The 56975-nt window shown below is 72.3% G+C and carries 48 protein-coding genes (2 of these 48 cut by a window edge); 25 read left to right on the top strand and 23 right to left on the bottom strand.

Annotated elements, in window-relative coordinates; all coding sequences use genetic code 11:
- Together ACGFRG_RS04340 and ACGFRG_RS04335 are read left to right on the top strand one after the other, a co-directional pair.
- Positions 1-39: the final stretch of a glycoside hydrolase family 64 protein gene (locus ACGFRG_RS04340; RefSeq protein WP_393261196.1), read on the top strand. It extends 1158 nt beyond the left edge of the window; the window shows 39 of its 1197 coding nt (coding positions 1159-1197); the start codon falls outside the window, past its left edge; its stop codon occupies positions 37-39.
- 172 nt (positions 40-211) lie between these two features.
- Positions 212-1261 (top strand): glutathione S-transferase family protein, encoded by a 1050-nt coding sequence (locus tag ACGFRG_RS04335; protein WP_393261194.1) that lies wholly within the window; start codon positions 212-214, stop codon positions 1259-1261.
- 21 nt (positions 1262-1282) lie between these two features.
- Here the strand turns inward: ACGFRG_RS04335 and ACGFRG_RS04330 are convergent, their stop codons facing one another.
- Positions 1283-2458 carry a serine hydrolase domain-containing protein gene (locus tag ACGFRG_RS04330; protein WP_361423766.1) on the bottom strand — a complete coding sequence of 392 codons (1176 nt, stop codon included), beginning with the start codon at positions 2456-2458 and terminating at the stop codon, positions 1283-1285.
- 182 nt (positions 2459-2640) lie between these two features.
- On the opposite strand from ACGFRG_RS04330, the gene ACGFRG_RS04325 reads away from it, so the two are divergent.
- Positions 2641-4164, top strand: a complete 1524-nt coding sequence (locus ACGFRG_RS04325; RefSeq protein WP_361423769.1) for a beta-ketoacyl-[acyl-carrier-protein] synthase family protein — start codon at positions 2641-2643, stop codon at positions 4162-4164.
- Here the strand turns inward: ACGFRG_RS04325 and ACGFRG_RS04320 are convergent.
- Complete coding sequence (locus ACGFRG_RS04320) at positions 4154-4999, bottom strand: alpha/beta fold hydrolase (protein WP_393261190.1); 846 nt, start codon at positions 4997-4999, stop codon at positions 4154-4156. The two genes, ACGFRG_RS04325 and ACGFRG_RS04320, sit on opposite strands and share 11 nt — an antisense overlap.
- Positions 5000-5009: 10 nt before the next feature.
- Positions 5010-5588: a WHG domain-containing protein gene (locus ACGFRG_RS04315; RefSeq protein WP_361423775.1), complete on the bottom strand. Its 579-nt coding sequence runs from the start codon at positions 5586-5588 to the stop codon at positions 5010-5012.
- A gap of 174 nt (positions 5589-5762) precedes the next feature.
- Between ACGFRG_RS04315 and ACGFRG_RS04310 the strand changes: the two genes are divergently transcribed.
- The 4 genes from ACGFRG_RS04310 to ACGFRG_RS04295 all read left to right on the top strand — a co-directional run bounded on the left by ACGFRG_RS04310 (position 5763) and on the right by ACGFRG_RS04295 (position 10207).
- Entirely contained in the window at positions 5763-6812 is a 1050-nt protein-coding gene (locus ACGFRG_RS04310; protein ID WP_393261188.1) for a PP2C family protein-serine/threonine phosphatase, read from the top strand.
- A gap of 76 nt (positions 6813-6888) precedes the next feature.
- Positions 6889-7245 (top strand): hypothetical protein, encoded by a 357-nt coding sequence (locus tag ACGFRG_RS04305; RefSeq protein ID WP_361423781.1) that lies wholly within the window; start codon positions 6889-6891, stop codon positions 7243-7245.
- A gap of 29 nt (positions 7246-7274) precedes the next feature.
- Positions 7275-8990, top strand: a complete 1716-nt coding sequence (locus ACGFRG_RS04300; RefSeq protein ID WP_393261185.1) for a cation acetate symporter — start codon at positions 7275-7277, stop codon at positions 8988-8990.
- Positions 8987-10207 carry a sensor histidine kinase gene (locus ACGFRG_RS04295; protein ID WP_393261183.1) on the top strand — a complete coding sequence of 407 codons (1221 nt, stop codon included), beginning with the start codon at positions 8987-8989 and terminating at the stop codon, positions 10205-10207. Before ACGFRG_RS04300 ends, ACGFRG_RS04295 begins: the two co-directional genes overlap by 4 nt.
- On the opposite strand, the gene ACGFRG_RS04290 is transcribed toward ACGFRG_RS04295, so the two are convergent.
- On the bottom strand, positions 10204-10737 hold the full coding sequence (locus ACGFRG_RS04290; RefSeq protein WP_361423790.1) for a GNAT family N-acetyltransferase: 534 nt from the start codon (positions 10735-10737) through the stop codon (positions 10204-10206). The genes ACGFRG_RS04295 and ACGFRG_RS04290 overlap by 4 nt on opposite strands.
- 101 nt (positions 10738-10838) lie before the next feature.
- A complete protein-coding gene (gene mgtA / locus ACGFRG_RS04285) occupies positions 10839-13577 on the bottom strand; it encodes a magnesium-translocating P-type ATPase (protein ID WP_393261179.1) in 2739 nt (912 codons plus the stop codon).
- A 469-nt stretch (positions 13578-14046) separates the two neighbouring features.
- Between mgtA and ACGFRG_RS04280 the strand changes: the two genes are divergently transcribed.
- Positions 14047-14952: a phosphatidylinositol-specific phospholipase C domain-containing protein gene (locus ACGFRG_RS04280; protein ID WP_393261176.1), complete on the top strand. Its 906-nt coding sequence runs from the start codon at positions 14047-14049 to the stop codon at positions 14950-14952.
- 140 nt (positions 14953-15092) lie between these two features.
- Complete coding sequence (locus ACGFRG_RS04275; protein WP_393261823.1) at positions 15093-17156, top strand: SpoIIE family protein phosphatase; 2064 nt, start codon at positions 15093-15095, stop codon at positions 17154-17156.
- Positions 17157-17198: 42 nt separating this feature from the next.
- On the opposite strand, the gene ACGFRG_RS04270 is transcribed toward ACGFRG_RS04275, so the two are convergent.
- Positions 17199-18806 carry a phosphodiester glycosidase family protein gene (locus ACGFRG_RS04270; RefSeq protein WP_393261173.1) on the bottom strand — a complete coding sequence of 536 codons (1608 nt, stop codon included), beginning with the start codon at positions 18804-18806 and terminating at the stop codon, positions 17199-17201.
- Between the two features lie 435 nt (positions 18807-19241).
- Here ACGFRG_RS04270 and ACGFRG_RS04265 point away from each other — a divergent pair, with 435 nt between their 5' ends.
- Positions 19242-21362, top strand: a complete 2121-nt coding sequence (locus tag ACGFRG_RS04265) for a SpoIIE family protein phosphatase (protein ID WP_393261170.1) — start codon at positions 19242-19244, stop codon at positions 21360-21362.
- Here the strand turns inward: ACGFRG_RS04265 and ACGFRG_RS04260 are convergent.
- Complete coding sequence (locus tag ACGFRG_RS04260; RefSeq protein ID WP_361423964.1) at positions 21349-22362, bottom strand: LacI family DNA-binding transcriptional regulator; 1014 nt, start codon at positions 22360-22362, stop codon at positions 21349-21351. The genes ACGFRG_RS04265 and ACGFRG_RS04260 overlap by 14 nt on opposite strands.
- A gap of 393 nt (positions 22363-22755) precedes the next feature.
- On the opposite strand from ACGFRG_RS04260, the gene ACGFRG_RS04255 reads away from it, so the two are divergent.
- From ACGFRG_RS04255 to ACGFRG_RS04230, 6 genes are all read left to right on the top strand, one after another.
- Positions 22756-24042, top strand: coding sequence for an extracellular solute-binding protein (locus ACGFRG_RS04255; RefSeq protein WP_393261167.1), 1287 nt, complete (start codon positions 22756-22758; stop codon positions 24040-24042).
- Positions 24043-24049: 7 nt separating this feature from the next.
- Complete coding sequence (locus ACGFRG_RS04250; protein WP_393261164.1) at positions 24050-25021, top strand: carbohydrate ABC transporter permease; 972 nt, start codon at positions 24050-24052, stop codon at positions 25019-25021.
- The gene (locus tag ACGFRG_RS04245; RefSeq protein ID WP_393261162.1) at positions 25018-25956 is read left to right on the top strand and encodes a carbohydrate ABC transporter permease; all 939 of its coding nucleotides are present in this window, start codon (positions 25018-25020) and stop codon (positions 25954-25956) included. Before ACGFRG_RS04250 ends, ACGFRG_RS04245 begins: the two co-directional genes overlap by 4 nt.
- Before the next feature lie 67 nt (positions 25957-26023).
- A complete protein-coding gene (locus ACGFRG_RS04240; protein WP_393261160.1) occupies positions 26024-27262 on the top strand; it encodes a glycosyl hydrolase in 1239 nt (412 codons plus the stop codon).
- On the top strand, positions 27259-29292 hold the full coding sequence (locus tag ACGFRG_RS04235; RefSeq protein ID WP_393261158.1) for an endo-beta-N-acetylglucosaminidase: 2034 nt from the start codon (positions 27259-27261) through the stop codon (positions 29290-29292). The genes ACGFRG_RS04240 and ACGFRG_RS04235 overlap by 4 nt, the downstream gene beginning before the upstream one ends.
- 103 nt (positions 29293-29395) lie before the next feature.
- Complete coding sequence (locus ACGFRG_RS04230) at positions 29396-32440, top strand: alpha-mannosidase (protein WP_393261155.1); 3045 nt, start codon at positions 29396-29398, stop codon at positions 32438-32440.
- On the opposite strand, the gene ACGFRG_RS04225 is transcribed toward ACGFRG_RS04230, so the two are convergent.
- The 5 genes from ACGFRG_RS04225 to ACGFRG_RS04205 form a co-directional block, all read right to left on the bottom strand.
- Positions 32403-32840, bottom strand: a complete 438-nt coding sequence (locus ACGFRG_RS04225; RefSeq protein ID WP_361423819.1) for an STAS domain-containing protein — start codon at positions 32838-32840, stop codon at positions 32403-32405. The genes ACGFRG_RS04230 and ACGFRG_RS04225 overlap by 38 nt on opposite strands.
- A gap of 115 nt (positions 32841-32955) precedes the next feature.
- Positions 32956-33687 (bottom strand): GNAT family N-acetyltransferase, encoded by a 732-nt coding sequence (locus ACGFRG_RS04220; protein ID WP_393261153.1) that lies wholly within the window; start codon positions 33685-33687, stop codon positions 32956-32958.
- Complete coding sequence (locus ACGFRG_RS04215) at positions 33684-34610, bottom strand: NADP-dependent oxidoreductase (protein ID WP_361423825.1); 927 nt, start codon at positions 34608-34610, stop codon at positions 33684-33686. Before ACGFRG_RS04215 ends, ACGFRG_RS04220 begins: the two co-directional genes overlap by 4 nt.
- A gap of 146 nt (positions 34611-34756) precedes the next feature.
- Positions 34757-35311: a hypothetical protein gene (locus ACGFRG_RS04210; RefSeq protein ID WP_361423828.1), complete on the bottom strand. Its 555-nt coding sequence runs from the start codon at positions 35309-35311 to the stop codon at positions 34757-34759.
- Positions 35312-35461: 150 nt separating this feature from the next.
- Positions 35462-36244 (bottom strand): uracil-DNA glycosylase, encoded by a 783-nt coding sequence (locus ACGFRG_RS04205; protein WP_393261150.1) that lies wholly within the window; start codon positions 36242-36244, stop codon positions 35462-35464.
- A gap of 295 nt (positions 36245-36539) precedes the next feature.
- Here ACGFRG_RS04205 and ACGFRG_RS04200 point away from each other — a divergent pair, with 295 nt between their 5' ends.
- Positions 36540-37034 (top strand): response regulator, encoded by a 495-nt coding sequence (locus ACGFRG_RS04200; RefSeq protein ID WP_361423834.1) that lies wholly within the window; start codon positions 36540-36542, stop codon positions 37032-37034.
- A 47-nt stretch (positions 37035-37081) separates the two neighbouring features.
- On the opposite strand, the gene ACGFRG_RS04195 is transcribed toward ACGFRG_RS04200, so the two are convergent.
- The 3 genes from ACGFRG_RS04195 to ACGFRG_RS04185 form a co-directional block, all read right to left on the bottom strand.
- Entirely contained in the window at positions 37082-38485 is a 1404-nt protein-coding gene (locus ACGFRG_RS04195) for a cysteine desulfurase (protein ID WP_361423837.1), read from the bottom strand.
- The gene (locus ACGFRG_RS04190) at positions 38472-39872 is read right to left on the bottom strand and encodes a family 2B encapsulin nanocompartment shell protein (protein WP_361423839.1); all 1401 of its coding nucleotides are present in this window, start codon (positions 39870-39872) and stop codon (positions 38472-38474) included. The genes ACGFRG_RS04195 and ACGFRG_RS04190 overlap by 14 nt, the downstream gene beginning before the upstream one ends.
- Positions 39873-40200: 328 nt before the next feature.
- Positions 40201-41382, bottom strand: a complete 1182-nt coding sequence (locus ACGFRG_RS04185; protein ID WP_393261146.1) for an alpha/beta hydrolase — start codon at positions 41380-41382, stop codon at positions 40201-40203.
- 173 nt (positions 41383-41555) lie between these two features.
- Between ACGFRG_RS04185 and ACGFRG_RS04180 the strand changes: the two genes are divergently transcribed.
- A complete protein-coding gene (locus ACGFRG_RS04180) occupies positions 41556-42173 on the top strand; it encodes an LAETG motif-containing sortase-dependent surface protein (protein ID WP_361423845.1) in 618 nt (205 codons plus the stop codon).
- A 55-nt stretch (positions 42174-42228) separates the two neighbouring features.
- On the opposite strand, the gene ACGFRG_RS04175 is transcribed toward ACGFRG_RS04180, so the two are convergent.
- Positions 42229-42717: an NUDIX domain-containing protein gene (locus ACGFRG_RS04175; RefSeq protein WP_361423848.1), complete on the bottom strand. Its 489-nt coding sequence runs from the start codon at positions 42715-42717 to the stop codon at positions 42229-42231.
- A 162-nt stretch (positions 42718-42879) separates the two neighbouring features.
- Between ACGFRG_RS04175 and ACGFRG_RS04170 the strand changes: the two genes are divergently transcribed.
- The gene (locus ACGFRG_RS04170) at positions 42880-44049 is read left to right on the top strand and encodes a phosphodiester glycosidase family protein (RefSeq protein WP_361423851.1); all 1170 of its coding nucleotides are present in this window, start codon (positions 42880-42882) and stop codon (positions 44047-44049) included.
- A gap of 16 nt (positions 44050-44065) precedes the next feature.
- Here the strand turns inward: ACGFRG_RS04170 and ACGFRG_RS04165 are convergent, their stop codons facing one another.
- Positions 44066-44842 carry a GNAT family N-acetyltransferase gene (locus tag ACGFRG_RS04165; protein ID WP_393261141.1) on the bottom strand — a complete coding sequence of 259 codons (777 nt, stop codon included), beginning with the start codon at positions 44840-44842 and terminating at the stop codon, positions 44066-44068.
- Between the two features lie 158 nt (positions 44843-45000).
- Between ACGFRG_RS04165 and ACGFRG_RS04160 the strand changes: the two genes are divergently transcribed.
- A complete protein-coding gene (locus ACGFRG_RS04160) occupies positions 45001-46134 on the top strand; it encodes a sensor histidine kinase (protein WP_393261138.1) in 1134 nt (377 codons plus the stop codon).
- Positions 46135-46169: 35 nt separating this feature from the next.
- The gene (locus ACGFRG_RS04155; protein ID WP_393261135.1) at positions 46170-46835 is read left to right on the top strand and encodes a response regulator; all 666 of its coding nucleotides are present in this window, start codon (positions 46170-46172) and stop codon (positions 46833-46835) included.
- Positions 46836-46844: 9 nt separating this feature from the next.
- Here ACGFRG_RS04155 and ACGFRG_RS04150 read toward each other — a convergent pair whose 3' ends face one another.
- From ACGFRG_RS04150 to dhaK, 6 genes are all read right to left on the bottom strand, one after another.
- Positions 46845-47237, bottom strand: coding sequence for a MarR family winged helix-turn-helix transcriptional regulator (locus ACGFRG_RS04150; RefSeq protein ID WP_393261821.1), 393 nt, complete (start codon positions 47235-47237; stop codon positions 46845-46847).
- 95 nt (positions 47238-47332) lie between these two features.
- Positions 47333-47869: a PadR family transcriptional regulator gene (locus ACGFRG_RS04145; protein ID WP_361423865.1), complete on the bottom strand. Its 537-nt coding sequence runs from the start codon at positions 47867-47869 to the stop codon at positions 47333-47335.
- A 34-nt stretch (positions 47870-47903) separates the two neighbouring features.
- Positions 47904-49925, bottom strand: coding sequence for an FAD-dependent oxidoreductase (locus ACGFRG_RS04140; protein ID WP_393261133.1), 2022 nt, complete (start codon positions 49923-49925; stop codon positions 47904-47906).
- A gap of 196 nt (positions 49926-50121) precedes the next feature.
- On the bottom strand, positions 50122-50571 hold the full coding sequence (locus tag ACGFRG_RS04135) for a PTS-dependent dihydroxyacetone kinase phosphotransferase subunit DhaM (RefSeq protein ID WP_393261131.1): 450 nt from the start codon (positions 50569-50571) through the stop codon (positions 50122-50124).
- Complete coding sequence (gene dhaL, locus ACGFRG_RS04130) at positions 50568-51164, bottom strand: dihydroxyacetone kinase subunit DhaL (RefSeq protein WP_361423874.1); 597 nt, start codon at positions 51162-51164, stop codon at positions 50568-50570. Before dhaL ends, ACGFRG_RS04135 begins: the two co-directional genes overlap by 4 nt.
- Positions 51165-51196: 32 nt before the next feature.
- Entirely contained in the window at positions 51197-52189 is a 993-nt protein-coding gene (dhaK, locus tag ACGFRG_RS04125; protein WP_361423877.1) for a dihydroxyacetone kinase subunit DhaK, read from the bottom strand.
- 112 nt (positions 52190-52301) lie between these two features.
- Here dhaK and ACGFRG_RS04120 point away from each other — a divergent pair, with 112 nt between their 5' ends.
- The 4 genes from ACGFRG_RS04120 to ACGFRG_RS04105 form a co-directional block, all read left to right on the top strand.
- Complete coding sequence (locus ACGFRG_RS04120) at positions 52302-52973, top strand: response regulator transcription factor (protein ID WP_361423880.1); 672 nt, start codon at positions 52302-52304, stop codon at positions 52971-52973.
- Complete coding sequence (locus ACGFRG_RS04115) at positions 52970-54220, top strand: sensor histidine kinase (protein WP_393261126.1); 1251 nt, start codon at positions 52970-52972, stop codon at positions 54218-54220. Before ACGFRG_RS04120 ends, ACGFRG_RS04115 begins: the two co-directional genes overlap by 4 nt.
- Before the next feature lie 156 nt (positions 54221-54376).
- Positions 54377-56257, top strand: coding sequence for a glycoside hydrolase family 9 protein (locus tag ACGFRG_RS04110; RefSeq protein WP_393261123.1), 1881 nt, complete (start codon positions 54377-54379; stop codon positions 56255-56257).
- Between the two features lie 66 nt (positions 56258-56323).
- A protein-coding gene (locus ACGFRG_RS04105) for a trypsin-like peptidase domain-containing protein (RefSeq protein WP_361423889.1) crosses the window boundary here: on the top strand, positions 56324-56975 show its 5' portion. The gene runs 392 nt beyond the window's last position; only the first 652 of its 1044 coding nucleotides appear in the window; it begins with the start codon at positions 56324-56326; its stop codon lies beyond the right edge, outside the window.

The following is a 56975-nucleotide window of genomic DNA, read 5'->3' as shown; positions in this document are numbered from 1 at the left end:
CCGCAGCAGGCGTACGTCACCCTCGACCCGTTCAATTAGTGGCCGGGGCGCCCTGAGAGCCTGTCTTTGAACCCCCGCCTGCGCTGCGACGCCCGGCAGATAGGCTCTCACGGGGGACAGGGCTCGACCGGGCGGCTCATTCGGCGGGGCGGATCCCGCCGACGGGGAAGGCTCGCAGGATGTACGTCAGTCCAGCGGGAAGGAGACGGGGATGAGCCGCCCCGACGACAGCGACACAGCGGGTTTCGAGGGCACCGACGGCAACGCGGGATACGGGACGAAGCGCTTCAAGCGCTCCCGGAGCCACTTCGCCAACCGCATCACGGCCGACGGCCGCGACGGCTGGCCCGTCGAGCACGGCCGCTACCGGCTCGTCGTCAGCCGGGCCTGCCCCTGGGCGAGCCGGGCCCTCGTCTCCCGGCGGCTGCTCGGCCTGGAGGACGCGCTCTCGCTCTCGGTCGCCGACCCCATCCAGGACGACCGCAGCTGGCGCTTCACGCTGTATCCGGACGGGCGGGACCCGGTGCTCGGCATCCGCTACCTCAGCGAGGCGTACCAGGCCCGCGAGCACGGCTATTCCGGCGGCGTCAGCGTCCCCGCGATCGTGGACGTGCCCAGTGGGGAGCTGGTGACCAACGACTTCCAGCGGATCACCCTGGACCTGGCCACCGAGTGGCGCCCGCTGCACCGCGACGGCGCCCCCGACCTCTACCCCGAGCGGCTGCGCGACGAGATCGACGAGGTCATGGCGGGCGTCTACGAGGACGTCAACAACGGCGTGTACCGCGCCGGTTTCGCGGTCGAGCAGGACGAGTACGAGCAGGCGTACGGCGATGTGTTCCGCCGGCTCGGCCTGCTCTCCGAACGGCTCGCCGAGCGGCGCTATCTGGTCGGTGACACCATCACGGAGGCGGACATCCGCCTGTTCACCACGCTCGTCCGGTTCGACGCCGTCTACCACGGACACTTCAAATGCAACCGGTACAAGCTGACGGAGGACCCGGTGCTCTGGGCGTACGCCCGTGACCTCTTCCAGACTCCGGGGTTCGGCGACACGGTCGACTTCGACCACATCAAGCGGCACTACTACCTCGTGCACTCCAGCATCAACCCGACCGGCATCGTGCCCGCGGGTCCGGATCTCTCCGGCTGGCTGACGCCCCATCACCGCGAGGTGCTGGGCGGCAGGCCGTTCGGGGACGGCACCCCGCCCGGGCCGGTGGGCCGGGGCGAGGCGGTCCCGGCGGCGGGCCGCCCCTGAGCATCCCGTGCCTCGTACGCGTCAGAGCGCGCTGTACACCGCGTCGATGAGCGCCATCTTGCGCGGGTCGTCGACGGCGTGCCAGCCCATGCGGTTCATGACGTAACCGAGGGAGATCCCCGCCTCCGGGTCGGCGAGGCCGCAGGAACCGCCGAAGCCGTCGTGCCCGACCGCGCGCGGGTTCGGGCCGTACGAGCCGTCGGGGCCGCTCAGCCAGAGGCCGAGGCCGAGCTCCGTCTCATGCGGAATACCCGCGCCGATCACCAGGTCACGACAGCGTCCCTGGCCCTCGCGGACCCGCTCGGCGGCCTCGGGCGACAGCACCTGTCGCTCGCCGCAGCGGCCGCCGCGCGCCAGGATCCCGTAGAGCGCGGCGACCGCGCGGGCGGTGCCGTGGCCGTTGGCCGCCGGGATCTCGGCGGCCCGCCACTCGGGGGAGTTGGCCTCGTCGGCCCCGACGAACGGGTTGCCGAGCGCGGCCTCCGCCACCGGCTCCAACTTGGCGAACAGCTCGGCCAGTTCACTGTTCTCGGCGACCGGCGGCTGGACCAGCTCGGCGGCGCGCCCGGCCTCCTTCCCGGCGAGGCCGACCGTGAAGTCGATGCCGAGCGGCCCGGTGATCTCCTGGCGCAGGAACGCGCCGGGCAGCAGCCCGGTGACCCGCCGGATCACCTCGCCGACCAGGTAGCCGTAGGTGAAGGCGTGGTACCCGGACCGGGTCCCCGGCTCCCACCAGGGCTCGGTCGCGGCCAGCCGCGCGGTGGTCAGCTCCCAGTCGCAGAGCCCCGCCAGGGTGTGCGGCTCGCGCAGCCCGGCGAGGCCCGCGCGGTGCGCCAGCAGATGGCGTACGCGTACGGAGTCCTTGCCCGCGGCGGCGAACTCGGGCCAGTACGCGGCGACCGGGGCGTCGAGGTCGAGCAGTCCCCGGTCCGCCAGCAGATGGGCGCAGAGGGCGGTGACCCCCTTCGTCGTCGACCACACGTTGACCACGGTGTCCCGCTCCCAGGGGCGGGTGCGGGCGGTGTCGGCCCAGCCCGCCCACAGATCGACGACGGGCTCGCCGTCGGCGAGGACGGTGACCGCCGCGCCCAGTTCGGCGCGGTGGCGGAAGTTCTCCTCGAAGGCGGTGCGGACCGCCGAGAAACGGGCGTCGCAGTGGCCGTGGACCGGCGGCGGGGGCTCAGTCGTAGAGGGCATGCAGGGACCGTACCGACTGGTCGGACTGCGTGAAAGGGCGCGTCTGCGCCATGTGTGCGGCGGTTGTGGTGCGGAGGTGGTCGGAGCGGGCACGGGGCGGAATCGGCAGGTCGATTTATCGACTCTCTACACTGGGCATGCTGACCTTGAAGCGTTCACACGTGCCAACTCTGGAAGCGGCGATGAGCGAAGACCCGGTGATGGGCGGGGAGTGCTGTCTCCTCACGACGGGGGAACTCGTACCCGGCGACGTGATCGCCACCGGCGTCGACAGCTGGCATGTGGTGATGCGCACCGCGCCCGCCAGCGAGGCCCGCACCCGGTTGGTGCTGCGCCCCGTGCACGGCGGCCCGGACCACGAGCGCCTGGTCGCCCGGCGGGCCCGCCAGGTGGTGCGCACGGCCCGGGTCGACCCCGCCGACCTGCCGAAGGCGGAAGGACCGGGCCCGGGCCGGCGGCGGGTCGTGGTGACCGGGCTCGGCGCGCTCACCCCGCTCGGACCCGATGTGGCCGCGCTGTGGCAGGGCCTGCTGTCGGGGCGCTCGGCGGTGGGCGTGGTGACGGGGGAGGAGTTCGACGGGCTGCCGGTGCGGCTCGCCGCCGTGGCCGCGGTCGACCCGGCGCGGCTGCTGCCCAGGACGGTCGCGCGGCGGATGAACCGGTCCGCGCAACTGGCCGTGGTGGCCGCGCGCGAGGCCTGGCGGGACGCCGGCCTGGACCTGGCGGGCACCAAGGCGAGCGGTCTGCTGCCGACCCGGACCGGGGTGTCGATGGGGACGATCATCGGCGGCGCGCCGGTGCTCGTCGACGGCCAGCGACGGCTTGCCCAGCGGGGTCCGCGCGCGGTGTCGCCCTTCACCGCGCCGATGACCGTGCCGTCGTCCTGCGCCGCCCAGATCTCCATGGACCTCGACATCCGGGGCGAGGCCAGCACGCTGGTCTCGGCCTGCGCCTCCGGCACCGAGGCGATCGGGCACGCCATCGACCGCATCCGCGCCGGACACGTCGACCTGATGGTGACGGGCGGCGCGGAGGCGGTGATCGTGCCGGCCATCCTGGCGTCCTTCGCGGCGATGCGGGCCGTTTCCACTCGCAATGACGAACCGGCCTGTGCCTCCCGTCCGTTCGACAAGAACCGCGACGGATTCGTCCTCGGAGAGGGCGCCGGAGTGCTCGTCCTGGAGGCCGAGGAACACGCCAGGGCGCGTGGCGCCCCCATCTACTGCGAGGCCGCCGGATGGGGCCTGTCCGCCGACGCCTTCCACATGGTGGCCCCCGAACCGAGCGGCCGCGGCATCGAGGCCGCCCTGCGCGCGGCCCTCGCCGACGCGGACGCCACGGCGGCGGACGTCGTGCACGTCAACGCCCATGCCACGGCCACCGTCGAGGGCGACCGCGCCGAAGCACGCGCGCTCGGCAGGGTCCTCGGCGCCCACGCCCCCGACGTCCCGGTCACCGCGAACAAGGGCGCGCTCGGCCACCTCCAGGGCGGCGCGGGCGGCGTGGAGGCCATCGCGACCGTACTGGCCCTGCGGGACGGGCTCGTCCCGCCCACGGCCGGATGCGACGACGTCGAGGACGGGATCGGCCTCGACGTCGTCACGCGCAGCCCGCGTTCGCTGCCGCTCGATGGCGACATCGCGCTCAGCGACTCGTTCGGATTCGGCGGGCACAACGCCGTGCTGGCGTTCCGCGCTATCGGGTGAGCGCGGCTTTGTCCGCGGGCGCGGTGTCCAGCGTTCGGCGGAGCGTCTGCGCGAACCGCATCGGATGTGTGCTCAACCCGACGTGGCCGCCCGGGAATTCGGCGACTTGGGTGCCCAGCCGCTCGGCGAGTACCGTCGCCGGGCGGGCCAGCAGCAGGCCGCGGGAGGCGCGTCCGGCCGCCGGGATCAGTTTGCCGGCGTGCGCCGCCAGCGCGTCCAGGTCCGGCATGTGGCCGCTGAACTGGCGCAGTTCACGCTCCACGAACTGCGGCATGTTCGCGATCGTCCGCCGCATCCGGTCGGGGTCGGGCTCGGGCGCGCCGGGGCTGTCCGGCTCGTCGGGGCCCTCCTCGCCCGCGGCGGCGCCGAGCACGGCCATGGCCGCCCCCAGTCCCTCACGCCGGAACGCCTCGACGACCTCGGCGAAGGCCGCGTGCCCGCGGTCCGCGTCGGGCAGCAGCCCCAGCGTCGGCGGCTCGTGGGCGACCACGAGGCGCAGCCGCCGCGGATGCCGGGCCAGCAGGTCGAGCGCGGTGATCGCGCCCGAGCTGGTGCCGAACACGAACGCGGGGGCTTGTGGCGAGACCTCGTCGAGCAGTCGGCGCATGTCGTCGCTGTGCACCTCCACCCGCTGGTCCAGGCCGACTTCGTGCGGCGCGCTGCGGGACTTGCCGCGCGGGTCGACGGCGACCACGGTGAACCGGTCCGCGAGCTGTGCCCCCACGATGTCGAAGGTCCCGGCGTCCCCGCCGCCGCCCGGGATCATCAGGAGTACGGGACCGGTGCCGCGTATCTCGTAGTGCAGGCTCGCGCCGGGTACGGGCAGTTCAGGCATGGGTGTCTCCCTATCCGGCCGACGAGGGCCAGTGTTCGAGCGCGATGTGCAGCGCGGCGACGGCCCGGCGCCACGAAGTCTCCACGTCCCGCGCGTGGTTGAAGCCGCCCTGGGCGGCGATCGTGCTGAAGCCGTGGAAGGTGCTGCGCAGCAGGCGTACCGCGTCCGTGAGGTCCGGCTCGGCGAGGCCGTAGCCGCGCAGCATCCCGTAGGTGATCTCGACGGTCCGGCGCATCGCGGCCGATCCGGCGACGGCTTCGGGGTCGTCGATGCTGATCTGGGTCGCCGCGTACCGGCCGGGGTGCTCGACGGCGTACGCGCGGTACGCGTCGGCGTACGCGAACAGCGCGTCCTCGCCGGACCGGCCCGCCACCGCGACGGCGATTTCGTCGATCATCTCGCCACCGGCCAGCAGCGCAACCCGCGTGCGCAGCTCCCGCACGTTCCTGACGTGCGAGTACAGGCTCGCGTCCTTGACCCCGAAGTGCCGGGCCACGGCCGACAGGGTGACCTTCTCGAAGCCGATCTCGTCGGCCAGGTCCGCGGCGGCCGCCGTGACCCGGTCGGCCGTCAGTCCCGCACGCGCCATGCGCCCGCCTCCTCCTCCGCCGTACCGCGCTTCCTAGGATCCCTAGGTTCATTCCTAATATACATAGGTACGCATGTGCGGGCCATCCAACAGGCGGTCGGCGTGATTCGGACCGCGTGTCACCGGGGACGGTGAGGGCACGACGGCTCTCCGTACCGGGAGGGGTGAGGTGGCATGGCGCGAAGATCGGGCACCGGCGTGCTCCTGGTCCTGCCGTACGCCGTCATGGCGGCGGTCGCGTTCGTCGACGTCGCGGCCGGGCCCGGCGTCGGGCTGCTCGCCCTCGTCTCGCTCGGCCCGGCCTTCGCGGGTCTGGTGGGCGGCTGGCGGCGGACGGTGGCGGTCGGCGTGGTGGCCCTGCTCGTCGGCTGCGGACTCGGTCTGTACAACGGGCTGTTCCAGGAGCGCCGGGGCTTCGCCGCGCTCGCCTCGGTCGTCGGGGTGACCGTCGCCGGGGTGGTCGCGGCCGTGATGCGCCAGCGGCGCGAGAGCGAGCTGGCCAGCGTCCGGTCCATCGCCGAGGTCGCCCAGCGGGTCCTGCTGCGCCCGGTGCCGCGCAGCGCCGGACATCTGCGGGCGGCCGTCTCGTACACCTCGGCGGTCGCCGAGGCGAGGATCGGCGGCGATCTGTACGAAGTGGTCGCGGCGCCGGAGGGCGTGCGGGTGATCATCGGGGACGTGCAGGGCAAGGGCCTGGAGGCGGTGGAGACCGCGGCCGCCGTCCTCGGCGCCTTCCGGGAGGCCGCGCACGACGAACCCGACCTCAAAGGCGTCGGGGAGCGCGTCGAGCGCGCGGCCGAACGCTCCCTGCGCGGCGAGAAGTTCGTCACCGCGCTCATCGCCGAACTGAGCCCGGAACGGGGGGCGGTGCTGCTCAACTACGGGCATCCGCCGCCGGTGCTGCTGCGCGCGGACGGCGCGGTCGGCTTCCCCGAACCGCCGCAGTACGCCCTGCCGCTGGGACTCGGGCTGCTGCCGGGCGAGGGACCCCAGCCGCACCACGTCGACTTCGGCCCCGGCGACCAGCTCCTCCTCTACACCGACGGCGTCACCGAGGCGCGCGACCGCGCGGGCGCCTTCTACCCGCTGCACCGGCGCACCCGGCTGCTCGACCACCCCGACCCCGAGACCGCGCTCGCCCTGCTGCGCCAGGACCTGATGCGGCACACCGGCGGCCCGCTCCTGGACGACGCGGCGATGCTGCTGTTGCGCTACCGGGAGTAGTCTCCGCTCGCGCCACCGCGGCTAGTCTCTGGCGGCGAGGGGACGTTTGGCGTCAGCGAGTCCGAGGGGGGCAGCCGTGCCGCAGGATCCGGCGGAACGCCGTGAAGTCGTCACCGGGGTGCCCCGGCAGGCCCGCCGGGTCGGCGGCTATCGCCCCCGCACCGAGATCGACGAGCAGACCACCCTCGGCCACACCTATGTGCGCTCCCTGATGCGCAGTCAACTCCTGTCCGGGCTCGCCGTGTTCGCCGTACTGGTGCTCCTCGTCGGGCCGCTGCCGCTGGTGTTCGCCGCGCGGCCGGACGACCCGGGGCTCGTGTGGGGCGTGCTCGGCTTCGGCGTCTACGCACCGCTCGTGCTGCTCGGCCGCTGGTACGTACGGCGCGCCGAGCGCAACGAACGGGACTTCGCCCGCCTGGTCGAGGACCGCTGACCGCGCCCGGCCGCCGAGGAACGTGAGCCGTGAACCAGAACTACGCCGTACCGGCCGTGGCGCTCGTGGTCGTCGCCACCGTCCTCGTCGGCGCGCTCGGCCTGCGGGTCTCCCGCACCACCTCCGACTTCTACGTGGCCTCGCGCACCGTCGGACCGCGCCTGAACGCGGCCGCGATCAGCGGCGAATACCTCTCGGCGGCCTCCTTCCTCGGCATCGCGGGACTCGTCCTCGTCCAGGGCCCCGACATGCTCTGGTACCCGGTCGGGTACACGGCGGGCTATCTCGTGCTCCTGGTGTTCGTCGCGGCCCCGCTGCGCCGCTCCGGCGCGTACACCCTGCCCGACTTCGCCGAGGCCCGGCTCGAATCCCGCTCGGTGCGGCGGTTCGCGGCCGCCCTCGTCGTCGGCGTGGGCTGGCTGTATCTGCTGCCGCAGCTCCAGGGCGCGGGGCTGACCCTGAAGGTGCTCACCGGCGCGCCGCGCTGGTTCGGCGGGGTGCTCGTCGCGGTGGTCGTCGTCGCCACCGTCGCCGCGGGCGGCATGCGCAGCGTCACCTTCGTCCAGGCCTTCCAGTACTGGCTCAAACTCACCGCCCTCCTCGTGCCCGCCCTCTTCCTGCTGCTCGCCTGGCACGGCGACGGCAGCCCCCGCGTCGCCTTCGACGAGCCGCCCGCCTTCCGCGAGCAGCGGACCGTACGGGTCGACGACACCCTCGACATGCGGCTCGCCCGCCCCCTCAACGTCACCGCGACCGGCACGGTCGACGGCACCCGCCGCACCGCGGAGCGGATCCTGCTGACCACCGGGACCCACCGCGTGGAGCGCGGCACCAGCCTGGTGTTCGCCACCGGCGACCCGGTCCCCGGCACCGGCGCGGACGCCCGGTCCGCGCCCGCGCGTGAGGAGCGGCCGCTCTACGCCACGTACGGACTGATCGTCGCCACCTTCCTCGGCACCATGGGACTGCCGCATGTGGTGGTGCGCTTCTACACCAGCCCGCACGGCGTCGCCGCCCGCCGCACCACCGTCGTCGTGCTCGGCCTGATCGGCGCCTTCTATCTGCTGCCGCCCGTCTACGGCGCGCTCGGCAGGCTCTACGCGCCCGAACTCGCCCTCACCGGCCAGGCCGACGCGGCCGTCCTCGTCCTGCCGCATCTGGTGATCGGCGGGGTCGGCGGCAATCTGCTCGGGGCGCTGCTCGCGGGTGGCGCTTTCGCGGCGTTCCTGTCCACCGCGTCCGGGCTCACCATGGCGGTGGCGGGCGTGCTCACCCAGGACGTGCTGCCCGCCCGGGGAGTACGGCACTTCCGGCTGGCCACCGTGCTCGCCGTCGCCGTACCCCTCGCGGCCAGCGGTACGGCGAAACTGCCGGTGGCCGACGCGGTGGGCCTGGCGTTCGCGGTCTCCGCGTCCTCGTTCTGCCCGCTGCTGGTGCTCGGCATCTGGTGGCGCGGGCTCACCCCGCCGGGCGCGGTCGCCGGAATGGTCGTGGGCGGCGGTTCGGCGCTCTTCGCGGTCACGGCCACCATGGCGGGCCTGCCCGGCGGCGGGCCGCTGCGCGCGCTGCTCGCCTGGCCCGCCCTGTGGTCGGTGCCGCTCGGCTTTCTGACGATGGTGCTCGTGTCCCTGGCGACCCCGGGCCGGATCCCGCCCGGCACGGCCGCGATACTGGCCCGCTTCCATCTGCCGGAAGCGCTGTACGCCGGGCAGCGCGGCGCCGCACCCCGACAGGCGCAGCCGTGATCGGGTTCCTGGCCGGGATGTTCGCGGCCGCGCTCCCGCTGGTCGCCGTCGGCTTCTGGGCGGGCCGGCGCACCGCGCGCCGACCCGGTCTCGGTGACCTCGGCACCCCGGTCGAGCACGCCACCTTCCAGACACTGCACACCGCGTCGGTGGCCGCGCCCCCGCTGCGGGCCGGGCTCACCCATGACACCGCCCGCCGGGCCGCGCGCGGGCTGCGCACCCTGCTCGGCACGGACGCGCTCTGCCTCACCGACCGCACCGCGGTGCTGACCTGGGACGGGGCGGGGGAGCACCACAGCGCGGAGATCCTGGAGCGCCTCGCCCGGATCGGTGAGAGCGGCCGCGGCGAGGCGTTCCGCATCCACTGCGACGACGACGGCTGCGCCCTGCGCTGGGCGGTCGTCACCCCGCTCACCGTCGACGACCGGGTGCACGGCGCGCTCGTCGCCTGCGCGCCGCGCGAGTCCGCCGTCCTGGTACGGGCGGCCGCCGAAGTCGCCCGCTGGGTCTCGGTCCAGCTGGAGCTCGCCGACCTCGACCGCTCCCGCACCCGGCTGATCGAGGCCGAGATCAGGGCGCTGCGGGCACAGATCTCCCCGCACTTCATCTTCAACTCGCTGGCCGTGATCGCCTCGTTCGTCCGCACCGACCCGGACCGGGCGCGTGAACTGCTGCTTGAATTCGCCGACTTCACCCGGTACTCGTTCCGCAGGCACGGCGACTTCACCACGCTCGCCGAGGAGCTGCACGCCATCGACCAGTACCTGGCGCTGGTCCGGGCCCGGTTCGGCGAGCGCCTTTCGGTGACGCTCCAGATCGCCCCCGAGGTGCTGCCGGTGACGCTGCCCTTCCTGTGTCTGCAACCGCTGGTCGAGAACGCGGTCAAGCACGGTCTGGAGGGCAGCGCCGCGCCGCAGGACAGGAGCCGTATCGACATCACCGCGCGGGACGCCGGGTCCGAGGCGCTGGTGGTCATCGAGGACAACGGCGTCGGGATGGACCCCGGCCGGCTGCGCCGCATCCTCGCGGGCGAGGCGGGCGCGTCCGGCGGCATCGGCCTGTCCAACGTGGACGACCGGCTGCGCCAGGTGTACGGGGACGGGCACGGCCTGGTGATCGAGACGGCGGTGGGAGCCGGAATGAAGATCACCGTCCGTCTCCCCAAGTACCAGCCGGGCGTCCACCCGGCACCGGGACCTCCCGGCGGGAGCGGCTAGCCCGCGTACTCGGTGAGGTCGATCGAGTGGACCGTCAGGTCATGGCCGAACTCCGGATGCGTCATGGTGCGCTCCGGCGCCATCCCGAGCTTGCCCAGCACGTTCGCGGAGGCCGTGTCGCCCGTCCGTGCGACGCCGAGGACGCGGTCGAGCCCCCGGTCCTGGAGCGCGAACTCCAGCGACGCGTGCGCGGCCTCCGACGCGTATCCCTGGCCCCAGAACTGCCGCCCGAGCCGCCAGCAGATGCCCGTGGTGGGCATGAGCTCGGGCAGGGAGGTCGGCAGGGTCAGACCGGTGAACCCGGCGAGTTCGCCCGAGCCGAGGAGTTCGACGGCGAAAAGCCCGAAGCCCTCCTCGTCCCATTCCTCCTCCCAGCGCTCGATGTCGTCGGCGGTCTGCTCCAGATCGCGCACCGAGCCGTCGCCGGTCCACTGCATGACAGCGGGGTCCGCGTTGATGTCGGCCATGGCGATCAGGTCGTCCTCGTCCCAGCGGCGCAGGAGCAGACGGGGGGTGTGGATCTCGGTCATGCGCCCATCCTGTCGAATACGCGCCCGGATCGGTAATCGGCGCCCGGCCGACCGGAGCACCCCGTCCGGGAGCGCGACCTCGACGGCTCGCGGCCGGACGTCTACAGCCAGGTGTCGAACCTGCGGATGTACCACGTCTTCACCAGCTGGGTGAGCACGCAGTACGCGAGCAGCGTGCCGAACAGGTACGGGAAGTAGCTCATCGGCAGGGCCGTGAAGCCCAGGCTGTCCGCCAGCGGGGAGAACGGCAGCAGGAGCCCCGTCGCCACCGCGAGGACCGTCGCCGCCATCACCGGCCAGGAGGCCCGGGACTGGACGAAGGGGATCCTGCGCGTACGGATCATATGGACGATCAGCGTCTGCGAGAGCAGCCCCTCGACGAACCAGCCGGACTGGAACAGGCTCTGGTGGGCCTCGCTGTCGGCGCCGAAGACGTTCCACATGAGAAGGAAGGTGGTGATGTCGAAGACCGAGCTGATCGGCCCGATGGTGACCATGAACCGGCCGATGCCCCGGGCGTCCCAGTTGCGGGGCTCGCGCAGGTACTCCTCGTCCATCCGGTCCCACGGCGTGGCCAGCTGGGCGATGTCGTACACCAGGTTCTGGACCAGCAGATGGATCGCCAGCATCGGCTGGAAGGGGATGAACGCGCTGGCCACCAGGACCGAGAGGACATTGCCGAAGTTCGACGACGCCGTCATCTTGATGTACTTGATGGTGTTGCCGAACGTGGTGCGGCCCTGCACCACGCCCTGCTCAAGGACGGTGAGGTCCTTCTCCAGCAGGATGATGTCCGCCGACTCCTTGGCGATGTCGACGGCGGTGTCGACCGAGATGCCGACATCGGCGTCGCGCAGCGCGGCGGCGTCGTTGATGCCGTCGCCGAGGAAGCCGACCGTGTGGCCGCGCGCCTGGAGTGCGCGCACGACACGGGCCTTCTGGACCGGGTTGACCTTGGCGAAGAGCGTGGTACGGGCGGCCAGTTCGCGCAGCTCCAGGTCGTCGAGCGCGTCGATGGCCGAGCCGGTGACGACCTCGCCCACCGCCAGGCCGACCTCGGCGCAGACCCGCGCCGCGACCAGTTCGTTGTCGCCGGTGACGACCTTGACCGCGATGCCCTTGTCGGCCAGGCCCCGCAGGGCCTTCGCCGCGTCCGCCTTCGGCGGGTCCAGGAAGGTCAGGTAGCCGACGAGGGTGAGCTCCGCCTCGTCCGCGACGGTGTACGTGCCGCGCGGCTCGGGCATGGTGCGGGTCGCGACGGCCAGGACGCGCAGCCCCTCGCGGTTGTTGCTTTCGGCGATCCGCGTGACATGCCACCGCAGCCGGTCGGTGAGCGCGACGCGCTCGCCCCGGTCCATCATGTGGGTGCACAGGCCCAGGACCTCCTCGACCGCGCCCTTGGTCACCATGATGTGCTCGGGCCGGGCGTTGGCGCCGATGAGGCTGTCCGCGTCCAGGAAGCTGTTGCGGCCCAGGACCACCGACATCCGGCGCCGGGCGAAGTCGAAGGGGATCTCGTCGACCAGGGAGAACCGGGCGTCGACGACGACCTCCTCGGCCTCGTCGACGCGGTCGATGACCGCCTGGTCCATCAGGTTCTTCAGACCGGTCTGGAAGTGGGCGTTGAGGTAGCCGTACTCCAGGACCTCGCTGTCGTCGTCGCCGTGCGCGTCCAGACAGCGGTCGAGGACGATCCGGTCCTCGGTGAGCGTGCCCGTCTTGTCGGTGCACAGCACGTCCATCGCACCCAGGTTCTGGATCGCGTTGAGCCGCTTGACGACCACCTTGCGCCGGGACATCGCGACGGCGCCGCGCGCCAGGTTGGCGGAGACGACCATCGGCAGCATCTCGGGGGTCAGCCCGACGGCGACCGCGACGGCGAAGAGAAATGCTTCGTTCCAGTCGCCCTTGGTGACGCCGTTGATCGCGAACACGACGGGAACCATCACCAGCATGAAGCGGATCAGCAGGAAGCTGACCTTGCGTACGCCGTTGTCGAAGTTGGTCTGCGGCCGCTCACCCGCCAGCGAACCGGCCATCGAGCCGAAGTAGGTGTCCGCGCCGGTCGCCACGACCACACCGGTGGCGGTCCCGGAGGTCACCGAGGTGCCCATCAGGCAGAGGTTGTCGGCGTCGATGGGGTCGCAAGTGCTGTGCTGGCCCTGGTCGTTCGTCCGGGTGTCGGCCTTGGCGACCGGCAACGACTCGCCGGACAGGGCGGCCTGAGAGACCATCAGATCCTTGGCGGAGAGGATCCGCAGGTCAGCCGGGATCAGATCGCCGGCCGCCAGCTTCACGATGTCACCGGGGACCACCTGGTCCATCGGCACCTCGACGGTGGTCGGCCGGGCGCCGCGACCGGCCGTGCGCTGTACGGCGGTGGTGGTGGTCACCAGCTTCTTGAGGGCGTTCGCCGCCCGGCCCGAGCGGTACTCCTGCCAGAACCGCAGCAGCCCGCTGAGCCCCACCATCACGCTGAGGATGACGACACCGGGGTCCGCCGGATCCTGCCAGTACATGACGGCGGCGAGGAACACCAGGACGGCGATGAACGGGTTGGCGTACGCCCTGGCCAGCTGGGCGGGCCGGCCCGGGGTCTTCTCATGGGCGACCACATTGGCGCCGAACCGCTCCTGGCGCGCCAGGACGTCGGCCTGGCCCAGGCCCGTGCGGTCGGCGTCGAGGTCCTTGAGGACCCGGGAGGCGGGGTGTGCGCTGAGGGCGGCGAGCCGCGCGCCGACGGCCCGGGTGCGGGCCGCCAGCTCCGCGGCCTTGCGCTCGCGGCGGCCGGGGGTGCCCCGGCCCGGCGGAGCGATCTTCTCCGGGGTAAGCATGGTCATGACGAAATCTCCCTCCGAGCATGACGGCAGGACGCGTCCGTGCGGTCACATGGAGTGGTGGGCGATGAGTGTGCGTACGCGATGGCACACGTGATGACCTGGGCGTACGCAAGGAAAGGCGCGGCGGGAAAGCGCCGCGTGCCGCAGTGGGGGCGCCGGGGGAAAGGCGGCGGTCAGCCCGGAGGCGTCGGTGGGTCAGCCGGTCGGCGCGGTGCGGCGAAGACTTCGGTCGGGACTCATCCCGAACACCTCCTCGGCTCGCACGGGCATGGCAAGGACGCCGGTTCCGCAGTGTGCGGATCCTTATTTGCGTCTTCACGAAAGTAGCATGGGTGGTGGGCGGCCCTGGACTACCGGCCGGTAATCCGTGCCGCGCGATGCCTGTCACCCTGCGGCCGTCTGTGCTTCCATGCGACGCGACGCACAGATGTGCCGACCGAGGCCGCCGAGCGGCAGGGGGAGCGTGGGCATGGACCGGCGGGGATTCCTCAAGGGCGCGGCCGTGCTTCCGGCCGCCGGACTGCTGGCCTACGCGGGCACCGCCCCGGCCACCGCCGACGCCCTGGGCGTCAGCGACTGGATGGCGGGCATCGCGGGCTCAACTCCCTTGCGCCAATTGACGATTCCGGGCACGCACGACTCGGGGGCGCGGTTCGGCGGGCTCTGGGTGAAGTGCCAGAACGCGGTCATCGCCGACCAGCTCGGCGCCGGGATCCGCTTCCTGGACGTGCGCTGCCGGGTCACCGGTGACTCCTTCGCCATCCACCACGCGGCCTTCTACCAGAACCTGATGTTCGGCGATGTGCTCATCGCCTGCCGGGACTTCCTCGCCGCCCACCCCACCGAGACCGTCCTGATGCGCGTCAAGCAGGAGTACTCCACGCAGAGCGACGCCGAGTTCCGCCGGATCTTCGACATCTACCTGGACCAGAAGGGCTGGCGGCCGCTGTTCCGCCTGGACGCCGCCCTGCCGACGCTGGGCGAGGCCCGGGGCAAGGTCGTGCTGCTCGCCGACAACGGCGGTCTGCCCGGCGTCCGTTACGGCGACCCGGCGCTCTTCGACATCCAGGACGACTACAACGCCGAGCCCTTCGGCAAGTACCCGAAGATCGAGGGCCAGTTCCGCAAGGCCGCCGATCAGCCCGGCAAGCTCTACGTCAACTATGTCAGCACGGCGGCCGGCCTGCCGCCCGAGTGGAACGCGGACCGGCTCGACCCGCAGGTCCGCGACTTCCTGAACGGTTCGGCGCTCGGCGGCGTGAGTGGCCTCGGAATCGTCCCGATGGACTTCCCCGAGGCCACCTCGGGCCTGATCGGCGCGGTGCTGCGGCACAACCCGGGCGCGGCCGCCCGCCCATCGCGGCCGAACGGGTGACTGTGCGGCGTACCCGCCGCGATCGGCGTCCGGGGCGCTTCTCCGTGATGCGGAGGAAAAACCCGCGAAGATAAGCTGACGCAGTGGCTGGACGCGACCGACGGCGGATCGGGCCGGGCGAGAGGCTGGCCCTCAACCGCATGGGCAGCTTCGACTGGGACCTGGACGCCGGGACCCTGGAGGTCGACGACGCCGGTCTCGCCGTCTTCGACCTGCGGCCCGAGGAGTACGACGGGCTCCCCGCCACCGTCTCCACCCGGGTGCCGCCCGAGGAGGGCGTCCGGCTCGCCGCGGTGATCGACGAGGCCATGCAGACCGGGCGCTCCTCGTACGGCGCCTACTTCCAGGTGCGGCGGCGCAACGGGCACCGCCAGTGGACCCATGTGCGCGGCCGGATCCTGCGGGACGAGCGGGGCACCGCGTACCGCGTCATCGGCATCGTCCGCAACGCCTCGACCGAGTTCACCGAGTTCACCGTGATCAGCCCGCTGGAAGCGGGCCGCCGGCGCATCACCGGCATGGTCCAGGGCACCACGGAGGCCCTGTCCAAGGCGGTGACCGTCGACGACGTCGCGGCGGTGCTCACCGGCACCGGCGGCATGGAGCGCTTCGGCGCCGACGGGCTCATCCTCGGCCTGGCCGAGGGCGGCGTGCTGAAGGCCATCGCGGCGGCCGGTGAGTCGATGGAGGCGCTGGAGGAGCTGTCGCTGCACCGGCTGGACGACTCGCTGCCGCTCGCCGAGGCCGTGCTGACCGGTCGGCCCCGGTTCGTGACCTCGCTCGCTGAGCTCGGCGACACCTTCCCGCGGCTCGCCCCGTACATCCAGGGCCTCGAAGTGGACGCGGCGGCGTTCCTGCCGCTGATCGCCCAGGCCCGGCCGGTCGGCGGCCTCGCGCTGTTCTTCCGGGGGCGCAGCGACTTCTCGGCCGAGGACCGCAATCTGTGCCTGGGTCTGGCCGGCATCGTCGCCCAGTCGCTCCAGCGGGCCATCCTCTTCGACCAGGAGCGCGAGTTCGCCACCGGCCTCCAGGCGTCGATGCTGCCGCGCCACGTGCCCGCCTTCACCGGCGCCGAGATCGCGGTGCGCTACCACGCGGCCTGGGGCGGCCGGGAGGTCGGCGGCGACTGGTACGACGTGATCGCGCTGCCCCGGGGCCGGGTCGGGGTCGTCGTCGGCGACGTCCAGGGCCATGACACCCACGCCGCCGCCATCATGGGCCAGCTGCGGATCGCCCTGCGCGCCTACGCGGGGGAGGGCCACGCGCCCGCGACCGTCCTCGCCCGGGCCTCGCGCTTCCTCGCCGAACTCGACACCGAGCGCTTCGCGACCTGCACGTACGCCCAGGTGGACCTGGAGTCCGGTGGCGTACGGGCGGTGCGCGCGGGGCACTTGGGGCCGTTCATCCGGCACACCGACGGCCGGGTCGGCCGCCCCAATCTGCGCGGCGGGCTGCCGCTGGGGCTCGCCACCGAGTTCGACGACGAGGAGTTTCCGGAGACCCGGCTCGACCTGGTGCCCGGCGAGATGCTGGTGCTCTGCACGGACGGGCTCGTCGAGGAGCCGGGCCTTGACATCGCGGCCGGGATGGACGCGCTGGAGGCGGCCGTCCGGGCGGGCCCGGAGGCACCGGACGCCCTCGCCGACCATCTCTCCGCCAGCCTCTGGGAGCGCTGGGGCACCGGCGACGACGTCGCCCTGCTCCTGCTGCGCCGGGCGCCCGACCCGGGCACCCCGCAGGCGCCCCGCATCCACCAGTACATCCACCAGGCCGACCCGGAGGGCCTGGCCGAGTCCCGGGTCGCCCTTCGCCGCGCCCTGGAGGACTGGGGCTTCGCCGAACTCGTCGACGACGTGGAACTGGCGGCCGGTGAACTCCTCGGCAACGTCCTGCTGCACACCGAGGGCGGCGCGGTGCTCACCCTGGAGGTGCTGCCCCAGCCGGTGCGGCGGGTACGGCTGTGGGTCAAGGACCGCTCCAGCGTCCGCCCGCGCCGCCGCACCCCGGGCGAGGCGGCCACCTCCGGGCGCGGTCTGATGCTGATCGAGGCGGTGTCGTCCCGCTGGGGCGTGGAGCCCAGGGGCGACGGCAAGGCCGTGTGGTGCGAGTTCGTCCCGGAGGGCAGCAGGATCGACGAGGGCGGCCGGCTCGACCTGTTCGCCGACTCGCCGGTGGTCCCGCCAGAGGAACCCCCGGAGGACTGACGTACGGCCCGCGCCGGAGCACGGGCCGCACGTGCGGGGCGGTCAGGGCCGGATGACCCAGGCGTTGCCGAGCGAGCGCTCGCCGGAGGAGTCGGACGGGCGGTTGATGACCCCGTCGGCCGCGGTGACCATCACGCTGGAACCGCCGCCGTCGAGGTTGAGCGCCTCGCGCGCGCCCAGCTGGTGCATCAGATCGGCGGTCCGCGCGATGCTCAGGCCCTCGCTGTAGCCCGCCTGGCGCCCGTCGACGACCACCAGCATCAGCCGGCCCTCGCCGTCGACGCCGATCATCGAGCGCGGATTGGAGCGGTTGGTCCAGTCGTACGTGAACGAGTGGTCGGAGCCGAACCTTATGATCCCGTCCCCCATGGCGTTGACCGACACCCGGCCGCCTCGCACCAGTGTCGGCCCGACCTGCATGATCTGGGTGTCCCTGGTGAGCGGGATGGTGCGGCCGTAGCCGTCCCTGACCCGGGTGCTGATGTCGATCCAGTCGCCCACCCGGACCTTCTTGACCAGCCAGTCGGCGCTGTCGCCGATGGCCTGCACGGTGTTGCCGCCGGCCGGAACCGCCGCCCCGCGCGAGGAGTTGACCGCGGTGACCTTGCCGTGCTTGTCGAGCACCACCTCGGCGCCCGTGCCGGTCGGCGGGGTGCCCCACTCGGGGGTGAACTCGACGAGCTCGTTCGGGTCGGTGCACTCGAAGTCGTGCTGCGGCTTGTCGGTCGGAATGTCGTCGGCGTCCCCGCCGCAGTTCCAGACGTCCCCGGGGAAGCGGTTGACGCCGTCCAGCTCCTGGATGGCGCCCCGGGACGTACGCATCGAGATGTGCGCGGTGAGCGTGTCGACGCGGACCGAACGGCCGCCCCGGGTGGCGATGATGGCGCCGCGGCCCTGGGTGGCGCTTGCCAGGACCTTGCCGTCCTTGACGTAGAACCCGCCCGGCGCGTCGTTGTAGAACCACTGGCCGTTGATGCCCGCGACCGCGTGCGCCAGGGCGATCAGCTCGGTGGCGGGCTCGGTGCCGTGCAGCGTGGGCCCGAACTCGGTGCCCACGCTGCCGTGGAATTTGCGGAAGTCCACTCTGAGGACGTGGACCTTCTGGGGCGCGTTGGTGTCCGTGCCGTCCTGCCCGGTGTAGCGCGTGTCCCCGGTGAACCCGGCGGCCTTCACCTTCGCGAGCTCGGCGGTGGCGTCGGCCCGCTCGGCGTAGGCGCCGATCCGGACCGTCCAGCCGAGCGTGCCCGCCGGCAGGTCGGCGTACGCGGGCGAGCGGACCTCTTCGACGCGAGGGGCGAACCCCTTCTGCCGCAGGGCGTCCGCCACCTGGTCCGCGGTGTCCTTGGGGCCGAGCTCCGTGGTGGCCTTCCCGACCGGACCGCCGGGGTCCGCGGGCAGGTAGACATGCGCGGTCCAGTAGTCGGCCGCGTTCTTCTTGCCGAAGGTGAGCGCGGTGAGCGTGACGCCGGGGCTCAGGGTCCGGGTGACCGGCGGCGCGGTGGTCGGCAGCGGGGGCAGGAACGGCTGGGCGGCGGATGCGGAGGCGGGCCGAAGGGCGCCATGGGGCGTGGCCTCGGCAACGGGCAGGGCGACCGCGGTGGTCAGGGCGACGGCGGCTGACAGCGCGGCGGCGAGGGTGGTTCGGCGCATGAGGCTTCCTTCATGGGTGGGAAGGTGCGTCGAAAATTAGATGGTGTGGACATGACTTGTGCTGATACGTCACACGCTGCCCACGTGAAGTGACTCTCACTGATGGGTGAACGAGACGGGAGGCCAGAAGTAGCGGGGTGGACAGGGGGTCAACTCCGGTACGGAGAAGGGCTGCTGTGCCCCTCGCCGGGGCATTCGTCTCATCGGCCCCATCCAGGTGATCAGATGATGTGTCAGATATTTCGTCCGATTCATAACGGAGTCGGGCGGATCTTCCACGCGAAACGCCGTCGGCGCCGACGCGCTGTCCCCCGGTCGGCTGCCGTCCACCGGGCCGCCCCCGGCCGCCACGCGCTCTCGCCGTGCGCGCGGGCGCCGCGCGGGGCAGCCTGGATCCTCAGAGGTGTCGCGGGGCCGTGGAGGAGGTGGTCGGCCATGCCCGACCGGGATGCGCCCGGCCCCCCGGCCGATCGCGCGCCCCCGCACGAGGCGGTGCTCTCCCGGGTGCTGACCGGGATGCTCGACGACGTCCAGGCCCACTCCGGTGCCGTATATGTGCTCGATCCTGGTGAGAACGTGCTGGTCATGAATGTGATGGCCGGGCTGCCCCGGGTCTTCGCCGCGCCCTGGGAGCGGGTCGGGCTCGGCGCCCCCATCCCGGTCGCCGACGCGGTCCGCGAGCGGCGCCTGGTCTGGGTCGGCGGCGAGGAGGAGATGGCCGGGCGCTACCCCCGGATCGCCGTGGTGCTGCCCTATCCGTTCGCCCTGGCCGCCCTGCCCGTGGCGACCGCGCGGACCGTGTACGGAGCCGTCTACGTGACCTGGCCCGGCTCGCACCCGGCGGACCTCTCCCAGCGCGAGCGCGAACGCCTCGCGGCGGCCTGCGACCGGCTCGCCGAGTACATGGAGTGGGCGGCGGCGCAGGGCCATCCCGTGCTGCCCGGGTCCGGTGTTCGCCTGCAGGAGACCGACCCGGGCGAGAACGTCGCCGCCGAGGCCGTACGCATGGCCGCGCGCCTCCCGTACGGGCTCTGCGCGCTCGATCTCGACGGGCGGATCGGCTATGCCAACCAGGCGGCGGGCGATCTGCTCGGCGTCCCGGTCGACCGGCTGCTCGGCGCCACGCCCTGGACCGTGCTGCCGTGGCTCGACGACCCGATGTACGAGGACAGCTATCGGGCGGCGCTGCTCAGCCAGCAGATCACCTCGTTCGTGGCGCTGCGCCCGCCCGGCGACTGGCTCTCCTTCCGGCTCTACCCCAGCACCACGGGCCTGAGCGTGCGCATCACCCGGGCCCGCGCCGCGCCCCACCCGGGCCGCCCGCCCCGCGACTCCGGGGAGGGCCCGGGGCGGCTCGTGACCATCTCGCACATCCTGAGCCTGGCCAGCGCCCTGACCGAGGCCGTCGGCGTCCAGGACGTGATCGACCTGGTGGCCGACGAGATCATGCCGGCCGTCGGCAGCCGGGCCCTGGTGATGCTGGGCTCCTCCGGCGGGCGGCTGCACGTGCTGGGCCAGCGCGGCTACGAGGACCCCTCGGTCGTCGAGCGGTTCGACGGGCTGCCGCTGAGCGCCCGCACCCCGGGCACCCGCGCCCTGCTCACCGGCGTGCCCGCCTTCTTCGAGTCGCGCGCCCAGCTGGAGCGCCTCTACCCCAGCCGGTCCGCCACCCCCGACGGCATGGCCGCCTGGGCCTATCTGCCGCTGATCGCCTCCGGCCGGGCCGTGGGCTCCTGCGTCCTGGGCTTCGCCGAGCAGCGCACGTTCTCCGCCGAGGAGCGCGCGGTGCTGACCAGCGTGGGCGGGCTCATCGCCCAGGCCCTGGAGCGGGCTCTGCTGTACGACGCCAAGCACCGGCTCGCCCACGGCCTCCAGGAGGCCCTGCTGCCGCACACCCTGCCCGCGCTGGCGGGCCTGGAGGTCGCGGCCCGCTATCTGCCGGGCACCCAGGGCATGGACATCGGCGGCGACTTCTACGACCTGCTGCCGGTCGGCACCGCGGCCGCCGCCGTCATCGGGGACGTCCAGGGCCACAACGTCACCGCGGCGGGCCTGATGGGCCAGGTCCGCACCGCCGTACGGGCCTACACGGCCGTCGGCCAGAGCCCCGGCCGGGTCATGGAGTCCACCAACCGGCTCCTTGTCGACCTCGCCGCCGAGCGCTTCGCCAGCTGCATCTATCTGCATCTGGACCCCGCGCGCGGGCGCGCCCTGCTCGCCCGGGCCGGGCATCCGCAGCCGCTGCTGAGGACCCCGGACGGCCGGGTGCGGGTGCTCGACCTGGTGGGCGGGCCGCTGCTCGGCATCGAGGCGGACGCGGTCTACCCGACCACGGAGGTCCCGCTGCCGCCCGGGTCGGTCCTCGCGCTGTACACCGACGGCCTGATCGAGATCCCGGGCGTCGACCTCGACGAGTCGCTGGCCGCCGTCGCCGACCGGCTGGCCGCCGCCGGGAGCCGCCCCCTGGAGGAGGTGGCCGACGCTCTCGTACGCCATGTGCGGGAGACCCGCGAGCGCGGCGACGACGTGGCGCTGCTGCTGCTCAGGCCCCGCTGAGCGGCGGCGCGGCGGTGCTCTCCCGCTCGATCAGACGGGGCAGCGGCATCGGCACCGTCCGAGCGGGGCCGCCGTCGAGCAGCGCGGTGAGCTCCCGCGCGGCCAGCCGCCCGAAGGCGACGGTGTCGCGGGAGAGCGCGGTCAGCCACGGGTGGACCATCCGGCACAGCACCGAGTCCTCCCAGGACACGATCGACACCTCGCCCGGCACCGAGAAGCCGAGCCCGGCCGCCACGGCCGCGCCGGCCGCCGCCATCACGTCGTTGTCGTAGACGAGCGCGGTCGGCGGCGCGTCCCCGGTGAGCACCCGGCGGGTCACGGCGGCGCCCTGGGTGTCCGAGTAGTCCGTGGTCACCGAGCGCACCCCGGTCAGCGCGCGCCGCCCGGCCTCGGCGCGCAGCGAGCGGATACGGCGGTCGGTGTGCGCCAGCGACTCAAGCCCGGCGATGTGCACGATCCGCCGGTGCCCGAGGGAGTGCAGACGGCCGACGACCGCAGCCATCGCCCCGGTGTCGTCCGCGCGCACCTGGGACAGATGAGGGTGGGCGTCGGGCAGTCCGCCGATGACGACGCCCGGCAGCCCCAGCTCGTCCAGGAGCTCCGGGCGCGGGTCGTCGGTGCGCGGGTCGACCACCAGGACCCCGTCCACCCGGTGCTCGGCCCACCACCGCCGGTAGACCGCGCACTCGGCCCGGACGTCCTCCACCACCTGGAAGAGCAGCCCGAGCTGACGCTCCGCCAGGACCTCCTGGATGCCGGAGATCAGCTGGAGGAAGAACGAGTCCACGCCGAGGGTGGCGGCCGGGCGCGCCACCACCAGGCCGACCGTCGCCGAGCCCTCGCCGGACAGCGCGCGGGCCGCCGTGCTCGGCCGCCAGCCCAGCTGCTCGGCGACCCGGCGGACCCGGTCGCGGGTCACCTCCGAGACGCCCGGCCGGTCGTTGAGCGCGAACGACACCGCGCTCTCCGACACCCCGGCCCGCTGGGCGATGTCCTTCATGGTCGGGCGGCGCGCGGGAGTGCGCCGGCCCGCCGACGTGTCCTTGCCGGACGGCGGGCTGTGTGTCACCCATGCCCCTTTCCCGGTGGATCCGGCCGACTTCGGCCGGTGAATACCCCGGCGTACTAATGCGCTTGAGCACCGTGACTCTAAAGCGCATTAGTGGACCGCCGCAACTACCCGTACACACAACACTGACCTGCACGTACAGCATCCAACTCGGGCCACCTATTGACTTTTTGAAGAATCGCACCGCAAAGTCTGCCGATGTGAGCGGCCGGTTCCGTGCCTTTCCGGGGGCGCCCCCCGACCCCGGTGCCGGGCCGGTCGCTCATGCCCGCACCTCTGGTCCCAGCACTCGCACATCTGGTCCGAGCAAAGGAGCCGTACACCGTGCGCATCTCCCGCAGGGCACTCGCCGCTGCCGCCGTCCTCGCCACCGTCCTGCCGCTGAGCGCCTGTTCCAGCGACTCCGACTCCGGTTCGTCCGACGCGTCCGGCAAGGTCGAAGGGAAGATCACCTTCCAGACCTGGAACCTCCAGGCCAACTTCAAGGACTACTTCAACGGCGTGATCGCGGACTTCCGGAAGAAGTACCCCGGCACCGAGGTGAAGTGGGTCGACCGGCCCGCGGACGGCTACCCCGACAAGATCAGCGCCGACGCGGCCGGCGGCACGCTGCCCGATGTCGTCAACGTCTCGCCGGACCTGGTGGCCCCGCTCGCCAAAGCGGGCCTCGCGCTCGACCTGGACAAGGCCGCCGCCGACTACCGCAAGGAGTATCTGCCCGGCGCCTGGCAGAGCCACCAGGTGCCCGGCCTGCAGGGCACGTACGCCTTCCCCTGGTATCTGAACACCGGCCCGCTCTTCTACAACAAGCGGCTCTTCAAGGACGCCGGTCTGGACGCCGACAAGCCCCCGAGGACGTACGACGAGGTCTTCGCGGCGGGGATGAGGATGGCGCGGCAGAGCAACGGCAGGATCGCGACCTTCGCGAACGTGCCGACCATCGAGGACTTCGGCCGCTACGGGGTCGGGCTGATGAACAAGACGGGCGACGGCTTCGCGTTCAACGACGCCAAGGGGGTCGAACTCCTCACGCGCTACAAGCAGTTGTACGACGCCAAGGCGCTCGACCCGCAGGCGCTGACCGCGACCCCCGAGTCGGCCGGGCACAAGTTCCTCACCGAGTCGGTCGCCCTGAACCCGGGCAGCGCCCTCGACCTCGCGAACTTCAAGAAGCAGGCCCCGACGCTCTACAGGAACATCGGGATCACCGACCAGATCAGCAGCACCGGCAAGGCCAACATGTACGTCATGGGCGTCATGGTCAACGCCAAGAGCAAGCAGAAGCCCGCCGCCGTCGCCTTCGCCCACTTCGTCACCGACGCGACCCGGCAGATGGAGTTCGCCAAGAAGGTCGCCATCTTCCCCAGCACCGCGGGCTCGCTCGACGACGCGTACTTCACCAAGGAGGACGGCACCGACGAGACACGGGTGCGGATCGCCGCCGCCAAGTCGCTGAAGACGGCGGTCAATTACACGCCGGTGCTGTTCAGCGACCAGATGAAGACCGCGCTGCGCAACGAGGTGGCCAAGGCGCTGCAGGGCAAGGAGAGCCCCAAAGAAGCGCTTGACAACGCTGTCAAAGCCTGCGACCGGCTGCTGAAGCAGAGTTGAGCCGTTCATGAAGAGCCCCACCGCCTCCGCGGCGAACCCGTCCGGCCCGCTCGTGGCGGGCCCGGCGGACCGCGCGTCCCGCTCCGGCGCCCGCCGGCCCGGCCGCTCCGTCCGGCGCCATCTCCCCTCCAGCCCCTGGCTGTTCGCGGCGCCCGGCCTTTTGGTCGTCGGCGTGTTCAGCCTGTACCCGTTCGTCAGCACGGTGGCCAACGCGTTCACCGACCGCCGCACCCTGGTGCCCGGCCACTACGTCGGCCTCGCCAACTTCCGCGAGCTGTGGCACGACGACATGTTCTGGACCGGCCTGCGCAACAGCACCCTGTACGTCCTCGGCGTCGTCCCGGCCCTCGTCGTCCTGCCGCTGCTGCTCGCACTGCTCGTCCAGCGGCAGATCCCCGGAATCGCCTTCTTCCGGGCGGCGTTCTACACCCCGGTCGTGGCGTCCATCGTGGTGGTGGGCCTGATCTGGGTGTGGATGCTGGACGACCGGGGGCTGATCAACTCGCTCCTGGAGGCGGTGGGCGCCGGCAGGGTCGGCTTCCTCAGCGACCAGTGGCTGCTGCTGTGCAGCGCGATGGCCGTCACGGTCTGGAAGGGCCTCGGCTACTACATGATCATTTACTTGGCCGCGCTGGCGAACGTGCCGCGCGAGCTGCACGAGGCCGCCGCGGTCGACGGGGCCGGGGCCGTACGCCGGTTCTTCACCGTCACCGTCCCGGCCGTCCGTTCGACGATGGTGCTGGTCGCCGCGCTCTCCTCGGTCTCCGCCTTCAAGGTGTTCTCCGAGGTCTATCTGATCGCCGGGGCCACCGGCGGACCGGCGGGCGAGGACACCACGCTGGTGATGCTGGTCCAGCGCGTCGGCACCGGCCTCACCGGCCGGGTCGGCTACGCCTCGGCCATCTCCGTGGTCGTCTTCGCCGTCACCGTCGTCCTGATGCTGCTCGTCCTGCGCACGGACCGGAGGGAGGGGACATGAGCACCGAGACTCCTGCCGAAACCAAGAGTCCTTCCCAGGCCGGGACGCCCTCCGAGTCCGGGACCCGGGCCAGGGCGCCGCGCAAGGGGGTCACCGACGCCGAGGGGCGGCGGATCCCCGGCTGGCAGCTGGTGCTGCGGTACGCCCTGCTCCTCGTGGTCCTCGCGCTCACCGTGGGCCCGTTCCTGTGGCAGCTGTCCACCTCGCTCAAGGGCCCGCACGAGGACATCTTCAGCTCCCCGCCCAAGTTCCTGCCCGGGCGGCCCACTGTCGACAACTACGCGCGCGTGGCCGACACCATCCCGGTCTGGGACTACGCGCTGAACTCGCTGAAGGTCGCCTCGGCCAATGTGGTCACCAACTGCGTCGGCGCCTCGCTCGCCGGTTACGCCCTGGCCCGGATGCGCTTCCGGGGCCGCCGCGCGGCCACCCTCGCCTTCATTCTCGCGATGCTGGTCCCGGTCGAGGGCATCATCATCGCCCAGTTCACCACCATGCGGGACCTCGGCCTCAACAACACCCTGATCGCGGTGCTGCTGCCGGGCTCCATCGGCGCCATGAACGTCCTGCTGATGCGCAACGCCTTCCTCAACCTCCCGTACGAGGTGGAGGAGGCGGCGTACGTCGACGGCGCCAACGCCTGGCAGCGGTATCTGCTGATCGCGCTGCCCGCCGTCAAGGGCACCCTCGCCGTGGTCGCCATCTTCGCCTTCATGGGGGCCTGGGACGACTTCCTGTGGCCGCTCATCGTGCTCAGCGACCCGGACCGCTTCACCCTGACCATCGGCCTGAACTATCTGCACGGCACCTTCGCCAACGACGAACGGCTGGTCGCGGCGGGCACCGTCATCGCCGTGGCCCCGCTCATCGCGCTCTTCGCCTGCTTGCAGCGTTACTTCTTCCGCGGCGTCGGCGAGGGCGCCGTCAAGGGCTGAGCGCCCCCGCGCCAGCGTCCCACCGCACGCCCACGGAGCACGCCGCACGTCCACAGAACGGAACCGCATGCCTTCTGCCGTGCGCTTCGGCGCCAACTACACGCCCAGTCAGGGGTGGTTCCACCACTGGCTCGACTTCGACCTCGACGCCGTCCGGGCCGACCTCGACGCGATCGCGGCGCTCGGCCTCGACCACATCCGGGTCTTCCCCGTGTGGCCCTACTTCCAGCCCAACCGGGCGCTGATCCGGCCGCGCGCGGTCGAGCAGCTGGTCGCGCTCGCGGACGCGGCGGCCGAGCGCGGCCTCGACGTCAACGTCGACGGGATCCAGGGCCATCTGTCGAGCTTCGACTTCCTGCCCGCGTGGACGCGGACCTGGCACCGGCGCAACCTCTTCACCGACCCCGAGGTGGTCGAGGGGCAGGCCGCCTACCTGCGTACGCTCGCCGCCGCGCTCGCCGACCGGCCCAACTTCATCGGGATGACGCTGGGCAACGAGGTCAACCAGTTCGCGGCCCGGCCGCACCCCGACCCCGACCGCATCACGTCCGGGCAGGCCGAGGCGTGGCTGCGGCGGCTGCTCGGGGCGTGCGAGGAGGGCGCCCCCGGCCGGTCCCATGTGCACGCCGAGTACGACGCCTCCTGGTACCAGGACGACCAGCCCTTCACCCCCGCGCACGCCGCCCGGCTCGGCGCGATGACCGCCGTGCACTCCTGGGTGTTCAACGGCACTGCCCAGGCGCACGGGCGCACCGGCGTGGCGACCGAGCACCACGCCGCCTATCTCGTCGAGCTGTCGAAGGCGTGGGCCGACGACCCGCACCGCCCGGTGTGGCTCCAGGAGGTCGGGGCGCCCGCGCCGCTGATCCCGGCGGGGCACGCGGCCGCGTTCACCGAGGCGACCGTCGTGAACGCGCTGGACTGCGCGGATCTGTGGGGCGTGACGTGGTGGTGCTCGCACGACGTGGACCGGTCGCTGGCCGACTTTCCCGAACTGGAGTACAGCCTCGGGCTGTTGACCAGTGACGGGCTGGTCAAACCGGCCGGCGCGGTGGTGGCGCGGCTCGCCGAGGAGTGGCGGGGGCGCGTGTATGCGCCCGCGCCCCGTACCACCGCGCTGGTCGTCGACGTGGGGGACGACGTCGTGGCGCCGCGCCGGTCGGTGTGTGCGCCCGGGGGGCCGGTGTTCGAGGCGTTCGCCCGGCTCGTTGCCGACGGGGTGCGGCCTGCCGTCGTGCTCGCCAGTCGGGCGCAGGACAAGGAGTACCTGGCGTCGCGCGGGATCGAGGAGGTGGTGGTGTCATGAATGTGCGCCCCAGCCGTCGCGCCGTTGTCCTCACCGGTGTGGGGGCGGCCGCCGCCGTCGTCCTCCCACCCTTCGGCGCTCGCGCCGCCGAGAACGAGTCCGGCGACCTCCAGCCCTACGCCTCCTACTGGTACCCGGACTCCCTCCCCTCCGGTACGCCCGGCCCCGGGATCGCCTGGCGGAGTCTCAAAGAGTGGAAGGCCGAGGACGACAAGGACCTCGCCTTCAACACCGCCTCCGTGCCGCTCGCCGCGCGGTTCGCGCCGGTCCCGGTGAACCGGACCGCTCGGCGCGGGCAGGCCCGTATCCAGTCGTTGGTGTCCTTCGCGCACACGGCGGGCAACCCGTCGCAGGGCGCGGCCACCGCCGACTACTACGCGTTCACCCACTGGGCGTACCTCGATGAGCTGGTCTTCTGGGGCGGTTCGGCGGGGGAGGGGCTGATTCTTGCCCCGAACGCCCCGATCGTGGACGCCGCGCACCGCAACGGCGTGCCCGTCCTCGGTACCGTGTTCCTGCCACCGACCGCCTGGGGCGGTGATCTGCGCTGGACCCGAGACCTGGTGCGGCGCGACGCGCTCGGGCGGTTTCCGCTGGCCGCCAAGCTGGTCGAGGTCGCCGTCGCGTACGGCTTCGACGGGTGGTTCCTCAACGCCGAGACCGATGGCGGCGACGCGGCGCTCGGCGCCGACATGCTCGCGTTCGTACGGGACCTCAAGGCGCGGGCGAAGGCGGCCGGGCTGCGGATCACCTGGTACGACGCGATGACGACCGGCGGCGAGGTCGGCTGGCAGGGGCAACTGGACGACGAGAACAAGGAGTTCTTCGCGAACGCCGACTCGATGTTCGTGGACTTCCGCTGGTCGCGCGGGACGCTCGCGTCCTCGGGCGAGCTCGCGGGGCGGCTCGGCCGCAGCCGTTACGAGCTGTGGGCGGGCGTCGACGTCGAGTCCGGCGGCTGGAACACCTCGGTGGACTGGGACGCCATCGTCCCCGAGGACCGCCCGCACATCGTGTCGTACGGCCTCTACCGGCCCGAGTGGACCCGTGAGCAGCTGCCCGCGGGCCGTACCCCGGCGCAGTTCCACGCGGCCGACGACCGGTTCTGGACCGGGCGTTCCCTGGATCCGTCCCGGCCCGACACGGACGGCTGGCGCGCCCCCGCGACAGTGGTGGCCGACCGCGCCACGGTCGAGAGGCTGCCGTTCGCGACCTCCTTCAACACCGGGCACGGGCTGCGCTGGTACGAGGAGGGCGTGGTCGCCTCGCCCGCCGAGTGGAACCATCTGGGACTTCAGGACCGCCTTCCGGGGCGGCGCTGGGTCGTCCGTACGGGCGGCCGACGGCCCGCCGTGGCCTTCGACTTCGCCGACGCCTGGCGCGGGGGATCCAGCCTCCTGGTCGACGGGGACTTCGACGCCCCGGCCACGGTCGAGCTGTACGCGACCCGGCTGCCGCTGTCGAAGTCCACGGTCGTCGAGCTCACCCACCGCGCCGACGTGGGCACGGTCACCGTCGAGCTCGCGGTCGCCCTGCGCGAGCCCGCCCGGCCGGGCGAGCCCGTTCCGTACGTCTGTCGACCGGCGGGCACCCTGCGCGCGGGCCGGACCGGCTGGACCACCTCGATCGTTCGCCTCAACTCCTTGTCCGGGACCGTCCGTTCACTCGGTGTGCGGCTCGTCGCCAAGGGCGCCGTGAAGTGGCGGCTCGGCGCGCTCGCCGTCCGCGACGGCGCCGCCCCGCCGCCGCCGGCGCCCGCCCGGGCACGCGTCACCGACTCCGCGACCTCCGCCGCGGGCACCTCGCTGCGCCTCGCGTGGGACCGGGTGCCGACAGCCGTGCGCCACTACGAGCTGCACCGCGCCCTGCCCGACGGAAGTCGCCGCTTCGTGGGGGGAACGTGCGGCACCGCCTTCTTCGTTCCCGGTGTGACGCCGCTTGGAGCGGAGCGGTCGGCCCGGTTCGAGATACGGGCCGTCGGCGAGCTCTACACGGCCTCCGAAGCCGTCTGCGCAGTCCATCCCTGGTAGCACCCGACCCGCATCCGCACCCGCACCCGCAGTCCAGCACTCCATCGCATCCGCATCCGCATCTGCACCCCGATCGACCCTCGACCCAACGGAGCAGACCCTCATGCATGACGACCGCAATCTGGTCGAAGCCCGCCTCAAGCGTGTCCTCGACGAGCGCATCCGCCCCGCCGTGTACCCCGAATCCGTACCGCTCCAGGTGGCGGTCTGGCACGCGCCGGGCGAGCCCGTGCCGGTCGCCGAGGGGCTGGCCGGCGTCCCCGAACCGATCGCGGTCGGGGACGCGTGGGGCGCGCCCTGGGGGACCAGCTGGTTCCGGGTGACCGGGACCGTCCCGCAGGAGTGGGCCGGGAGGACCGTGGAGGCGATCCTCGACCTCGGCTTCGACGAGAACATGCCGGGCTTCCAGTGCGAGGGCCTGGTCTACCGGCCGGACGGCACCCCGGTGAAGGGCCTCAACCCGCGCAACCAGTGGGTGCGCGTCGGCGCGCCCGTGGCGGGCGGCGAGGAGGTGCGGCTGCACATCGAGGCCGCGTCCAACCCCGTCATCCTCGACTACCACCCCTTCGTGCCGACCGCGCTCGGCGACAGGGAGACCGCGGGCAGCGAGCCGCAGTACCGGCTGGCCAGGATGGACCTCGCCGTCTTCGACGAGAGCGTCTGGCAGCTCGTCCTCGACCTGGAGGTCCTGGGCGAGCTGATGCACGAGCTGCCCGTCGAGGGCGCCCGGCGCTGGGACATCCTGCGGGCCGTCGGCCGCGCGCTGGACGCGGTGGACCTCCAGGACGTCAACGCGAGCGCGGACGCGGCCAGGGCCGAGCTCGCCGACGTACTCGCGGTGCCCGCGGGTCTCACAGCCCACCGCATCAGCGCGGTGGGCCACGCCCACATCGACTCTGCGTGGCTGTGGCCGCTGCGCGAGACCGTGCGCAAGGTGGCCCGTACGACGTCCAACATGACCGCGCTCCTGGAGGACGAGCCCGACTTTGTCTTCACCATGTCGCAGGCGCAGCAGTTCGCCTGGATCAAGGAGCACCGGCCCGAGGTCTACGCGCGCGTGAAGAAGGCCGTGTCGCAGGGGCGGTTCGTGCCCGCCGGCGGGATGTGGGTGGAGTCGGACACCAATATGCCGGGCTCGGAGGCGATGGCCCGGCAGTTTGTGCACGGCAAGCGGTTCTTCCTGGAGGAGTTCGGCATCGAGAACGACGAGGCGTGGCTGCCGGACACCTTCGGGTTCGCGGCCGGGCTGCCGCAGATCATCAGGGCGGCGGGCGCCAAGTGGCTGCTGACGCAGAAGATCTCCTGGTCGCAGACGAACAAGTTCCCGCACCACACCTTCCAGTGGGAGGGCATCGACGGCACCCGGATCTTCACCCACTTCCCGCCCGTCGACACCTACAACTGCTCGATGAAGGGCAGCGAGATCGCCCACGCGGCGCGGAACTTCAAGGACAAGGGCGCCGCCCGGCACTCGCTGGCGCCGACCGGCTGGGGCGACGGAGGCGGTGGCACCACCCGGGAGATGGTCGCGAAGGCGGCCCGGCTGCGGAACCTGGACGGCTCGGCGACCGTTGCCTGGGAGAGCCCCGCGGAGTTCTTCGCCAAGGCGCAGGCGGAGTATCCGAACGCGCCGGTGTGGGTCGGCGAGCTCTATCTGGAGCTGCACCGGGCGACGCTGACCAGCCAGGCGAAGACCAAGCAGGGCAACCGGCGCAGCGAACACCTGTTGCGCGAGGCCGAGCTGTGGGCCGCGACGGCGGCCGTGCGGGCCGGATTCCCGTATCCGTACGAGCAGTTGGACCGCATCTGGAAGACCGTGCTCCTCCATCAGTTCCACGACATCCTGCCCGGCTCCTCCATCGCCTGGGTGCACCGCGAGGCGGAGCGGACGTACGCGGCGGTCGCCGAGGAACTGAACACGATCATCGACGGATCGCAGCGGGTGCTCGCCGGAGAGGCCGTCTCCGGCCGCACCCTCGTCTTCAACTCCGCGCCGCACGCGCGCGCCTCGGTGGCGGCGGGCGCGGCGGCCGAGGCGGTACGCACGGGAGCGAGCCGGGCGGCCGCGCGCGAGGGCGGCGGCTTCGTCCTGGACAACGGACTGCTGCGGGTGGAGATCGACGGCCGTGGCCTGGTGGTCTCCGTGTACGACAGCGCCGCCGGGCGCGAGACGGTCGCTCCTGGTCAGGCCGCGAATCTGCTCCAGATCCACCCCGACTTCCCGAACATGTGGGACGCGTGGGACGTGGACGCGTTCTACCGCAACACGGTGACCGATCTGACGGACGTCGATCAGCTCGTCGCGGTGGAGGACGACGGCGTGGCGGCCGTCCGGGTCGTCCGGAGCTTCGGCGACTCCAAGGTCACCCAGCTGCTGAGCCTGCCCCCGGACGCCAAGCGGCTCGACATCGACACCGAGGTCGACTGGCACGAGACGGAGAAGTTCCTCAAGGCGGCGTTCCCGCTGGACATCCACGCCGAGCGCTACGCCTCGGAGACCCAGTTCGGCCACTTCCACCGGCCGACCCACACCAACACCAGTTGGGAGGCGGCCAAGTTCGAGGCGTGCAACCACCGCTTCGTGCATCTGGAGGAGCCCGGCTGGGGCGTGGCGCTGGTCAACGACTCGACGTACGGGCACGACGTGACCCGCACGGTCCGCGACACGGGGGACCGGGGCACGACCACCACGGTCCGCGTCTCGCTGCTGCGGGCCCCGCGCTTCCCCGACCCGGAGACCGACCAGGGCGTCCACCGCTTCCGGCACGCGCTCGTGCCGGGCGCCACCGTCGGCGACGCGGTGCGCGAGGGCTACCGCGTCAATCTGCCGGAGCGCCGGGTCGCGGGCGGCGGCGAGGTGGCGCCGCTGGTGTCCGTCGACAACGACGCGGTGGTGGTCAGCGCGGTGAAGCTCGCGGACGACGCGAGCGGCGATCTGGTCGTCCGGCTCTACGAGTCGCACGGCGGCCGGGCCCGCGCCCGGCTCACCGCGGGCTTCGCCGCGGACGCGGTGGCCGCGACCGACCTGCTGGAGCGGCCGCTGACCGAGGGCGCGCGGCCAGAACTGGCCGATGGATCGGTCGAGTTGAGTCTGCGGCCGTTCGAGCTCGTCACTCTGCGGTGGACACGGTCCGCTCCGCGCGGCTGAACGACTCCAGGGCCTGCTCCAGCGTGGGAGCGGGCCCCAGGGCGCTCAGCAGGGAGGTGATCCGCAGGATCCGCAGGGTGAGCGGATGGTCGCAGGCCAGCGCCCATGAACCGCCCCGCTCGGCCGCCCGGCGACGGCTGCGCACCAGCAGCGCCAGGCCCGAGCAGTCCAGGAAGTCGATGCGGCACAGATCGAGCGCGAGCGCGGGCTCGTCGCGCGCGGTGAGAACGTCGAGGCGCGGCTGGAGCGACTGCACCGCGTGGATGTCGATCTCGCCGCGCAGCTCGGCGACGGTGACCCCGCTCACGGTGCGCACCCGCATCAGCGGCTGCCCGATGCGTCGTCCGGGCGTGGACAGGATCTTCCGCACACCAGGGTCGATGTGTTCGTCGGAGCGCACGTTATTCCCCCCTCATACGTGGCAATGTGGCGACCGGGGGCTGGGGAGGCCAAGGAGCACGCTAAGGGTTCCGCGGAGCCCGGAAGTTGCAGAAACAATTCACACGACCGTTTCATCACTCGATCGAGTGAACTACTCCGGTCGTGGTTGCCAGTACGTTCTCCGGAACCCGGGCCGACATGAACCGGGTGGTGCGGCGCAGCCGGAACCCCAGCGACTCGTACAGCCGGATCGCGGTGGTGTTGCGCGCGCCGGTGTGCAGGAAGGGCCGCTCGCCCCGGGCCCGGATGTTCGCGATGACCGCGAGCACGAGCCTGGTGCCCAGGCCCTGGCCCCGGTAGGCGTCATCGGTGCAGACCGCGCTGATCTCCGTCCAGCCCGGCGGATGCAGCCGCTCCCCGGCCATCGCGACCAGGACGCCGTTCCTGCGTACGCCGAGATAGGTGCCGAGCTCGATGGTGCGCGGCAGGAACGGGCCCGGCTGCGTGCGCCGCACCAGGTCCAGCATCTGAGGTACATCGGCCGCGCCGAGCACGACCGCCTCCTCGAAGGGCGCGCCGGGCACCCCGTCGTCGACGAGCTGGACCCCGTCCGCATCGAACGTCAACTCCCAGCCGGGCGGCGGCCGATGGTCCATCCCGAGCAGCGGAACCTCCCCGCCGGGCCCGGCCAGCGCGGCCAGATCGGCCCAGTCCTCGGGCCCCGGCTCGTCCGAGAGCGCCAGCCACGGCGTCACCTCGGGCGGATAGCGCAGCACCCGTCCGAAGCGCTCGGCGAAGTGCGAGTGCGGCCCGGTCAGCGAGGAGCGCGCGGGGTTGTCGAGGGGGTGCGGGGCGAACTCGGTCACGGGCTCACCTCGATCACGACCTTGCCCCGGGCGTGGCCGTCCTCGACCGTGCGCAGCGCGTCGGCCGCGCGCTGGAGCGGGAAGACGGCCGTGACGTGGGGCCGCAGCGCCCCGCCGGTCACGAGCTTCGCCACCTCGTCCAGGACCTCGGCGGTGTGGGCGCGCCGGATGTGCGAGCCGCCGAGCCCGATCGCCGTCGTCGGGTCGGCGGCCGTGATCAGCTTCGTACGGTCCTCGACGAGCCCGGCCACCTCCGTCAGCGCCTCGCCGCCGACCAGGTCGAAGACCGCGTCGACGGTGCCGCCGGGGGCCGCGGCCCGGATCCGGTCGGCGAGCCCGGCACCGGCCGACGGGACGTGGACCGCGCCAAGCGCCTCGACGAAGTCCTTCTTGCCCTCGCTCGCCGTGCCCACGACCCGCAGTCCGAAGGCACGGGCGATCTGGGCCGCGGCCACGCCGACACCGCCGCCGATGCCGGTGATCAGCAGCGTCGCCCCGGCCGGCAGGGCCAGCTGGCGCACCCCGTCGTACGCGGTCGCGGCGGCCACCGGCAGCGTCGCCGCGTCGGCGAAGGACAGCTCCTGCGGCTTGTGCGCGGCTATGGACACCGGCAGCAGCGCGTACTCGGCGTAACCGCCGCCGACCGGGCTGCCGAACACCGCGTCCCCGACCTCGAAGCCGGTGACATCCGGCCCCAGCGCCACGACCACCCCGGCGATCTCATTGCCGAACACGGCGGGCAGTGGCCTTTCCGGCGCTCCTGGCCTGCGGAAACCATTGCGCATCTTCCAGTCCACCGGGTTCACCCCGGCCGCGCGGACCGCGACAAGGAGCTGGCCGGGGCCGGGCTCGGGCCGGTTCCGCTCGATGAAGGTCTCCGTCTCGGGCCCACCGATTCGGGTGTACGCGTACGCCTTGGGCATCTGCCGTCTCCTCGCTCTCAGCAGCTCCAAGGTCGAATGGCGGAGCGCTATTCCCGACCGGGCGAGCTGTTCATATGACCGCAACGCACGCGCGGCACGCGGAGAGGGCCCGGAGTCGCCTCCGGGCCCTGTCCGTGTCCCGTGACTCAGCAGTCCGGGACGTCCCCGTTCGCCTGGAAGAAGGCCGCGGTGGCCCAGCCCTGGGCGCCGCTCAGCCAGTACCACGTCGAGGTGCCGTTGACGTTGGACCCGTGCGTCTTGCACACGATCTTGTCGGTGCTGCCCGGGCTGAGGGCGACGACGACGTCGGAGTTGAGGTTCGGGTTCTCGCGGATGTTCAGCTCGATACGGGAGGTCACCGTGCCGAACACGCGCCCGCCGTCGTGACGGCCATCGTCGTGACGTCTGTCGTCGTGACGGCCGTCGTCACGACGCCCGTCATCATGACGTCCGTCGTCGTGGCGGCCATCGCGACCGTGGTCGTGGCCGCCGTCGTGGTTGCCCCACCACGGGTCGTCGTTCTGGGTGCTCCACACCCAGCCGCTGGCGCTCCATGCCCACCCGGTGTCGTGACCGCGGTCGTGACCGTCGCCCCCGTCGTGCGCCGGGGCGGCCGCCGCAGTGCCGGCGAGACCGCCTATGGCCAGGCCGCACGACAGCAGGGTCGTGGCGGCCGCTCGACGTATCCGTCCGGTACCCATACCGGCTCCTTTCGTCGCTCCCGCCCCTTTTGCCCATCCCTTCCATGACACACCCGTGTCGGGCCTGATGCGATCCGGGGGGAAATCCGCCCCGGAAACGGTCACTTAGCGTCAGTTTTCCGGGCGATGTTCAAGTAAAAAGGTTTGGCGTCACAGCCCCGACAGCCGCGCGGCCTCCCGGAACACCTCGACGAGCATCGGGAAAGTCAGCCGCCCCGTATGGGTGTTGTGCTGGCTCGGGTGGTAACAGCCCAGCACGTTCAGGGCGTTGCGGCCCCCGTCGGTGCCGGGCAGCGTCACCCGCACCGCGTGCCCGAACTTCGGCCGGGGGCGCGGTACCTCCCAGCCCGCCGCGCCCAGTACCGGGAACAGCGCCTGCCAGCCGAACGCGCCGAGCACCACGACCGTACGCAACGTCGGTCTCATCAGCTCCAGTTCGGCCGCGAGCCACGGCCGGCAGGTGTCGCGCTCCTCGGGGGTGGGCTTGTTGTCCGGCGGCGCGCAGTGCACGGGTGCGGCGAGCCGTACGCCGCGCAGGGTGAGCCCGTCGTCGGCGTCGACCGACTCGGCCCGCGAGGCGAGGCCCACGGCGTGCAGCGCGGCGAAGAGGCTGTCGCCGGACGCGTCCCCGGTGAACATCCGGCCGGTCCGGTTGCCGCCGTGCGCGGCCGGGGCCAGGCCCACGACGGCCACGGCCGCGTCCGGCGGGCCGAAGCCGGGCACCGGCCGCCCCCAGTACTCCCAGTCCCGGAAGGCCGCCCGCTTCGTGGCGGCGACCTCCTCGCGCCAGGCCACCAGCCGCGGACAGGCCCGGCAGCGGATCACCTGGGCGTCGAGCTCGTCGAGGTCGCGACAGCGCGGCGCCCGGTGCGCGGGAAACGCGGGATCGTCCACGCGCGCCGAGGCGCCCGCGGCGTTGGGAGCCTTGTCCATTCCCCCACGCTAAGCGGGCCCGCTCGCCCGCGCCGGTCCCCGGGAACGCGGAAGAGCCAAAAGGGGAGTGACAACCGGCCTAATTCATGCGCACCGACCGGGCCCCCGGGATGGCGGAGGATCGCGCCCGGGGCTTCCGTTTGCGCTGGCGGACGCCCGTAGACGGCCGCCGCCGGGCCGGGGGACGGATCGGGCCGGGCCGCAGATGCCGTTGGCAGGTACCGCTGACGTTCTGCCGCTCGGCCTCCGGTCGCACTACTGTGAAAGTCCGGCTGCAGGGGAGTGTGGTTGGGGCGTGAACAGTACGTGGAAGATCCTTGTGGTGGACGACCGCGAGGACAACCTCTTCGCCATGGAGAGTGTGTTACGTCCTGTCGGCCGGCCGGTGATCTGCGCGCGCAACGGCGACGAGGCACTGAAGACCGTGCTGCGCGGCGGTATCGCCGTGATCCTGCTCGATGTGCTGATGCCGCAGATGAACGGCCTCGAAGTGGTCGAATACCTCAAGCGGCTCGACCACACCCGTTCGCTGCCGGTCATCCTGGTGACCGGGATCGGCCGCGACGACGACCTCGCGGCCCGCGCGTACCACCTGGGGGTCGCGGACTTCCTGGTGAAGCCGGTCGACCCGTGGGCGCTGCGGTCCAAGGTCCGCGTCCTCGCCGACCTCTATGTGGAGAACCAGACCCTGCGCCGCCGCCTCGACGCCCTGAGCGTGCCCCGGACCGAGCTCCCCACGGTCCCGCCGCAGCATCCCCATCGCGGACCCCAGCGGGCCGACATCGGCTGACGGGTGGCGGACGCGGTCTCGTCCACCACCCGTCAGCCGTCGAGCGGTCAGCCGGCCTGTTGCAACTGCCGCAGCGACGCCACCAGTTGGTCCACCTCCTGCGAGGTGTTGTAGAGCGCCAGCGACGCGCGCGCGGCCGATTCCAGGCCGTAGTGCGCGAGCGCGGGCTGGGCGCAGTGGTGGCCCGCGCGGATGGCGATCCCGTCGCGGTCCAGCCAGTCGGCGACGGTGGCCGGGTCCTGGCCCGCGAGCGTGAACGTCAGCACCGCGATCCGCTCGGGCGCGGCGCCCACCAGCTCAAGACCGGGCACGGTGGCCAGCGCCTGCTGGGCGTAGGCCATCAGCCCTTCCTCGTACGCGGCGACGGCGTCGCGGTCGAAGCCGGTCAGCCAGTTCAGCGCGGCCAGCAGCCCCACCACACCGCCGATGTTGCCGGTCCCGGCCTCCATGCGGTGCGGCACCGGTGCGAAGGTCGTCCGTCCGAAGTCCACCGAGTCGATCATGTTGCCGCCGCCCTGCCAGGGCCGCATGCTCTCCAGGATCTCCGGCTTGGCGTACAGGGCGCCGATGCCGGTCGGGGCGAACAGCTTGTGCCCGGAGAACGCGTAGAAGTCCGCGTCCAGATCCTGGACGTCCACCGGGAAGTGGGCGACCGCCTGCGCCCCGTCCACCAGCACCTTCGCCCCGTACCGATGGGCCAGCGCGGTCATCTCCTTGACCGGCGGGACGGTCCCGAGGACGTTGGAGGCATGGCTGAGGGCGACCAGCTGGGTCCGTGAGGAGAGCAGATCGGCGTACGCGAACTGGTCGATCTCTCCCTCCGGCGTCAGCGGAACCGGGACCACCCGGGCCCGGGTCTCCTTGGCGATCAGCTGCCAGGGCACGATGTTCGAGTGGTGTTCGAGTACCGGTACGAGGATGTCGTCGCCGGGCCCGAGATTGTCGCGGCCCCAGGTCTGGGCGACCAGGTTGACGGCCTCGGTGGTGCCCCGGACGAACACGATGCTCTCCGGCGCCGGGGCACCCAGGAAGGAGGCGACCGCCGCGCGCCCCGCCTCGTACATCTCGGTGGCCTCGCGCGCCATGGTGTGCGCGCCCCGGTGGATGTTGGAGTTGGCGGCGCCGTAGTACGCGCCGAGCGCCTCGATCACCTGGCGGGGCTTCTGCGTGGTCGCCCCGTTGTCCAGCCACACCAGCGGATGGCCGTTGACGGTGCGGTGCAGGATCGGCACGTCCGCGCGGGCCGCCTCGGGCGAGAAGACACCCGGCACGGCGGGCCGCTGCGCCAGGTCCGGGCGGGCCCCGGAACCCGCCATGTCGAGCCCCGTGGCCTCCGGGCGGGCCGCGCCGGGACCGGTCATGTCGAGGCCGGTGGCCTGCGGCCGCGCCGTGTCGAGGCCGGGCATCCCGAAGCCCGCGGCCTCGGGGCGCACCACGTCAGGAGTAGTCATGGTAGTTGCCGACCTCGACGTTCTGCAGCACGGCGATGGCGTCCTCCACCAGTACGGCGGTGTTGAAGTAGGCGGTCATCAGATACGAGGTGATGCCCTTCTGGTCGACCCCCATGTTCCGTACGGACAGGCCCGGTTCGGCCTCGTCCGGCACGCTGGAGGGACGCAGGCCGACCACGCCCTGCTCGGCCTCGCCCATCCGCATCAGCAGGATCTCGGTGGTGCCGTGGCCGTTGCCGCCGTTGCTGAACCTGACCTTGTCGGACGGCAGCAGCGGCACCCCGCGCCAGGTGATCAGCGGGCTGCCGAACCGCGTGTCCGTGACCGGGGGCACCCCCCGCCGGGTACATTCGCGGCCGAACGCGGCGATCGCCCGGGGGTGGGCGAGGAAGTACGCGGGCTGCTTCCACACCCGGGCCAGCAGCTCGTCCAGGTCGTCCGGAGTGGGCGAGCCGGTGCGGGACTGCACACGCTGACCCGCGGAGACGTTGTTGAACAGGCCGAACTCGGGGTGGTTCAGAAGCACGTTCTCCTGGCGCTCGCGCAGCGCCTGGATGGTGAGGTTGTGCTGGGCGCGGGTCTGGTCGATGGGCCCGTTGTAGAGGTCGGCGACGCGGCTGTGGACCTTCAGCACGGTCTGCGCCAGCGTCATGTGGTACTCGCGCGGCGCGTCCTCGTAGTCGACGAACGTGCCGGGCAGATCCGGCTCGCCGACGTGGGCGGAGGAGAGGTCCACCGGCACCTCGGAGCCCGGCGTCATGTGGTTCCCGGCGGCGTACTCCTCCATCGCGGCCCGGACTCCCGCGTCCCGGTCGGTGAGGGCGGCGAGCGCGCCGCGTTCGGCGACCAGCGCCACGCCCGGGGTGAGCGCCTGCACCCGGTACGGCATGGGCTCGGACCTGGTCCAGGCGCCCAGGTCGAAGAACTGCCCGTCGCCGACCACCTCAAGGAGCTCGTCCTGGCCGTAGCGGCCGGTCAGGCGCTTCTCCGCGCGGCCACGCACGATCACCCACAGCCGGTCGGCCGGGTCGCCGCTCTGCGCGAGCACCTGCCCCGACTCGAAGGTGACCTCGGTGAACGCGCCCGCGAGTTCGGTCAGGAGCGCGTCGTCGGCGTCGGCCAGGAAGGGCAGCTCGCGTAAGTCGCCGGGGACGACCCGGTTGGTGCCGTCGTTGTCGGCGTAGGTCTCGATGCGGTCGTCGCCCAGCACGAAGGTCCGGCGGCGGTTGACCCGGTAGATACCGGACTCCACATCGACCCAGGGGAGCGCCCGCAGCAGATAGCGCGGGGTGATGCCGCGCATCTGCGGTGTGGTCTTGGTGGCGGTGGCGAGCTGCCGTGCCGCGTCCGTGCCGAGACTCTGCCTGTTGTTGACGGGAACGCTCACAGGAACCTCCTCGAAGACGTGTGGGCGACCGCGCAGGGCTGCCGCCGCACAGGAACGAGGACCGATCGTCTGCTCGCTCGACGGGAGTCCACAAGACGCCAATTGCGGGGGTGCGGATCCGACCGGCCTGAAACCGACTATTCACGCACCACGCGACTGAAATGGAAGTGGTCATTCTGTCGTCGGCTCGCCTGGTGGCACTGGCCGGTGGCATGGTCGAAGTCTCATTCCCCGGTGTTTTGAAGAGAATTCAATTGCCCGCGAAAAGGCGCGATATGACCCAATGGTGAGGCTATGAGTTCCTGAAAGTCCGGCTTATGACGGCCGGTTATAGAGCAGGTGTTCCCCAGCCATTGGGGCACTGTGCCATAGGCGTTCCGTAGACGAGCGAGACGAAGTCCTTGAGGTCTTCCGTCCAGTACTGATAGCGGTGTTCACCGTGTCCGGTGCAGAAACGGTGCAGGGTGGCGCGGCTGTCGAGGTTCTCGTGCAGCGTGTGATTCCAGCCGTAGATATCGCTCTCGCCGGTTCCGTCGGCACCGCCCGCGTATATGGCGAGCTTTCCGGCGTATGTGTCGTACGCGTCGCGCAGCGCGAGACTCACGGGGGTGACGGCGGGCCAGCCGCTCTGCGGGCCGAACACCGTCTCCATGCGGTGGAATGTGTCGCCGCCGACCCGGTACCAGGGGTTGAGCAGCCCGGTCCAGCCGATCGATGCGCCCACCTGCCACATCGAATCGGCGATGATTTTCTGGGCGTTGGCCTGGTAGATATCGGTGCCCGCCGAGAACGCGCCGACCGCCGAGAACAGCTCCGGATGGCGCCCGCCGTAGCGCAGCGCCCCGTAACCGCCCATGGAGACACCGGCGATCGCACGGCCGGAGCGGTCCCTCGCCGTGGCGAAGTTGTCGTCGATCCACGGCAGCAGCTGCTCGATGTGGAACGTCTCCCACTGCGGGGCGAAGTGGCCGTCGGTCGCTCCGGCCCAGTCGCTGTACCAGCCCGCCCGGCCGCCCTCCGGCATCACCACGATCCCGTCGAACGCCGAACCGGCCAGCGTGGCGGCCACGTTGCCGGCGTCCGACTGCGACCACTGCTGGTAGTCGGCGCCGCCGCCGTGCAGCAGATACAGCACGGGGTACGGCCTGGCCGGATCGCCGCGGTATCCGGCGGGGAGGTAGATCCTGACCTTGACCGGGACTCGCACCGGATCGATCCACGGGGTGCCGCCGCGCGGGGTGAAGACGGCGGCGGTGGTGAAGGTGGCGTCGGCCATCCGGTCCCCGTACCCGGCGACGGGCGCCCAGCTCTTGAGCGTCAGCCCATGGGAGTCGGGCCGCGGGAGGGTCGGCAGGGCTGTCGCGGAACGTAGGGATCCGGCCGTAGCGGAAGGCACGGATCCGCTCGCTGGCGCGGCCGCGGACGCACCCGTGGCGGGCAGGCCGAGGGCGAGCGCGGCCGTGACCGCGAGTGCTCCAACTGCTCTGATCCGTAAGGAAGTTCGTCTCATGGTGGCTCCCTGGCGGTGAGTGCGGCGACGGTGGCGCGTGTATAGCACGGCTGTGCCATCCGGAACAGGACAGGTGGCGCGAGTGATGTACGGGACTGCCGCTTGGGCGTGGGGCGGGAGCGGTACTGTGCGCGCACCGTCAAAACGGCGGTGCGGTAACAGTGGAGGATTTTGTGACCGTAAACAGAGGAACGGGGCGTCGTCGTGGAGCGCTCATAGGGGCAGCCGCGGCGGGTCTCGTCGGCGTCGGCCTGACCGCCGTGCCCGCCCAGGCGCACACCCCGGTGTGGCAGGTGACCTGCACCCAGGTCACCGTGGACCTGACCAGGTACTCCGACCAGGCCGTCAACACGGTGACCATCACGGCGGACGGCAAGGACCTGCTGCCCACCGAGCAGTTCAAGGGCGAGTTCCACAAGAAGCTGAAGCTCCCCGACCACAACAAGCAGCTGACCTTGCGGCTCGTCGTGAAGGCGGGCGACGGGGACCAGTACTCGCGGGACGAGACCAAGACCGCGCCGGTGTGCGACACCCCGCCGCCCACCAAGCCGTCGACCAAGCCGTCCCCGCCGGCCAAGCCGAGCCCGACCCCCTCGGCGAAGCCCGGCAAGCCCGCCCCCGGCCCCGCCACGTCCTCGGCGGCGGCGCCCGCGCCTCAGCCGAGCGCCAACCTGGCCGAGACCGGTTCGTCGAGCTCGACCCCGCTCGTCGCCGGGATGGGCGCTGCCGTACTGGTCGCGGGCGGCGGCATCGTGTGGGCCTCGCGCAGGCGCCGTTCCGCACGGCACTGATCCGCGCACCCCGTGGCGACCGCGCCGGTGATCCGCGACCCGGACACCGGCGCGGTCAGGTGCCCGGCCGGCCCCCGGCGTCGTCCAGATGCGCCGCCAGCCGTTCGAGGAACACCCGCTGGCCCGCCACCAGCTTCTGTGCCGCCTTGTCGGGCGCGAGCCAGGCGAAGCGGTCGAGCTCGGGGAACTCCTGCAGCGTGCCGGAGCCGCGCGGCCACTCCATCGTGAAGGTGCCGGGCACCACGGCTCCGAGATCGACGTCGGCCTCGACCGCCCAGACCGTCACCACCTTGCCGTTGGCCTGCCGGGAATCGCCGAGCGGCACCGGCGTGCCCTCGGGGGCGGGCAGGCCCAGCTCCTCCTCGAACTCGCGCAGGGCGGCCGCCTGCGGCGTCTCCTCCGGCTCGTACTCGCCCTTGGGGATCGACCAGGCCGAGTCGTCCCGATGGGCCCAGAACGGGCCGCCCATGTGTCCGATCAGCACCTCGACGCCGAGGTCCGTGCGGCGATAGCAGAGGAGTCCCGCGCTGCGTTTCCCGGCCATGGCGCCCAGTGTGGCGGGTGATTAGGTTCCGGGCGATCGGGTTATAGCAGACAAGAGCCCGATATCTAAGCATTCAGGGCGCGTGTCTTTCCGGAATCCGTCCGCAGTCGGTCCGAAGTCCGTGGGACGTCCGTCCGGAGCACGCCTCGGAGAGGGAGCACCGTGGCCCGTCGCCGTCTGCTGCCGTGGAAGCACCGCAGGGATCTGACCCCGCCCCAGCTGCGCCGGCGCCGGACAGCCGTCCGGTCCGCCCTGGTGGTCTGCCTGCTGGGCGCCGGGACGGTGGGCTGGTCGGTGTCGGACGCGCTCACCTATCCGGGTGATGACAGCACGGCCGCCCGCCTCGCGGGCTGGGCGCGCGAACACCGTCTTGGCTTCGTCGTCGACAAGCTGGAGAACCTCCAGTACGAACTGGATCCGCCGAAGGTCGGCGGCACGCTCCCGCAGGAGTCGCTGGCCCGGATGCGCAAGGCGGCCGCGCTCCCGCCGCCCGCCGTGGACAGCGGACTGCCGCTGCGCGCCCCGATGCGGCCGCTGGTCGCCCCGGCGCTGCCCGGCGAGGGCGTCTGGCGTCCGCTGGTCTCGGCCCACGGCCGCCCGATCGTGCAGGGCACCTATGTGCGTCCCGACTCCGCCCACACCTCGTACGAGGCGGCCGTCGCGTGGATCAGCGTCAAGGACGCCCGCTTCCAGCTGCACCCCGGACTGCGCGAGCCGGGCGGCGCCTTCTCCGTGCCGCCGAACATCCCCAAGGGTGAGCGCACCGGCCTGGTGGCGTCCTGGAACGGCGGCTTCAAGGTCACCGACGGCGGCTCCCGGGGCGGCTTCTACCTCGACGGCAGAACCGCCGGGCAGCTCCGCGACGGCGCCGCCTCGGAGGTGTTCTACCGCGACGGCTCGATCAGGATCGGCGTGTGGGGCCGGGACATGCGGATGACGCCCGACGTCGTCGGGGTGCGCCAGTGCCTGGAGCTGATGGTCGACGGCGGCTCGGTCGTCCCGGACATCGACAACGACTCCAAGTGGGGCGCCACCGACCAGAGCAGGATGTACGTGGCGCGCTCCGGGGTCGGGGTCACGGCGCAGGGCGACGTCATCATGGTCGTCGGCCAGGCCCTGTCGGCCCGTACGCTCGCCGAACTCATGGAGCGCGCGGGCGCGGTGCGGGCCATGCCGCTCGACATGAACCGCGCCTGGCCGTCCTTCATGAGCTACGACGGCAGCCGCACCCCGGACAGCCCGGTGCCCAGCAACATCCTCGACTTCGAGAATCCGCCGGAGCGCTACTACAACCAGGCCACCCGCGACTTCGTCGCCGTCTACGCCCGCTGACCGACGTGCCCACCGCCTACGGCTGGTAGAGGTACGGCGTGGTCGTGCTCAGCCGTGCGAAGCCCAGGCGCCCCAGGATCGGGCGGCTGTCGTCGGAGGCGTCGACCTGGAGATAGCGGTAGCCGCGCTCGGCGGCTATACGGGCGCGATAGGAGACCAGCGCGCGGTAGATGCCCTTGCCGCGCCAGGCCTCGGCGGTGCCGCCGCCCCAGAGCCCGGCGAACTGCGTGCCCGGGATCAGCTCCATCCGGGCGGCGGACACCGGCACGCCGTGCGCCGTCGCGAGCACCGCGACCAGGGTGTCGGGCGCCTCGGCGAGCTGGTGCTTCATGGCCCGGGCGAGCCGCGAGGAGTCGGTGCCGAACGCCTGCTCGTGGACGGCCGCCAGCAGGTCGATCCCGGCCTCGTCGGTCACCGGCACCAGCTCGATGCCGTCGGCCAGCGCCACCTCGTGGGCCTGCTCGGCGCTCTCGGCGACCATCAGGGCCTCGGTGGGCTCGGCCGTGAACCCGGCAGCCAGGAGCCGTTCGCCGAGGTCGCCGGGGGTGTCGTGGGCGTACAGCTTCCACTCGAACTCGCGGCCCAGCGGGGCGAAGTACCGCACCTGCTCGGCGATTTCGCGGTCGGCGCCGGCCTCGTCGAGGGCCGACCAGATGATTCCGTTCCAGCACGGGTCGGCGCCGAAGTGCCGCACCACGTTGCCCACCCGCTCGACGCGGGCCGCCGGGCTGTCGGCGGTCGCGCCCTCGCGCATCTGCTGGTCGAACAGGGCCAGCACTTTGTCGTTGTCCATCCGCCCACTTCAACATCGCCGGGCCGGGGTGACAAACGGGTTTCGGACCGGAGTTCCGGGGCGCGCCGGAGGGCGTGCGTCCGACTACAACCGCTGCGGTAGCGCGTGCACCGCCACTGGTTGACGCCGCGCGTTTGACCTGCAATTAGGCTGCGGTAATGCGGATCCGCCCAGTAGCCGCCGATGTGTTCATCGCGCTGGCGCAGACGTGTGTCGCCGTGCTCCTGGGCCAGGAGGCGGCCCGGCAGGGGCAGCAGCCGCTCGACGTGCTCGGATACACCCTCGCCGTGATCATCAACATGGCGTGCGCCTTCCGCTCCAGGGCGCCGGTGGGTGTCTGCGCCTTCGTCATCGCCACGTGGACGCTCTATATCTCGCTGGGAAATTGGCCGGTCGTGGGCTCCTACGGGGCGATGATCGCGGGGTATACGGTCACCGCGACCCGGCCCGCCCGGGTCTCCGTCTCCTGTATGACGGTGCTCGGCCTGGTGTGGCTGTTCGCCGGGTTCCGTACCGGTAGCGACGCGATGCCCTCGGTCGCCGTACAGGCGCTCGCCGTGCCCGCCGTGCTGTGGCGGTTCGGCCGGGTGGCCCGGCGCTCCACCGAGCTTGCCGATCAGCTGGCGAAGGAGCAGGAAGCCCGGGCGAAGCGCGAGGTCGCCGAGGAACGCGGCCGTATCGCCCGGGAGTTGCACGACATCATCGCCCACCACATGTCCGTGATATCCGTGCAGTCCGGGCTCGCGCGTTTCGTCTTCGAGTCCGATCCGCCCACCGCGCGCGGGGCGCTCGGCACCATCTCCGCGACCAGCCAGGAGGCGCTGGAGGAACTGCGGCGCATGCTGCACGTCCTGCGCGCGGAGGACCTGGACGGCGAGCCGTCGGCCCCGATGCCGGGGCTCTCGCGGCTCTCCGACACGGTGGAGCGGCTGCGGGCCGGCGGGCTCCCGGTCGAGCTGCGCGTCGAGGGCGAGGCCCGGCCGCTCGCGCCCGGCGTGGACCTGTGCGCCTACCGGGTCGCGCAGGAGGCGCTCACCAATGTCCTGAAACACGCCCCCGGCGCGCGGACGACGGTGGAAGTCTGTTACGAGCGGAACCATGTCGCGCTCGCCGTCGTGAACGACAGCACGGGAGCGAATCCGGTCAGAAATCGATCGGGTGGGGGACATGGGTTGATCGGAATGCGGGAGCGGGCCAAGCTCTACGGCGGCACGATCAGCACCGGCCCGAGAAGCGGGGGAGGCTTCGCGGTCCGTCTGCTCCTGCCGACCTCGGCCCAGCCGACCGCCTGACCGGGCCGCATGACACAGGGGGCAGACGCACTGCGATGACCAGGGCACTCGTGGTCGACGACCAGTTCCTCGTACGGGCCGGTCTGGTCGCGCTGCTACGGGCGGCGGGCGTCGACGTCGTCGGCGAGGCGAGCGACGGCGCGGAGGCCGTGGCCCAGGCCGCGGCGACGCGGCCCGATGTGATCCTCATGGACATCCGCATGCCCGGCATGAGCGGGATCACCGCCACCGAGCGGATCCTCGCCGAGGCCCCGGACCCGGCGCCGCGCATTCTGATCCTCACCACGTTCGACCTCGACGAGTACGTGTACTCCGCGCTGCGGGCGGGTGCCTCCGGGTTCCTGCTCAAGGACTCGGGGCCGGAGCGGCTGCTCAACGCGGTGGCGGCGGTCGGCGGTGGCGACTCGCTCTTCGCGCCGAGCGTGACGCGCCGGCTCGTGGAGGCGTTCGCGCGCCCCGCCGAGCAGTCCCCGCAGCTGTCGTCGGACCTCGCGGCGCTCACGGCGCGGGAGACGGAGGTCCTCAAACTCACCGCGCGCGGCCTGTCGAACCTGGAGATCTCCGACCGGCTCTTCATCAGCGAGGCGACGGTCAAGACCCACCTCAACCGGGCGATGAGCAAACTCGACCTGGCGAGCCGGGCGCAGGCGGTGGTTCTGGCGTACGAGTCGGGCCTGGTCACGCCGGGTGGGGGACGGTAGGTCGGCTGATCAACTCCAGCTGCTCGCCGTGCTGTTGTACCGCAGCAGATACTCCGCGAACTGTTCGAGATCCCTCGGCTCCCAGTCGGCGAGGCGTTCGTCAAACGCCTGCTGACGCAGCTCCGCTGCCTCCGCCAGCTTCGCCGTGCCCGCCGGGGTGAGGTGCAGCAGCTGGATGCGGTGGTCGTCGGGGTCGGTGCGGCGCTCGATGAACGCCAGCCGCTCAAGGGCCGCGATCTGCCGACTGATCGTCGACTTGTCGAGCATGTAGTACGCGGCGAGATCCGTCGCGCGGCAGCCCTGCTGGTCCTCCAGATGGGAGAGCAGGGTGAAGGAGACCAGCGAGAGCTCCGGGTGCATCCGCGCGGCGGCGGCCCGGGCGCGGCGGGCGAACGCGGTCATCTCGCGCTGGATGGTGGCGACCGACTGGTCTCGGCTGGGCACGGCGGGTCCTCTCACTGGCTAGTTGCATAATACAACGCCAAGGTCGGCCCCGCTCATTCCGGCTCGGCCACCGTGTCGAGGGCCTGGGTGAGCCAGCGGATCCAGAACGTCTCCAGCTCGATGCCGCCGCGCAGCACCAGATGCCGCAGCCGGTCCTGCTCGCTGTCCCGCTCCGGCGGGAAGTCCCGCCGCTCGATCCCCTCGTACATCTCCAACTGGCGCTCGTGCAGGGCCAGATGGCGGCGCAGCTCGGCGTCGAGCCCGTCCGTGCCGACGACCGCCGCCGCCCGCATCCGCAGCAGCAGCGGGTCCCGCATCGGGCGGGGGTCCTGCCCGGCGGCCGCCCACGCGGCGAGCTCCGCACGGCCCGCGGGCAGCACCTCGTACTCCTTCTTCTGTCCGCGCGCCGGCGTCTGCGACGCCAGCGCGCGGATGAAACCGGACGCCTCCAGCTTGCCCAGCTCGCGGTAGATCTGCTGGTGCGTCGCGGACCAGAAGAAGCCGAACGACTTGTCGAAGCGGCGCGTCAGCTCAAGCCCCGACGAGGGCTTTTCGAGCAGAGCGGTCAGGATCGCGTGCGGGAGGGACATGACCGCATCCTAGGTTCGCCGCGTCCGGCGCCGGTCAGAGGGCCGCCGCCAGCCTGGTGCCCTGGTCGATGGCGCGCTTGGCGTCCAGCTCGGCGGCCACGTCCGCGCCGCCGATCAGATGCGCGGTGACCCCGGCCGCCGTCAGCTCCTCGTACAGGTCGCGGCGCGGCTCCTGGCCCGCGCACAGCACGACGGTGTCCACCGGCAGTACGGCGGAGGTGCCGTCGACGGTGATGTGCAGCCCGGCGTCGTCGACCAGGTCGTAGCTCACGCCCGGGACCATGGTCACACCCCGGTGCTTCAGCTCGGTGCGGTGGATCCAGCCCGTGGTCTTGCCCAGGCCCGCGCCGACCTTGGAGGCCTTGCGCTGGAGGAGGTGGACCGTGCGCGGCGGCTTGGGCCGCTCGGGCGCGCGCAGCCCGCCGCGCTCGCCGTACGTGGTGTCGACGCCCCACTGCCGGAAGTACGTCTCGGCGTCCAGGCTCGCCGCGTCGCCGCCGTCGGTGAGGTACTCGGCGACGTCGAAGCCGATGCCGCCCGCGCCGACGATCGCCACCCGCTCGCCCACCGGGGCCCCGTCGCGCAGCACATCGAGATAGGTGACCACGCTCGGGTGGTCGCGGCCGGGGATCTCGGGGGTGCGGGGGGTGACGCCGGTGGCGACGACGACCTCGTCGTACGTGCCGTCCGCGAGGTCGGCGGCCGAGACGGTGGTGTTCAACCGGACGTCCACACCGCGCAGTTCGAGCTGCGTGCGGTAGTAGCGCAGCGTCTCCTCGAACTCCTCCTTGCCCGGGACCCGCTTGGCGATGTTCAGCTGGCCGCCGATCTCGGCGGCCGCGTCGAAGAGGGTGACCGCGTGGCCGCGCTCGGCCGCCGAGACCGCGAAGGCGAGCCCGGCCGGACCCGCGCCGACCACGGCCAGGTTCTTGCGGCGCCGGGTGGGGGAGAGGACCAGCTCGGTCTCGTGGCAGGCGCGCGGGTTCACCAGGCAGGAGGTGATCTTCCCGCTGAAGGTGTGGTCCAGGCACGCCTGGTTGCAGCCGATGCAGGTGTTGATGGTCTCGGACCGCCCCGCCCGCGCCTTGGCGACGAACTCGGGGTCGGCGAGGAACGGCCGGGCCAGCGACACCATGTCCGCGCGCCCCTCGGCGAGCAACTGCTCGGCGACTTCCGGGGTGTTGATGCGGTTGCTGGTGATGAGCGGGATCGAGACCGACCCCATCAGCTTCTTGGTCACCCAGGTGTACGCGCCGCGCGGCACCGAGGTCGCGATGGTCGGGATGCGCGCCTCGTGCCAGCCGATACCGGTGTTGATGAGCGTCGCCCCGGCCGCCTCGATGGCCCGGGCGAGCGTGATCACCTCGTCGAGGGTGGAGCCGCCGGGCACCAGGTCCAGCATGGAGAGCCGGTAGATGATGATGAAGTCGGCGCCGACCCGCTCGCGCGTGCGGCGGACGATCTCGACCGGGAAGCGCATTCGGTTCTCGTACGAGCCGCCCCAGCGGTCGGTGCGCCGGTTGACCGCGCCCGCCACGAACTCGTTGATCAGATAGCCCTCGGACCCCATGATCTCGACGCCGTCGTACCCGGCGGACTTGGCGAGCTCGGCGGCGCGGACGAAGTCCTCGACGGTCTGCTCGACCTCGTCCTCGGTCAGGGCGTGCGGGACGAACGGGCTGATCGGCGCCTGCAGCGCGCTCGGTGCGACCAGGTCCTGGTGGTAGGCGTACCGGCCGAAGTGCAGGATCTGCATCGCGATCCGGCCGCCCGCCGCGTGCACGGCGTCGGTGACGGTGCGGTGCTGGGCGGCCTCCGCCTCGGTGGTGATCTTGGCGCCGCCCTCGTACGGGCGCCCCGCGTCGTTGGGCGCGATGCCGCCGGTGACCATGAGCCCGACGCCGCCGCGCGCCCGCTCGGCGTAGAACGCCGCCATCCGCTCGAACCCGTTCTCGGCCTCTTCGAGCCCGATGTGCATGGACCCCATCAGCACCCGGTTGGGCAGGGTGGTGAAGCCGAGGTCGAGGGGGCGCAGCAGGTGGGGGTAGTCGCTCATCGGGGGGCCTCCGGATACGGCGGTGTCGTCAGCTCCAGTTGTAGAGCACACGGGGCCGCTTGTGCAACAAGTTGCATAAAGGGTCTGGGTCACATCGGGCCCGGCTCCTGCGGGGATACGCGGATACGAGGAAGGGCCCGGCGGGGGAGTCCCGCCGGGCCCTGCTCTCCTCCTGCCAGTGTCAGACCTGCCGGTGTCAGGCTTTCCGGTAGTCGTACGCCTCCGCGGCCGCCGCCTCCACCGCGTCCAGGTCCGCCCCGGCCGAGGCGGTGACCACGGCCGCCACCGCGCCCTCGACGAAGGGCGCGTCGATCAGCCGTGTCCCCTCCGGCAGCTCGTCGCCCTCGGCGAGCAGCGCCTTCACGGTGAGCACCGCGCTGCCGAGATCGACCAGGACGGCGACGCCCGCGCCCCCGTCGACGGCGGCCGCGGCCCGGGCGATCAGCTCGGAGCTGGTGCCGAGGCCGCCGTCGGGCGTGCCGCCCGCCGGGGCGACCGGGGCGCTCGCGCCGCCGCCCGCGAGGCCCGTCGCCAGCTCGGCGACGGCGGCCGCGACCGCCGCGCTGTGCGAGACGAGCACGACCCCGACGAGCTTCTGGGCTGCGGCCTCGCTCCCGGCCCCCGCCCCGCCCGCGCTCCCGCTCATGCGGCGGCCTCCACGAGTGCGCCGATGAGCAGGGCCGACGAGGTCGCGCCCGGGTCCTGGTGGCCGATGGACCGCTCGCCGAGATAGCTGGCCCGCCCCTTGCGGGCCCGCAGCGGTACGGTCGCGAGCGCTCCCGCCTCGGCCGCCTCGCTCGCGGCCGCGAAGGACTCGCTCATTGCGTCGACGGCGGGCAGCAGCGCGTCCAGCATCGTCTTGTCCCCGGCCGCCGCCCCGCCGAGCTGGGCCACCGCGGCGACGCCCGCGCCCAGCGCCTGGGCCAGCTGCTCCCGGTCGACCTCGGCCGCGTCGCCGAGCGCCTTGCCGGTGCGGCGCAGCAGCGTTCCGTACAGCGGTCCGGAGGCGCCGCCGACGGTGGAGATCAACTGGCGTCCGGCGAGGGCGAGTACGCCCCCGGGGGTGTCCGGGCTCTCCTTGTCCAGGACGGTGGTCACGGCGGCGAAGCCGCGCCGGAGATTGCTGCCGTGGTCGGCGTCGCCGATGGCGGAGTCCAGCTCGGTCAGCCGGTCCGCCTCCCGGTCGACGGCGGCGGCCGTCGCGGTCATCCAGCGGCGAAAGAACGCGGTGTCGAGCACAAGTCCTCCTTCAGGTGGCGTGGGCATACAGGTCAGCAACCCCACCGCAGGGCGGGCGTGTTGACCGGCGCGTCCCACAGCCGCAACAGCTCCTCGTCGGCCTGACAGAGCGTCACCGAGCAGCCCGCCATGTCGAGCGAGGTGACGTAGTTGCCCACGAGCGTGCGGGCCACGGGGACGCGCCGCTCGGCCAGCACCCGGTGCACCTCGGCGTTGAACCCGTACAGTTCGAGCAGCGGTGTCGCCCCCATGCCGTTGACGAGGAGCAGGACGGGACTCGACGGATTCAGGTCCTCCAGTACGGCGTCCACCGCGAAGTCGGCGATCTCCCGCGAGGTCATCATGGGCCGTCGCTCGCGCCCCGGCTCGCCATGGATGCCGACGCCCAACTCCAGCTCTCCGGGCGGCAGTTCAAAGGTCGGGCTCCCCTTCGCCGGGGTGGTGCAGGCGCTCAGGGCGACCCCGAAACTCCGCGCGCTCTCGTTCACCCGGCGGGCGATCGCCTCCACCCGCTCAAGCGGCGCGCCCTCCTCGGCCAGCGCGCCCGCGATCTTCTCCACGAACAGGGTGGCCCCGGTCCCGCGCCGCCCGGCGGTGTACAGGCTGTCGGTGACCGCGACATCGTCGTTGACCAGCACCTTGGCCACCTGTACGCCCTCGTCCTCGGCGAGTTCGGCGGCCATCTCGAAGTTGAGCACGTCACCGGTGTAGTTCTTGACCACGAACAGCACCCCGGCCCCGCTGTCCACGGCGGCCGCCGCGCGCACCATCTGGTCCGGCACGGGCGAGGTGAACACCTCGCCGGGGCAGGCGGCGGCGAGCATCCCGGGTCCCACGAACCCGCCGTGCAGTGGCTCGTGCCCCGACCCGCCCCCGGACACCAGGGCGACCTTCCCGGCCCTGGGCGCGTCCCGGCGCACGATCACCCGGTTCTCCACGTCGACGGTCAGTTCCGGATGGGCGGCCGCCATCCCGCGCAGCGCGTCCGCCACGACTGTCTCGGCCACGTTGATCAGCATCTTCATGCGTGCCTCCGGGGGAGAAGCGCAGCCGGGCGGCTGCTGACCGGGACCTTACCGACACCGACGCCCCGGACGCCGCGACCGGAGCCCCGAATACCCCACGTAGGCTCGCCCCATGCGCGTGCTGGTGGTGGAGGACGACCCGGAGCTCGGGCCCGTCGTCGTGGCGGGGCTGCGGGCGGCCGGGTTCGCCGTCGATCTCGCCGGGCGGCTCGACGAGGCCGAGCTCAAGCTCGATGTGAACACGTACGACTGCGTCGTGGCGGACCGGGGGCTGCCCGACGGCGACGCCCTCGACCTCGTGCGCGAGCGGCGCCGCGCCGGATCCACGCTGCCCGTGCTGCTGCTCACCGCGCTCGGCACCGTCGACGACCGGGTCGCGGGGTTCGAGCACGGGGCGGACGACTACCTCGTCAAGCCGTTCGCGTTCGCCGAGCTCACCGCGCGCGTGGGCAGCCTGTGCCGACGGGCCCGGCCCGCGCGGCTGCCCGAACTGCGGGTCGGCGACCTGGAGTTGGACCTGCCGCGCCGCCGGGTGCGGCGGGCCGGGGTGCTGCTCACGCTCACCGCCAAGGAGTTCGCCGTACTGGAGGCGCTGATGCTGCGGGCCGGAGAGGTCGTCAGCCGCAGTGAGCTGATCGAGAGCTGCTGGGACGAGATGAGCGACCCGATGTCCAACGTCGTCGACGTCGTCATCGGGCAGCTGCGCCGCAAGCTGGGCGCCGACGAACTGATCGGCACGGTGCGCGGGGTCGGCTACCGGATCGACGGCAACGGTACGGAGTGAGGGCGCGGTCCACGAGGACGAGTCCGGCCCTCGCCCGGCTCGTCCGTCTGCGCCGGCGGCTGACCGTGCTCTTCGCCGCGACGACGGCCGCGTGCCTGGTCGTCCTCGCCTTCGTCGCCTCCTCCATCGACGACCGCTCGCGCGCCGACGGCCTCGACAAGGAGATCGCCCGCCGCGCCGACGGTCTCGCCCGTGCCGTCTGGATGGACAACGGCACGCTGCACCTCGAACCCCTCGCCGAGGACACGCTCGCCCGCGAACCCGGCGCCCTCGCGGTGCTGAGCGAGCCCAAGGCGCCCAAGGCCCCCACGACAGGCAAGAACCCCGAAGTCCGCTGGTCGCGCCCCGGACCGGCGGCGCTGCCCGACGACGCTCGGCTCGACGGGCTGTGGCGCAGGGTCCGCGAACAGCAGGAGACGGTGTACGCCACCGAGACCTCCCGGGACGGCAAGACCCTGCGCTGGGCCGCCTCGCCGGTCTGGGACGAGGACAGCATCGGCGCCGCCGTCCTGGCCGCCGCCGACCCAGGCCCCGGCGAGCGCGACCACGAGACGCTGGTCCGCTGGCTCGCCCTCGGCGGTACGGGGCTGGTGCTGGCCGCCGCCCTCGTCGGGCATCTGCTGTCCGGCCGCAGCATGCGGGAGGCGCTGCGGGCGCTTGACCAGCAGGAACAGTTCCTGGCCGAGGCCGCGCACGAGCTCCGTACCCCGCTCGCCACGCTCCGGGTGACCCTGGAGGCGGGCAGCGCGGCGGAGTCGGCCCGGCTGGTCGACCGGATGGGGCGGCTGGTGGGCGGGCTGCTCACCCGGGCGCGGGTGGAGGCGGGCGCCCAGGAGGTGGAGCTGACCCCGCTCCGGCTCGATCAGTTGGTGGAGCAGGTGGTGGACGAAGTGGGTCAGGTGCGGCCGGGCGCGGACATCGTGGTGACGGCCGCACCCGTGGTGGTCGCGGGCGACCCCGACCTCCTTGAACAGGCCGTACGCAACCTCGTCGAGAACGCGCTCCGCCACGGCGGCGCGACCCCGGTCGAGGTACGTGTCCACCCGGGCGGCGTCGCGGTGCGCGACCACGGTCCGGGCTTCCCGTCCGACGCGTCGGCCGCGTCGGGCGGGGGCGGCAACGGCATCGGCCTGGCGATCGTCCGCTGGGTCGCCGACCTGCACGGCGGCACGGTCGCCCTCGGGCCCGCCCCCGGCGGCGGCGCACTGGCCGAGCTGAGGATTGGTGCTCCGAAACGAGAGCGGTGATCTGGGCGGCCGTGCGGAAGGGCGATGCGGTGCTGCGCCCCTTTAGGGGCGCGGGGAACTGCGCGACCAGCCACACACGGTCCGCAGCCAAATATCCGCCCTCTCAGCGGAGCGTCCCTCATCCTCCCCTCATGATCCGCGCGGCAAGCTGACCCCATGCTTTCGAGAATCCCCGCCCCGCGCGCCCGCGCCATATCCCTGACCCTCGCCGTGGCCCTCGGCGCCGGAGCGGTCTGGTACGCACTGCCCTCGGCGGGCGCCCCGGCGCCCTCCGCCGAAATCCGCGTCGACCAGGCCGGTTATCTCACGGGCGAGCACAAGGAAGCCTTCGTGCTGGGCCGTGACGACGCCCTCGCGGGGGCCCGCTTCGAGGTGGTGGACGAGTCCGGCCGTACGGTACTCGGCGGCGCGCCCGGCCCCCGTACCGGCAGCTGGAACAAGGCGTACGAGTCCGTGCGCACCCTCGACCTGTCCGCGCTCACCGCACCCGGCACCTACCGGTTGAAGCTGACCGGCTCGGCCACCGCCACCTCGCCGCGCTTTCGCGTAGCCCCCGCGAAGGAGCTGATGGAGAAGCTGGCCGCCGACAACGTCCGCTTCTTCCAGGTCCAGCGGGACGGGGCGGACGTCGTACCGGGCGGCGAGCTGAACCGTAAGCCCGCCCATCTGAATGACCGTCAGGCAACCGTCTACGCGACCCCCCACTACAACGGCGACGGCACGGAGCTGACCGAGCCGCTGCGGCGGGTCGGCGGGCCCGTCGACGTGTCGGGCGGCTGGTTCGACGCGGGGGACTTCCTCAAGTTCACCCACACGGCGTCGTACTCCACGGCCCAACTGCTGCTCGCCCAGCGGGCGTTGCCCGATGCGCCGGGGGTCGCCGCCGAGGCGCGGCACGGCCTGGCGTGGCTCGACCGGATGTGGGACGGCCGCACCGGCACCCTCTACGCCCAGGTCGGCATCGGCGCGGGCAGCAAGGACTTCCGCAGCGACCACGACATCTGGCGGCTGCCGGAGGCGGACGACGCGCTGAAGGCGTCCGAGGGCGACCCCGACCACACACTGAAGCACCGGCCGGTGTTCCGGGCGAACGAGCCGGGCGAGCCGATCAGCCCCAACCTCGCGGGCCGGGTCGCCGCCGCGTTCGCCCTCGCCGCGCAGACGGACGCCAAGAGCGACCCCGAGCGGGCCCGGCAGTGGCTGGAGAAGGCCGCGGCGGTGTACGGGCAGGCCGACACGGAGCACACCGGAGAGCTGGTCACCACGTTCCCGCACAGCTTCTATCCGGAGGACTCCTGGCAGGACGACATGGAGTTCGGTGCCGTTGAACTCGCCCTCGCCGCACGGCAGTTGGGCGACGACCGGGCGGACCGCTGGCAGCGGGAGGCGGGGGAGTGGGCGCGGAAGTACATCTCCTCGGACGCGCGCGGGACGCTCGGGGTCGCGGACGTCAGCGCGCCGGCCCACGCCGACCTCGTACGCCTGGCGCCCTCCGACGAGGCCGTCGGCGATCTGCGGCGCCAGCTGACGGACGGTGAGAAGCGCGCGGCCAAGGACCCGTTCCGGGCGGGCGCGGTCTACACCGACTTCGACGCGGTCCCGCACACCTTCGGCCTCGTCGCCACCGCCCGCCTCTACGCGAAGGCGACCGGCGACCACCGCTACGACGCCTTCGCGGCGGGGCAGCGCGGCTGGGCGCTCGGCGCCAACGCCTGGGGCACCAGCTTCATGATCGGCACCGGCGAGGTCTTCCCGCACTGCCCCGAGCACCAGGTGGCCAACCTGGCGGGCAGCCTCACCGGCGAGGGCGCGATCCTGCGCGGCGCGGTGGTCAACGGCCCCAACGCGGCGGCGAGACTCGGCGAGCACAACTCCTTCGACACGATGCGCCCCTGTGAGTCGGGCACCGACACCTGGAAGCGCTTCGACGGCAAGGGCGCCCGCTACCTCGACCACGTCGGCGCTTGGCAGACGGTGGAACCGGCCGACGACTTCACCTCCACCGCGCTGCTGGCGTTCGCCCTCACGGCGGTGTGATCCGTCCGGGGAGCACCCCGGGGGAGTCGCACGTACCTGAGCGGACCGCTCGTGCACCATGTCCGCATGATCTTCCACGACGGTCCGGACCTGCGGCGGGCACGGCGGCGCAGAACGTCCCGGACGCGGCTCTCTCTCGCGCTGGCCGCGTCCGGCGCGCTTCTGCTGGCCGGTGGCGCCGCCCACGCGGTGGACGCGCGCCCCGGGCCGCACCACCGGGCCCCCGGTGACGGCGACTGGTCGGACGCGGACGCGCTCGGCTTCTGGACGCCCGGGCGGATCGCCGACGCCACCGACCCCGCCCGGCCGGGGAACGGCGCCACCACCGGCCTGCCCGGGCCCCCGGCGGCCGCGGCGGGCATCCCGACCGCCGAGCACATCCCCGGGCTCGCGTCGGTCGGCGTCCTGTTCACCACCACCGGCCCGGACCCGACGGACGGCGAGATGCGCGCGCACAAGTGCTCGGCGAGTGTCGTGGAGAGCGGCGGGCGCAACCTCGTCCTGACGGCTGGTCACTGCGCGGGCGGCCGGGCCGTGTTCGTACCGCAGTACCGCTCGGAGACCGAGCTGGAGGACCAGCCGTACGAGTTCTACCGGGTCACCGACTGGTATGTGGACAACAAATACGTCCGCAACACCAAGGCGGCCGTCTCCGACCTGGACTACGCCTTCGCGCGGCTCGCGCCGGGGCCCGGTGGCCGCAACGTCCAGGAGGTGG

This window comes from Streptomyces sp. NPDC048696, from assembly GCF_043198895.1.
GTDB lineage: Bacteria > Actinomycetota > Actinomycetes > Streptomycetales > Streptomycetaceae > Streptomyces.
Note: the sequence above shows the minus strand (reverse complement) of the source record. Positions and strands in the feature narration are given on the sequence as shown.

What these genes read in the sequence shown, in the direction of transcription:
- ACGFRG_RS04185 (WP_393261146.1), bottom strand. Translation starts at nt 41,382, where the DNA reads ATGAGACGAACTTCCTTACGGATCAGAGCAGTTGGAGCACTCGCGGTC.
- ACGFRG_RS04240 (WP_393261160.1), top strand. Translation starts at nt 26,024, where the DNA reads ATGCCTTCTGCCGTGCGCTTCGGCGCCAACTACACGCCCAGTCAGGGG.
- ACGFRG_RS04165 (WP_393261141.1), bottom strand. Translation starts at nt 44,842, where the DNA reads ATGGACAACGACAAAGTGCTGGCCCTGTTCGACCAGCAGATGCGCGAG.
- ACGFRG_RS04320 (WP_393261190.1), bottom strand. Translation starts at nt 4,999, where the DNA reads ATGCCTGAACTGCCCGTACCCGGCGCGAGCCTGCACTACGAGATACGC.
- ACGFRG_RS04215 (WP_361423825.1), bottom strand. Translation starts at nt 34,610, where the DNA reads ATGCCCAAGGCGTACGCGTACACCCGAATCGGTGGGCCCGAGACGGAG.
- ACGFRG_RS04280 (WP_393261176.1), top strand. Translation starts at nt 14,047, where the DNA reads ATGGACCGGCGGGGATTCCTCAAGGGCGCGGCCGTGCTTCCGGCCGCC.
- ACGFRG_RS04195 (WP_361423837.1), bottom strand. Translation starts at nt 38,485, where the DNA reads ATGACTACTCCTGACGTGGTGCGCCCCGAGGCCGCGGGCTTCGGGATG.
- ACGFRG_RS04250 (WP_393261164.1), top strand. Translation starts at nt 24,050, where the DNA reads ATGAAGAGCCCCACCGCCTCCGCGGCGAACCCGTCCGGCCCGCTCGTG.
- ACGFRG_RS04330 (WP_361423766.1), bottom strand. Translation starts at nt 2,458, where the DNA reads ATGCCCTCTACGACTGAGCCCCCGCCGCCGGTCCACGGCCACTGCGAC.
- ACGFRG_RS04155 (WP_393261135.1), top strand. Translation starts at nt 46,170, where the DNA reads ATGACCAGGGCACTCGTGGTCGACGACCAGTTCCTCGTACGGGCCGGT.
- ACGFRG_RS04205 (WP_393261150.1), bottom strand. Translation starts at nt 36,244, where the DNA reads ATGGACAAGGCTCCCAACGCCGCGGGCGCCTCGGCGCGCGTGGACGAT.
- dhaK (WP_361423877.1), bottom strand. Translation starts at nt 52,189, where the DNA reads ATGAAGATGCTGATCAACGTGGCCGAGACAGTCGTGGCGGACGCGCTG.
- ACGFRG_RS04145 (WP_361423865.1), bottom strand. Translation starts at nt 47,869, where the DNA reads ATGTCCCTCCCGCACGCGATCCTGACCGCTCTGCTCGAAAAGCCCTCG.
- ACGFRG_RS04140 (WP_393261133.1), bottom strand. Translation starts at nt 49,925, where the DNA reads ATGAGCGACTACCCCCACCTGCTGCGCCCCCTCGACCTCGGCTTCACC.
- ACGFRG_RS04175 (WP_361423848.1), bottom strand. Translation starts at nt 42,717, where the DNA reads ATGGCCGGGAAACGCAGCGCGGGACTCCTCTGCTATCGCCGCACGGAC.
- ACGFRG_RS04120 (WP_361423880.1), top strand. Translation starts at nt 52,302, where the DNA reads ATGCGCGTGCTGGTGGTGGAGGACGACCCGGAGCTCGGGCCCGTCGTC.
- ACGFRG_RS04275 (WP_393261823.1), top strand. Translation starts at nt 15,093, where the DNA reads ATGGGCAGCTTCGACTGGGACCTGGACGCCGGGACCCTGGAGGTCGAC.
- ACGFRG_RS04335 (WP_393261194.1), top strand. Translation starts at nt 212, where the DNA reads ATGAGCCGCCCCGACGACAGCGACACAGCGGGTTTCGAGGGCACCGAC.
- ACGFRG_RS04110 (WP_393261123.1), top strand. Translation starts at nt 54,377, where the DNA reads ATGCTTTCGAGAATCCCCGCCCCGCGCGCCCGCGCCATATCCCTGACC.
- ACGFRG_RS04260 (WP_361423964.1), bottom strand. Translation starts at nt 22,362, where the DNA reads ATGAAGGACATCGCCCAGCGGGCCGGGGTGTCGGAGAGCGCGGTGTCG.
- ACGFRG_RS04230 (WP_393261155.1), top strand. Translation starts at nt 29,396, where the DNA reads ATGCATGACGACCGCAATCTGGTCGAAGCCCGCCTCAAGCGTGTCCTC.
- ACGFRG_RS04235 (WP_393261158.1), top strand. Translation starts at nt 27,259, where the DNA reads ATGAATGTGCGCCCCAGCCGTCGCGCCGTTGTCCTCACCGGTGTGGGG.
- ACGFRG_RS04310 (WP_393261188.1), top strand. Translation starts at nt 5,763, where the DNA reads ATGGCGCGAAGATCGGGCACCGGCGTGCTCCTGGTCCTGCCGTACGCC.
- ACGFRG_RS04135 (WP_393261131.1), bottom strand. Translation starts at nt 50,571, where the DNA reads ATGAGCGGGAGCGCGGGCGGGGCGGGGGCCGGGAGCGAGGCCGCAGCC.
- ACGFRG_RS04315 (WP_361423775.1), bottom strand. Translation starts at nt 5,588, where the DNA reads ATGGCGCGTGCGGGACTGACGGCCGACCGGGTCACGGCGGCCGCCGCG.
- ACGFRG_RS04290 (WP_361423790.1), bottom strand. Translation starts at nt 10,737, where the DNA reads ATGACCGAGATCCACACCCCCCGTCTGCTCCTGCGCCGCTGGGACGAG.
- ACGFRG_RS04270 (WP_393261173.1), bottom strand. Translation starts at nt 18,806, where the DNA reads ATGCGCCGAACCACCCTCGCCGCCGCGCTGTCAGCCGCCGTCGCCCTG.
- ACGFRG_RS04265 (WP_393261170.1), top strand. Translation starts at nt 19,242, where the DNA reads ATGCCCGACCGGGATGCGCCCGGCCCCCCGGCCGATCGCGCGCCCCCG.
- ACGFRG_RS04325 (WP_361423769.1), top strand. Translation starts at nt 2,641, where the DNA reads ATGAGCGAAGACCCGGTGATGGGCGGGGAGTGCTGTCTCCTCACGACG.
- ACGFRG_RS04160 (WP_393261138.1), top strand. Translation starts at nt 45,001, where the DNA reads ATGCGGATCCGCCCAGTAGCCGCCGATGTGTTCATCGCGCTGGCGCAG.
- mgtA (WP_393261179.1), bottom strand. Translation starts at nt 13,577, where the DNA reads ATGACCATGCTTACCCCGGAGAAGATCGCTCCGCCGGGCCGGGGCACC.
- ACGFRG_RS04210 (WP_361423828.1), bottom strand. Translation starts at nt 35,311, where the DNA reads ATGGGTACCGGACGGATACGTCGAGCGGCCGCCACGACCCTGCTGTCG.
- ACGFRG_RS04150 (WP_393261821.1), bottom strand. Translation starts at nt 47,237, where the DNA reads ATGACCGCGTTCGCCCGCCGCGCCCGGGCCGCCGCCGCGCGGATGCAC.
- ACGFRG_RS04245 (WP_393261162.1), top strand. Translation starts at nt 25,018, where the DNA reads ATGAGCACCGAGACTCCTGCCGAAACCAAGAGTCCTTCCCAGGCCGGG.